Raw genomic sequence first — 57671 nt, 5'->3', positions numbered from 1 at the left:
TCTGCAAACATTACCATGCAATTTGGCGCTGAGCCGTTATTTGAAAATATTTCTGCACAATTTGGTCACGGCAATCGCTATGGACTTATTGGCGCTAATGGGTGTGGTAAATCAACCTTTATGAAAATCCTCAGTGGTGAATTAATGCCAACAGCGGGAAACGTCTCTATTACCCCGGGTAATAAAGTAGGTATCTTGAGTCAAAACCAATTCGCCTTTGAAGAGTATAGTGTGGTTGATACGGTGATTATGGGCGATGCTGAGTTATGGAAAATCAAAGAAGAGCGCGATCGTATTTATGCCATGGCAGAGATGTCGGAAGAAGATGGAATGCGCGTAGCTGAGTTAGAAAGTGTTTTTGCCGAAATGGATGGTTACAGCGCAGAAAGCAGGGCTGGCGATATCTTATTAGAGGCAGGCATCGAAGAGGAATTTCATTTTGGCTTGATGAAGCAAGTCGCCCCAGGTTGGAAAGTTCGAGTGCTATTAGCACAGGCGTTATTTGCTAACCCTGACATTTTATTGTTAGATGAACCGACCAATAACTTGGATATCCATACGATTAACTGGTTGGCTGAAGTGTTAAACCAGCGTAAATCGACCATGATTATTATCTCTCATGATCGCCACTTCTTAAATTCAGTATGTACGCATATGGCTGACATTGATTATGGTGAGCTACGTATTTATCCGGGTAACTATGAATATTTCATGGAAGCGTCGAGCCTTATTCGTGAGCAGTTATTAGCTGAAAATGCTAAGAAAAGTGAAGAAATTGATGAGCTACAGGCTTTTGTAAATCGCTTCGGAGCCAATGCATCAAAAGCTAAACAGGCAAGCTCTCGCGCGAAGAAAATGGATAAGATTAAACTTGATGAGGTTAAAGCATCAAGTCGAATCTCACCATCATTGAGCTTTAAAGAAAGCAAAACTTTACACCGCCAAGCATTAATCCTTGAAGAACTATCCCATGGCTTTGACGGGGAAGTGTTATTCCAAAATGGAGACTTAATTCTTGAAGCGGGCGCTAAGCTTGCGATCATTGGAGAAAACGGTGTCGGTAAAACCACCTTCTTACGATGTTTAGTTCAAGAGTTAGAAGCTAATCACGGTGTCGTTAAGTGGTCCGAAAATGCGCAAATTGGTTACTGTCCTCAAGACAGCAGTCATGAGTTCGATAATGACTTAAACTTGTTTGATTGGATGTCGCAATGGCGTACGCCAAAACATAATGATTTGATGGTTCGTGCCATGCTTGGCCGTTTATTATTTACCGCTGATGACGCGAACAAAAAAGCAAAAAACTGTTCTGGTGGCGAGAAGAATCGTCTATTGTTTGGCAAATTAATGATGCAAGATATCAATGTGCTGATTATGGATGAACCAACAAACCACATGGACATGGAAGCGATTGAGTCTTTAAATGTGGCACTGAAGGCTTACGATGGTACATTAATTTTTGTTAGTCATGATCGCGAGTTTGTTTCTTCGTTGGCCACGGGAATTATTGAAGTGAAAGATCAACAGATCATTAATTTCAAAGGAACCTATGATGAATACTTGGCGGATCGCAACAAAAGTCGACGCGTAGCTTAACCCTTCCTATCATCGAGGTAGCCTAAATCCACAGGTTACCTCTGCTTAACCCCTCCACTTCCTCGCATTTCCACTTAACTATTTCTGCTTCAAACATTGTGCCTTACTGCGAATTATTTGCTAAAGCATAGCGCTGATACAAAATATTGACTCGCTTAACATAGTGCTGCGTTTCTTTAAACGGAGGAATACCGTGGTATTTTCTAACGTTTGAAGCGCCAGCGTTATATGCTGCGATGGCTAAACTGATATCACCATTAAACTGAATTAATAAGCTGGCAAGGTATTGTGTGCCTGCGGTGATGTTTTGGCTTATTTCAAAAGCGTTAGTAACCCCTAGTTCCTTTGCGGTTTCAGGCATTAACTGCATCAAACCTTGAGCTCCGACACGAGAAACAGCTTGCGGCTTAAATGCTGACTCTGCGTGGACCACTGCCTGAATCAATGCAATGTCGAGTTTGTTTTTAGCACTCGCTTGTTGGATGTGTTGTTTAAACTTGTCAGGAAAAAGCGGTGTATTATGCCAGTTAACAGAGGAGTTAACCTGACAGGCATAACAGTCATATTTAAGTAACTTAAATCGATGATGTGCAGGCTTAGTATCTGTAAATACCACGCTACCATCGGCTTTAGTGTATTGATAAACGCGTTGCTCTTTAGCCTCGATATTTATGGTTAATACGCTAATAAGGGTCGCAAAAAAAAGTTTGACCCGAACATACCTAAGCATTCATTGCTCTAATGGCTTTAACAAAGTACCCAACCAACAACGCGATTAATACCCCGTAAAGTGTACTCAGGCCTGCCGCTAGTAAAAAGGTTTGCAGCGGAATTGAAGCCGTCACGCCTTCAGGGGCCATCTCAAGTAAATTATCTTGAAATAAGAAAAGACAAAATACACTTGAAAAGACCGTTATTGTTGTCGCAATGGCTGTTGCCTTAAAAAATTCATTAGGCATTTTGTAATGAATTACAGCAGCGCAAATGACTGAAAGTAGAGCTAAGAAATAGGGGATTAAAATAAGCAAAATCAAACGCCAAGTTAAAAATTATGACTTGAGTATAACGTAATGGAGCCGCGATAAATACTGTTAAACGAGCAACTTAAGTCGAGAAGAGCGCTTTAATTAAAAGCGGTGATAAATGAGTAAAAAGCTAGACGCGCTAAACCTTGTCGTGATTTTGACGCACAACAAGGCTTATCGTTGCTGCTAAGGGGGAGATATTACTTAGGCCCACGTTAAGGTTAATTCGGTATTCTAACCTTAGACGCCTTGCGATACATATACCAAGTAAGCCAGAGTGTTAGGGTTAAGCCAATGGCTGTGTAAATTGCAGGTTGTGGGTTTTCCACGGTGCTAATTGAGCCCGCGTAACTGGCGATGATAATGTAGGGCAGAGAACTAATACTCCAAGCTAGGATAAAGGTTTTGAATGGCATTTTGGTTAACCCTGCTAAGCACGCCGTTGCTTCCGGTAAAATGGGTATTGCACGAGAGAGTAATACCATCGAGAAACCATGACGTTTAAAGGTGTCGATTGCCTCATTACGATCATTTTCCTTTTTCATTAATAGCCTAAATACCCTTTGCCCATACTTATGACTTAAAAAATAGCCGCAGGTTGCAGCGCCGAACATTCCTAGAGAGACAAAAAAAACCGCTAAGCTATGGCCTAAGAAGTAGCCTGCTAAAAGAGTAACGGTCAAGGTAGGAATGGCTATAAATAAATCTGCAAATAAAAATAGGGTGATTAAGATACCGACATAAAGCAGGTTAAGCTCCCCTACGTATGCAAACCAGCTTTCTATCTGCTCTGCGGTGAGCACACCGCTGAATTTAATCACTGCAAATGTTGCAGAGAAAAACAGAAAAATAACTAATAATAACTTGATAAATGATTTCATAGCATCGAGTCCTTATGGATATACAACGGCGATGAATAAGCCTTTTTGATATTGAGCTTTACTCACTTTTGAATTTTTATAGTTTGGTGGGCCTGTGAGCGTGACTTTTTGTTGATTGGTAAAACCGAGCCCATCTTTTGGCCAAATCCCTGTCCAGTTCTTGGTGACTTTTGTATCTTCATTCTCATCATGGAGCACTTTCACTGCTATTTCCTCTAAGGTCTGCTCAAAGCTGAATAACAGTTCTGAGCTCTCTGCTTTGTGCGTTTGAATCGATAACGCTTTACTATGCACTTTAGGAAATCCATCTTGTGAGAAGAGCATGACCATAATATTGCCACCGCGATCTTTGTCTATGTTAGTGACTTTTACCGTAAAAGTAGGAGTGGAGTGAGATTGTGCGTTAACGGTGTTTGTTTGCATCAGACTAGTTCCAATAATTAAAGGGGCGATGAGAGAGAGCAATAACGAATTTTTTTTGTTTTCATCAGAGTGGAGGTTAAGCATTTTTTAAAATCCTTCTGCCGATGAATGGAGCAAACTGCATCAGGTATTTTAGTAAAGTGACTTTACCGATGTAGTTATCTAGCACATTGCGTTTTATACCACTAATGATTCTATCTGCTGCGACTGACGCTGATATTTTCCCATGGCCTCGACCGTAGGTCATTTGTGTATCAACGACTGGGAGAAATGCTTGGTAGACCTCAATGTTAGTGCTGCTCAGCTGATAGCGTAACGACTGGCTGAAAATATTGAGTGCTCCTTTTGTGCCACAATAAATAGCAGAATGAGTTTTCGGGGTTAACGCTAACCCTGAATTTATATTAATAATTGCAGTTGAGCTCTGTTGGGTCATTGTGGGTAGCAACAGATAGCACAAGCTGCAAATACTGGTGAAATTAAGATTGATTTCGCGAGCGATAGTGTCATAACAAAAAGCCACATCGGTTAGTTTGGGCGTATATTGAACCGCCGCATTATTAATGAGAACATCAATCGTGGGATAAGTATTGTTAAGGTATTCACCAATGGCTTTCACCTCGGTGAGATTAGATAAGTCTGCTTGATAGGTCGTGATGTGTTCGAACTCTAGCTTGAGTGATTGCAATTTTTTTATATCTTTTCCAATGACAATAAGAGCATTGTCCTTGGAGAGTTTTTTTACCAGTTGATAGCCAATCCCTGAAGTACCACCGGTGATAACTATCTTTTTGTTCTTTAGAAACATATTTTTACCTTAATCAATGGTTATTGAGTGCTTACGGCTGTAATGATCGTTAAACTCTCCCTTATGCGCATTAACTTAAGATAATAACCAATGACTTTTCATCAATTACTCAAAGAGCAAGGCACCTTTATCACCCTTGAGAAAGGCGCTTATTTATTCAAGCAAGGGGAGCTCAATCGGTCGCTGTATTTTGTTCAGTCGGGGTTATTGAAGGGCTTTTATATTTCTGAAAACGGGGCGGAGTCGGTTAAATCTTTCATTCTTGCCAATGATGTTATTGGTAACCTGACTGCGCTTGTTGATAATCAAGTGTGTACTTTCAATGTCATCGCTTTACAAGAGGTTAGTTTAATCGCTCTGCCTTATGACACATTAATAACACAGACAAAACTTGATCATGGGTTAGCGTCTGGGGTGATTGAGTTATTGATGAAGTTAGCAATAAAAAAAGAACGACGCGAGTATGAGTTTTTGTGTCTTAGCCCTGAGCAAAGGTACCTTAAACTCATTGAGCAGTCCGAATTACTCATGACACAGGTAACGCAAATAGATATAGCTGGCTATCTTGGCATTACTCCTGTTTCTTTAAGTCGGATCAAGAAGCGTATAGAGCAGGGCCAACAGTAATAAAAAAAGCCTAGCTCGCTGAGTGAGCTAGGCTTTGGTTATGATCGTGAATGACTATTTATTTAGCATTAGCTCACGAATGTATTTCACTGGTGAACTGCCGTAGCTTAAGAACTCATCGTGGAATGCTTTAACGCTGTAATCTTTGCCTTGTTTAGCTTTATAGTCAGTACGCAGATCATAAATATCGCGATAGCCTGAGTAGTAGCTCGTTAGCTGTACTTGAGATAAAGTAGCGCGGTTCCATTTACCTTCCGCTTCAGCTTGTTGTTGGAATGCGCCATCCATCATTAAGCTTAAACCTTGCTCTTTACTGATGTTTTTATTATGAATTTCATAATCTAAAATGGTGTTAGTGATAACACGCAGATTCCATTTGTAATACATTAACCACAGCTCAGGTTCAAAATCACCGTAGCCTTCTTCAAGCATCATACGCTCACTGTATACCGCCCAACCTTCAATCATTGCGCCATTACCAAATAAGCTTTTAACTAAGCTTGGTGACATGTTGGCGTACACTAATTGGGTATAATGACCCGGAACCGCTTCATGAATATTTAATACTTGAAGTACCCAGTGGTTGTATTCACGTAAGTAACTCTCAGCTTGCTCTTCCGTCATGTTATCAAGCGGAGTTACGTTGTAATAAGTGTTAGCTTTTTTATCGTATGGACCTGGTGCACTGATTGATGCACCTGCAAAGCCACGCATGTAGCTTGGTGTTTCACGAACTACTAATGGTTTCTCTTTATCTAAAGTGATTAAGTTTTTGTCATTAACAAAGGCTTCAAGCTCAGGGATCTGTTGGCGAATGTCGCTAACAAAGTCTTCCCGTTTAACGTGCTTAACCGATAGTTTTTCAATTAACTGGCTAATGAGTTGCTGTCGGTTTTGTGGTTTCGCTTGGTTTGGAAAGTAAGTTGGCCATAACTTATGAGCTAAGGTCTCCATCTCAGCTAAGACACGTTGTTTATCATCAACTGCTTTGTTATACAGCTGCTTTGCTGTTAAGTTTGATTGAATGTCTAAGGCAAATTTTTGTTGGTATAACTCACTACCAATACGGAAGTCACGCGCACCATTTTCTTCAAGATCGGCTTGTAGCTTTTCAAGCCAGTCGATGTGTTTAGTGATGGTCGTGCGGGCGGCTAATACACGCTCTTTAAACTGTGCTTTTTGCTCATGACTTAGTTGTGATTGTTGTGCTTGCTCGATTAAGTCATCAGAGAACACGCCTAATGCACCTTGGTTTTGCATAACCGCTAGTTTAGTGTGCTCAAGGGTTGGGTTGCTAATGTTTTCACGAGCGGCTTTATAGTAGTCATCAACAGACGTTAAACGAGTGAGAACAGAGCTTAAGCGCTGCTCGAGAGGAGCATAATCCCCATTAATAACTTGAGCGAAACCACCTGCAACATTATATTGCGACGGTTGCCATTGCCACGACTTGAAAGTGCTTACTTCCCACTCTGATGAGTCAAGTAAGTTTTCAATCAATGTTAAATCGATGCGGCTACTGTCTGATAATTTTGACTGGTCGATCTTTGATAATAGTTTGCGTTGTGCAGCAACAAAGGCCAAGGTTTTTTGGCGAGATAAGTCATTAGGGATCACTAACTGGTCATCATACTTATGATAGCCGCTATATAGGGCCCAAGTTGGTGAAAGTTGCCATAAGGCCTCAATAAATTGTGTTGAAAAGAGCTGTGCTTGCTGTTCTGCTGATACTTGTTGTACCGCTTCAACAGCCTTTGGTGTGTGCTGACATGCCGTCAGAGTAATTGAGCCAAGGGCGATTGCTACTGCCGCACTGATAACTTTTTTATTCATAATATTCTCAAAGCTTATTAATTTAGCGAAAAGTCTAGTGCTGGCGCTTACGGATTACAAGCGAATAATTATTTACTCTGTAACAATCGATGTGCAAGAAGCTTTTTGAAATGGGGCCAAGCTTGTTTCGGCCACAGTATTTGATAGCGCCAACTTAAGTTGAGCCAGCCATATTGTTGATATTTACGAGCGCTGGTGGCAAGTGGGCTGCCAAGAGGGTAGCATTTTACGTGCTGTAATTTAGCTTGCCATACCAACAAGTGATCTTCACCAAAAGGCGCCGTTATATCGTAACAACCGAGTTGTTTAAATAGTTTATGCTCGATAGCAAAACCTTGATCGCCAAATGGAATCCCTAGCCAATTGGAGCGAAGTTTTGCTCCCCACTCGTTGAGTGTCAACCACTTTGATGCTTTATCGTAAAAGTATAAATCAAAATAAAACAATCCTTGGTTTGCTGATGGGCGCTTTATCGCGTTCAATAAGGCGTCAATGTTATGTTGGGTCAAGCGTGAGTCTGCGTGTAAAAACCACAAGTATGGGTTATTGGCTGCGAGAGCTCCTGCATTTAATTGCTGTGCCCGCCCTTGAACACTGCGAATCAGTTTTATCGTCAATCGTGGGAAACGCTCAATGATAGGGTGTATATCAATGTCGTGTCCCTTGGCTATCACGAAAATGACCTCAGTGGCCTGGGGCAGTAATGCAAAGTCATGACAGAGCTGTTGCCATTGAGTTTCATCAGGAGCAATTGGGATAATAATGGCAAGCAATTTGGTTGTTAACACGGTCAATATTATTAACGTTGCAGCACTTCAAGTAGCTCTTGGTGCTGTGGCGTTCTTGCTGCTTCAGGCGTTAAGATGGCATTGTCTAAGCTATGGCGGCATGGGCAGTCTATTTCAGACTGATGTGTTAACAAGTATTGCTTTAAGACTTCTTTAGCACGCTCTAAGCTGGAACCGTAACGACTAATGACTTGTTCAACGGTGACATGCAGCGCGGGGTCGTCTTGCCAGCTATCATAATCTGTCGCGATAGCTAGGGTGGTGTAACAAAGTTGGGCCTCAGCGGCTAAAAAGACTTCGGGCACATTGGTCATCCCGACTAAGTCGGCCTGCATTGCATTCTTAAAGAATAAACTCTCAGCCTGAGTTCCTAATCGTGGACCGTCAACACAGACGTAAGTTTTATCACGGTGGATAGTTTGTTGCTGCTGGTGAGCGACTTCGGCAATGCCATCTGCCAGGCGCTGACAGGTCGGCTGCGCTGTTGATATATGAGCTGCTAAGCCATGACCGAAAAACGTTTTGTCACGTGGACTTTTAATAAAGTCGATGTATTGATTTGGTAGTGATAAATCACCTGGCTCAATTTCTTGTTGCAGAGAGCCTGTAGCCGAAATACCGATTACTTGTGTTGCACCTAACTGCTTTAAGCTCCAGATATTGGCCCGGTAGTTTACTTCGTGAGGTAATAACTGATGATGTTCCCCGTGACGGGGAAGAAATAAGATATTACTCCCATTAAACGTACCTTCGATGATATCTGCTGACGGATCACCAAAAGGGGTTGTCATGTGATGTGTGGATGTGATGCTAAGGCCATCGAGTTGATAAATGCCTGTCCCACCGATAATAGCTAACATATGCTTTCCTTGTTATGACGTCTGCCGTCAGTGTTGATTATTACAGTGAAAGTTTGGTCGGGAATCTCGTGATTCACTGTTTTATTTTATCTTGCACCTGATGGTAGCAATCAAGTTGTTGTATTAACGCTCGCTACATGAACTGCCGTATGCAAAGCAGCTATAACACCGATGATGCTTCATGCTGATACGTTGTTGTTGCGCTATCACTAAGTCTTGACCTAGCCCATACTCTTTATCATCGTCGACGAGGGTACAAGCGTATACTTGCATTTCACCTTGATATTTAATCACCATTTTTGAACTATGGCACATAAACTGACTTCGACTTTTTTCATTTTGATAATGGGTCATGCAGTGCTCACTGATATGTGGCACGTGCGGTAATGAACCCGGTGTGAGGAAGTCAGGGAAGGCAACAATATGAAGGTCTTGGGGCAACCCATTTAATTGAAATAATTGCCTAAAACCCTGTTCAATCTTGGCTTGGTTTTCATCTTTTTCCATATGCCTAGCTATGGAAACATGAAAGCCTGCCTGATGGAGCGCTATTAAGCCCGACAGAGCTTTTGCAAAGTTACCTTCTCCACGGTGGGCGTCATGCGCAGTGGGGTCTAAATGGTCAAAACTAACCCTTAATGATATAGGGTGAGGGTTATCACTTAATGCCCTTAACGACTCAAAGCGCTTAATCAGTGGCTTCGTTCCATTGGTTAATACTAATACGGGGCAATGCTGTGAGGCGTAGTCGATCATTTTGATAATATCTTTGACTAGAAAGGGTTCGCCTCCAGTAAAAGAAAACTGCTCAACCCCCATGCTGATTGCTTGGTCGATAAAAGGCTTTGCCTCTTCAAACTTGGGGGCTGCTAAGCGTTTATCGCTAGGACTTGAACCCTCTAAACAAAAATCACAGGCTAAATTACAGCGGGTGCCAGTGTGAAACCACAGCTCTTTTAATTTTCCGGGCTGTATATAGCCTCGCGGTTCATTAGTGGGCGTGGTATACCATTCTTGTGACTTGTCGGTCATCTTGATAATTGCTGTCATAGATCCTCCTAACAACAACCGCCACCACCGCTATTTACTGCGCTGCTTTGGTCAAAGGGTAAGCTTGTACCGCAATCGGCATAGATTCCATAGTGGGTATCGAAGTTACCGATAAAGGTAAAGTGTGGGGCAAAGCGGGTGTCATGGAGCATACGCCAGGTATTTCCACATACTGGGAACACTTTACCTGTTTCAATATGATGATGTTTATCTAGGGTAAATGCATGAGGGTGGTGCTCAATAGTTCCTTGATAAATTACTGCTTGGCCATAATCTTCACAGTGACTTTCTAATTCAGGGAGTTTAAATAGGCGGTAAGTAGCAGAATAAAAGTCAATATGCTTTATTTTTTCTTGTAGCATTGGGTTATCAACTGTGATTGGACGATCCTCAACCAAGCGTGGGTCGGTAAAGCCTGCCGCTTTAGCGAGATTAATGAAATCGTTCCAATATAAAGCGCCGCTTAAGCATTCGCCATAAAGAAGAGGATCATCGACTAGGTCTTTTGGAACGCGTTTATTGGCGTAAACGTCACTAAAATATAATTCACCACCGGGCTTTAATAAGTCAAATGCGTGCTTTAAAACAGCAGCCTTGTCTGAACATAGATTGATGACGCAATTTGAGACAATCACATCAAAACTATTTGGCGCTAAATCTAATAGATCGAGTTGCTCTAAATAGCCTTTTTTAAATTGAGTGTTTGGTTGTTGGTATCCAAATTTTTGTTGATGATACTCAATGTGACGGTTAGCGACGTCAAGTTGTTCGTCCGTCATGTCGACGCCGATCACTTCCCCTTGTTCACCGACGAGTTGGGCAAGAGCGTAACAATCGCGGCCCGAACCACTGCCTAAGTCAAGAATGCGTGTGCCAAGAAGTTGCTCAGGGCTAACGAGGCCACAACCATAATATCGCATCATGACTTCATCATGAATGTTACTTAAGATGGGTTTGAGGTACTGCGGCATAGCATCATCGGTACAACAGGCATTCGTTTGCAAATCATGGGAACCTTGCAATGTTTGACCGTAATATTGTTGTACTTGTTCGTTTTGCGCTGTCGCGGCTGAAGCTTTGCTCATATATAGATGCTCAATGGTTAAAGTGGTTAAGGAATGAGATTAGTTGTTGCGCAAGGACTTGTCTTGCAGGGCGTTTATCATCGACTAGCTTAGCCCTTAATTGTTGCAAATCAATGAGTGTATCTACATCTGATGTTACATCGCCTTGAGCCACAGACAATTGATTGGTTTGGCATAAACGTGCTAGTGCACTGCCTAGTTGTGCTGTACTCCAAGGTAATAGTTGCATATCAGGCCAAGGAACACGATTAGCCATTAAGGTGACACCGCCATCGATTGCTGGGGTGAGTGCTATGTCATGTTTTATTAACAATCTTGCTGCTTGAAGATAGTGTTCTGGCATTAAACTTGGCGCATCACTTCCCATATAAATTAGCTGCTGGTGGCCTTGCTGTCTTAGTTGCTGGTCGAGTTGATTGATTCGCTCACCTAAATTTCCTGCAGGTTGTGCAACAATGGTAACGGAACGGCTTAATAAGCTTTGTGCCCATAGATTATCTTGTTGGCTTGCCGGGGAGATGATGACATGCCCAGACCATTGCTCTAAATCTTCCAGTGCACAGCGTAAAAATAGTTCGGCAAATACCAATGCTTGCTCTGCGCCAATCGATGATGCTAGGCGTTGTTTGCCATGGTGTAAGGCAGGCTTTTTACAAAGTAACACTAAACTGGGTAATGGAGACATGGGAACACTCTTTGCTGCACAATGCTGTTTCTAAAATATTCTTTATATTACATTATAAAAAATAACGAAATTTTAGCTAGAAGTTATAGTTTATATAGACCTTATTTAGTGTAAAAAATTTCACTTTAATTATAAAAAGGCAATAAACCAAGCAAACAACGGAGCAAGTATAGCGGTCATTACACCGCAAATAACTAATGCTAATGAACTAAATGCGCCTTGGGTTTGACCCGCTTCGATTGCCTTAGCTGTTCCAATGGCATGTGCACTGCATCCCATCGCAACCCCTTGCGCTTGTTTATTGGTGATATTAAATAACTTTAGAATCTGAAAACCGAAAACTGCACCCACTAAGCCAACGAATATCACTACCGCAGCGCTTAAAGAGGCAATGCCACCTACTTGATTAGCTATTGCCATAGCGATAGGGCTAGTAACTGATTTAGGGAGTAATGATAATAACAACTGTAAATCGTTCGTCATTAACCATGCGGTGGCTGTGCCACTGATCAATGCCATAAAAACACCAACGCTGCAGCTAAGGAATATGGCAAATTTTTGTGCTTTGATTTGCTGCAACTGCAGAAAGAGAGGAATAGCTAATGCGACGACTGCTGGCTCTAATAATGCAATAAATAGTGTATTGGCTTGAGCGTAATCTTGATAATCTAAGGGGGTAACGCTAAATAGAGTAATGAAAGTAACAATACTCCACAATAGTGGATTGGCCAAAGGGTGATTGAATGATGCCAAAAGCCATTTGCACCCTAAGAAGACGATAACAGTGGCTAATAGATAGCTATAGATCATTATGGTTTCCTTTTATTAGGTATTGGTAGAGTTTTCCAACACAAATAAGGACAATAAAGGTACTCACTAAGCTGCTTATTACGATAACAGGCCAATGATTCGACAAAAGTTGTAGGTGTTCTAGTAACCCTACACCAACAGGAACAAAAAAAAGTGTGATGTAGCTCAATAGGAGATTTGTGCTTGGTTGCACCAGTTTTAGTGGGATTATGCGTAAACTTAAACAAGTAAATAGTAATAATAATCCCCAAATACTGCCCGGTATTGGAAGACCGGTGAGTTGGGTAAGTGCCTTTCCTAGAAAGAGAAATGTTAGAATTACAGCAATGCTTCTGCTGAAATGGATTAACGTTTTAAAGGCATTAGACCACATGCTGATTCACGAATAATTGTTAGAAAAATAGGTGATACTGTATTACTTAATGTTTGCTTTTCATAGCTTTGCTGATGCTTTTTTACTCGCATTAGTGGTTATTGATTAAGCTATTAGCTAAAGGTCTATGAAATTTTACACAAACACCTCCAGTTTACCCCAGTTTGTGATTGTAAAAACGCTGTGTTTCAGCGACAATATGCGCATAAAAATTATTCCCTAAATACCTAGTCGTAGGAGTTTGTATGCCATCACGTAAAGAGTTAGCTAATGCTATTCGCGCATTGAGTATGGATGCTGTTCAGCAAGCCAACTCAGGTCACCCAGGAGCGCCTATGGGCATGGCTGATATCGCCGAAGTTTTATGGCGTGATTTTCTAAAGCACAACCCAGCAAATCCAGAATGGGCTGATCGTGACCGTTTTATTTTATCAAATGGCCATGGTTCAATGTTGCTTTATTCTCTACTCCACTTATCAGGTTATGACTTACCAATTGAAGAGTTGAAAAACTTCCGTCAAATGGGGTCTAAAACTCCAGGCCATCCAGAGTATGGTTATGCGCCAGGTGTTGAAACAACTACTGGTCCATTAGGCCAAGGTATCACCAATGCAGTTGGTATGGCGATGGCGGAGAAAACGTTAGGCGCACAATTTAACCGTGAAGGTCATGACGTTGTTGATCATTACACCTATTCATTCTTAGGTGATGGTTGTTTAATGGAAGGTATCTCTCATGAAGCGTGTTCATTAGCCGGTACGTTAGGCTTAGGCAAACTGATTGCATTTTGGGATGATAACGGGATCTCAATCGATGGTGAAGTGGAAGGTTGGTTCACTGACGATACAGTTAAACGTTTTGAGTCTTACGGTTGGCACGTTATTGCTGATGTCGATGGCCATGATAGCGCACAAATTAAAGCGGCGATTGAAGCGGCTCAACTTGATACTAAGCGTCCGACACTAATCTGTTGTAAAACAACGATTGGTTACGGTTCACCAAATAAAGGTGGCAGCCATGATTGTCACGGTGCTCCATTAGGTGCTGAAGAAATTGCAGCTGCACGTGAGTTTTTAAACTGGTCTCACGCTCCTTTTGAAATTCCTACTGACATCAGTAATGAGTGGAATGGTCGTGAGCAAGGTGCTGCAGATGAATCGTCTTGGAACGATAAGTTTACTGCTTATCAAGCGGCTTACCCTGAATTAGCAGCTGAATTACAGCGTCGTTTATCGGGTGACTTACCAGTGAACTGGGAAGAAACAATGGATAGCTATATTAGCGAACTTCAAGCTAATCAAGGCAACATTGCATCACGTAAAGCATCACAAAATACATTAAACAAGTTTGGCCCACTGTTACCAGAATTACTAGGTGGTAGCGCTGATTTAGCACCATCAAACTTAACCATGTGGTCTGGTTCTCAAGCGGTTACAGCTGAAGATGCAAGTGGTAACTACGTTCATTACGGTGTGCGCGAGTTCGGTATGTCTGCGATTATGAACGGTATGGCACTGCACGGAGGCTTTAAGCCATACGGTGCAACGTTCCTAATGTTTATGGAATATGCTCGTAATGCGCTACGTATGGCAGCATTAATGCAACAGCCTGCAATTTTTGTGTACACGCATGATTCAATCGGTTTAGGTGAAGATGGTCCAACCCATCAACCAGTTGAGCAAATCGCTTCATTACGCTTAACGCCAAACATGTCAACGTGGCGTCCGTGTGATGAAGTTGAATCAGCAATTGCATGGCGTCATGCAGTTGAACGTACTGATGGCCCAACATCATTGATTTTCTCTCGTCAGAACTTACCAGGTCAAGCACGTAACGAGCAACAAGTGAAAGATGCTGCACGTGGTGGTTATGTGTTACTTGATTGCGAAGGGCAACCGCAGGTTATCTTAATCGCTACAGGCTCTGAAGTTGCTCTAGCTATGGATGCTGCTAGCGAGTTAACTAACCAAGGGACTAAGGTGCGTGTTGTATCTATGCCTGCAACTGATGTGTTTGATGCTCAAGACGCGGCTTATAAAGAGTCGGTATTACCAGCAGCGGTCACAGCACGTGTTGCGGTTGAAGCAGGCATTGCCGATTACTGGTATAAGTATGTTGGGCTTGGCGGTAAAGTCGTCGGGATGACCACCTTCGGTGAGTCGGCGCCAGCCGGGGAGCTTTTCAAGCACTTCGGCTTCACTACTGACAACGTTGTCAATGTAGCGAAATCAATAGTATAACTCCTAAGGCCGCTTGCAAGCGGCCTTACTTTTTATGGTGGATTCATGTCGAAGTTAAGAGTCGCAATAAATGGTTATGGCCGTATTGGTCGAAGCGTTTTACGCGCCTTATATGAAGGTCAGTACAATAAAGAAATTGAAGTGGTAGCAATCAATGAATTAGCAGAGCCAACAGCGATGGCACATCTAACTCAGTTCGATAGTACCCACGGTCGCTTTCAGTTTCCGGTGAGTGTTGACAACCAAACCTTGATCGTGGCTGATGACCGCATCAAGTTATTTAATGTAGCTAAACCAAGTGACTTACCTTGGGCTGAGCTAGGTATTGATATTGTTCTGGAATGTAGTGGCGTCTTTTCTAGCCGTGATGATGCAAATGCACATATTAATGCGGGAGCGAAAAAGGTGTTGTTTAGTCAGCCAGCGGCACCAGATGTTGATAAAACAGTGATCTTTGGTGTGAATGAGAAGCTGCTGAGTAAAGACGATTTGATTGTGTCTAATGGATCGTGTACCACCAATTGTGTTGTACCTGTGATTGAAGCATTACATCGCCACTACACAATTAAGGGCGGTACTATTACCACGATTCATTCATCAATGAACGATCAACAAGTGATTGACGCTTATCATAGTGACTTGCGACGTACGCGCGCAGCAAGTCAGTCGATCATCCCCGTTGACACAAAATTAGCTCAAGGTGTTGAGCGGATTCTGCCGAGCCTAAAAGGCAAGATGGAAGCAATTTCTGTTCGTGTGCCAACAGTTAATGTCACCGCAATGGATTTAAGCGTTAGCGTTGAACACCGCGTTGATATCGATACCATCAATCGAATGTTAAAAAATGAAGCCAACAATGGCTTAGGCCAAGTACTTGATTATACCGAGATGCCGTTAGTGTCATGTGATTTTAATCATGATCCGCACTCCAGTATTGTTGATGGCACTCAGACCCGTGTTAGTGATGGTCACCTAGTAAAATTATTACTGTGGTGTGATAACGAATGGGGTTTTGCAAACAGAATGTTAGATACCAGCTTGGCGATGAGCCGAGCGGTTTAATTTTTATTAATTTAGATAATTTAAAAGGATAGTCAATGTCTGTGATCAAAATGACGGATTTATCATTAAGCAACCAACGTGTGCTAATTCGTGAAGATCTAAATGTACCTGTAAAGGATGGCAAGGTAACCTCTGATGCACGCTTACGTGCGGCGTTACCAACAATTAAACTGGCTTTAGAGCAAGGCGCTGCTGTGATGGTTATGTCGCATTTAGGTCGTCCGACTGAAGGTGAGTTTGATAGTGCCTATTCATTACAACCTGTAGTTGACTACCTTAATGACGCTCTAGACGTTAATGTTCGTTTAGTTTCTGATTACCTTAACGGTGTAGAAGTGGCGGCGGGTGAATTAGTTGTTTTTGAAAATGTTCGCTTTAATCAAGGCGAAAAGAAAAACGATGATGCATTAGCACAAAAGCTAGCTGCGTTATGTGATGTTTATGTCATGGACGCCTTTGGTACTGCCCATCGCGCGCAAGCATCAACACACGGTGTTGCTAAGTATGCTCCTGTGGCGTGTGCAGGCCCATTATTATCAGGTGAGCTTTCTGCGCTATCAAAAGCACTGGATAATCCTGCGCGCCCAATGGTTGCTATCGTTGGTGGCTCAAAGGTATCAACAAAACTTACTGTTTTAGAAAGTCTTTCTACGGTTGTTGATCAGCTGGTTGTCGGTGGTGGTATTGCTAACACCTTTATTGCAGCAGCGGATCATCAAGTAGGTAAATCATTGTATGAGGCAGACTTGATTGCTGATGCTAAGCAGCTCACAGCTAATGCCCAAGCTAATAACGGCGATATTCCAGTACCAACCGATGTTGTTGTGGCAACTGAGTTTGCAGAAACTGCAACTGCTACACTTAAGCCAGTAACTGAAGTTAATGATAACGAAATGATTTTCGATATCGGTCCTGACTCAGCGGCAGCGCTAGCAAGTATCTTAGAAAATGCCGGTACTATCGTATGGAATGGCCCAGTTGGTGTATTTGAGTTTGATCAATTTGGTGCAGGCACTGAAGCAATTGCTCGTGCCATTGCAAAATCAAAAGCTTTCTCAATTGCTGGTGGTGGTGACACATTAGCTGCGGTTGATAAATACGGTATTGCTGATGATGTATCTTATATCTCAACAGGTGGTGGTGCATTTTTAGAATTCTTAGAAGGTAAGAAATTACCAGCGGTTGAAATCTTAGAGCAACGAGCGGCTAAAGATTAATCTAAAGTTGACTAGATTCAACTAACTATCATCGATAAGCTGATGTACATCACTCGTAGTAAGTATGACATCAGCGACAATTGTTTTTCGGGGAGCAGGATTTTTTTAATTATCCTACTCTTTAATTTTAGGGCACTTTTTAGCCCACAATAGTGACAGGAACAAAACAATGGCTTTAATTTCATTGCGTCAACTTTTAGATCATGCAGCTGAGCACAGCTACGGGATCCCAGCGTTTAACGTCAATAACCTAGAGCAAATGCGTGCCATTATGGAAGCGGCCGATCGTACGGATAGCCCAGTAATTGTGCAAGCGTCTGCTGGTGCGCGCAAATACGCAGGTGCTCCGTTTTTAAAAGCGTTAATGAATGCTGCAATTGAAGAATTCCCACATATCCCTGTGTGTATTCATCAAGACCATGGTACGTCACCTGACGTATGTCAACGTTCAATTCAATTAGGCTTTTCATCAGTAATGATGGATGGCTCATTAAAAGCAGACGGTAAAACACCTTCTGATTATGATTACAATGTTGATGTAACTAAGCGTACTGTAGACTTCTCTCATGCTTGTGGTGTGTCAGTAGAAGGCGAAATCGGCTGTCTAGGCTCATTAGAAACAGGCATGGCTGGTGAAGAAGATGGTGTTGGTGCTGAAGGTATCTTGAGTCATGATCAAATGCTAACAAGCCCGGATGAAGCGGCAAGCTTTGTTAAAGCGACTAATTGTGATGCATTAGCTATTGCTATTGGTACATCACACGGTGCTTATAAGTTTACCCGTAAACCAACGGGTGATATTTTAGCGATTGATCGTATCAAAGAGATTCACGCACGTATCCCTAACACTCATTTAGTTATGCATGGTTCATCATCTGTGCCACAAGAGTGGTTAGCAGTAATCAATGAGTTTGGTGGAGAGATTCCAGAAACTTACGGTGTCCCTGTAGAAGAGATTGTTAAAGGGATTAAGTTTGGTGTGCGTAAAGTTAACATCGACACAGATTTACGTTTAGCTTCAACGGGGGCTATCCGTCGCTTTATGGCGCAAAATCCTTCAGAATTTGATCCGCGTAAATATTTCTCTGTAGCTCAAAAAGCCATGGAAGATATTTGTGTTGATCGTTACGAAGCTTTTGGTTGTGTTGGTATGGCAAGCAAGATTCAACCATTAACACTGGAACAAATGTTCCAACGCTACCTAACCGGTGAGTTAGACGCTAAAGTACTGTAATTGGTTGAACAACCATTGGGCTAAAGTGGCTTAATTTGAAGTCAATTTAGCTCTTGCATAAAAAGGCATGAAAAGTGCCTTTTTTTTCGCCCTAAATATGAACCTTTGCTTAACCATTCATGGTTCAAAAAAAAATCATTCAAATTAACTATTTTTACTAAATTTAGGTTGGATTTTTAGAAAAACTGGGTATGATGACGCCGATTTCGTCATATTATTGACGCCTAATAAACTAAGGAAACTATTATGGAAATGATTCAGCAGTGGTACAGCGACCACTCTAATACAATTATTAACTACGCGATCGCTTTTGCGGTAGCTGTTGTTATTTACTGGGTTGGTTCAAAGATTGCTAACGTTATCAGTAAAGGCATTGGCAAACTAATGGAAAAGCGCAAGCTAGACCCAATTATTGTTAGCTTTGTACAAAGTTTATCTTACGGTTTAATGATGGCGTTTGTGATCATCGCTGCATTAAGTCAGTTAGGTGTTCAAACTGCTTCATTTATCGCTATTATTGGTGCGGCTGGTTTAGCGGTTGGTCTTGCGCTACAAGGTTCGTTATCAAACTTTGCAGCTGGGGTATTAATCATTGCATTCCGTCCATTCAAATCAGGTGACTTCATTGAAGCGGCTGGTGAGTCAGGTATTGTTGAATCAATTAAATTATTCTCAACTATTATTCGCAGTGTTGATAACAAAGAAATTATCTTACCTAACTCTGCGATTGTTGGTTCGGCGATTATTAACTATTCTGCGCGTGAAACTCGACGTGTGGATATCGTTGTTGGTGTTAGCTACGACGCAGACATTAAACATGCAAAGCAAGTATTAACTGAAATTGTTGCTGCGCATAAATTAGTGTTAAAAGATGAAGAAGCAACTATTGCAGTCTCAGAACTCGCTGATAGCTCAGTGAATTTTGTCGTACGTCCTTGGGCTAAAACAGAAGATTACTGGACTGTATACTTTGACTTAATGGAAACGATTAAGATCCGTTTAGACGAAGAAAATATTGGTATTCCTTACCCACAAATGGATGTTCATATCCAAAACCAAGCGAACGCGGAAAAGTAACATGAAAACATTATTATCTAGCGTAGCGTTAGCTGCTGTAGTCGCGATGCCTGTTATGGCTGAAGAGCGAAGCTGGCAAGCAACCGCTGAGCTTGGCGGTACGATGACAACCGGTAACACTGAAACATCAACGTTAAAAGCTAAGGTTGATGCGACGCACACACTGGCGGAATGGAATAACAACTACTACGCAGACATTCTATACAGCGAAGATGCTGAAAAGAAAACGGCGTCGCGTTGGAAGTTGGGCGCGAAAGGTTCGTACATTATCGATGAAACGAGCAGTATGTTCATTTTAGGTGAACATGAGCAAGATAAGTTTAGCGACTACGATTCAGTGTCTAGTTTAGCTGGCGGTTACAGCAAGCGTTTATTTAAAACAGACACATCATTGCTTGATGGTGATATCGGTCCGGGTATTAAATACTTTGACGTTAATGGTGGCGATTCGGAACAGGTAGGTATTGTTCACTTAGGTTTATCGTATGAAAATACGTTATCAGAAACGTCTAAGTTCACTCAAATTCTTGTTAGTGATGTTGCACTAGAAAGCGATAAGTCGACATTGTCTCGCTCAGAGACTGCAATTACCGCAAACATCTTAGGCGAGCTTGCAATGAAAGTTGGATTGACTATTCGTCATGACAACAATGCGAGTGAAGATAAGAAAAGTGTTGATACTGAGACCACAATTACGCTACTTTACACTTTCTAGTTTCATCAAGTATCGTATATAATATAAACGCTAGCTGTGAGGCTAGCGTTTTTTTTTATTTGAGGAAAGAGTTTACCTAATGAAACGAGTTGTACTGTTTTTCGCGGCACCGATAACAGCGTTTTATTCACCAGTTTCTTTTGCTGAGAGCAAATTGGTTAAAAGCCAATATGTCGAGTCGGCTTTTGAAATTGAATCTAGTGACACAGATAAAGAGTGGGAGCTTGCGGCTGAAGTCGGCGGAAGTTTTACTACAGGTAATACTGAAACAAAGTCATTTAAGGCCAAACTAAAGGGCAGCCTTGGTTATGAATATGGTCGGATTACATATATCGCTCAATCTTATCGTAAGAAAGATAATGATGAAGTGAGTGCAAATCGTTGGAAAATCAGTTTAAAAAATAACTTACACTTCTCCGAGCATGCCAGTTCATTTGCGATTGCTGAATATGAGAAAGACCAATTTGCAGAACATAACTCAATCTCCTTATTTGCGGCAGGTTACACCCAACGGTTATACGATAATGAGTACATCCGATGGGATGCTGATATTGGTCCTGGTTATAATTTAAAAAAATTTGATGATCGTGATGAAAGCCAGCGTATTGCTCATATTGGCACTAATTTAAAAGTTAAATTTAGTGATCAATCTGAGTTTAGCCAAAAGGTTGTCGCTGACTTAGCTCTCGATCAAGATGCATCTGACATTATTCGCTCAGAAAGTGCATTAAGCACTAGCATTTTAGAAAATTTAAAAATGAAGTTAGCATTTGCTTTGAGGCGAGATAGTTTGCCTGGGGAAGGTAAAGAGAAAACGGATACAGAAACATCCGTCAGCTTGGTTTTTATTTTTTAACGATTATAGAAGTATATAGATACAAATTAAAAGGCCATAACACTGTTATGGCCTTTTGCTTGGTTACTTGTCTATATTAGCTTTGCAACGGCTTTGGATTATCACGGTAGATATTAGTGAACCGCCTCATGTGGCGTCTCATATCCGAGCCAATGACATACAGAGACGGCACTAAGAACAGGGTGATCACTGTTGAGAATAAAATACCAAAAGCGATGGAAGCGGCCATTGGGATTAAAATCTGTGCCTGTAAACTCGTTTCACTCATGATCGGGATTAAACCAAAGAAGGTTGTTAATGAAGTCAAGATAATCGCTCTAAAGCGGCTACAACCTGCATCGACCACGGATTCTTTAATCGAATGTCCCGCAGCACGTGCTTGATTAACATAATCAACCATGACGAGTGAATCATTCACCACGACCCCGATGAGAGCCACGATGCCAAAGAGTGATAATAGACTCAGTGATAAGCCCATAATAAAGTGGCCAAAAATCGCCCCGATCACGCCGAACGGAATGACCGACATAATAATGATTGGCTGACTGTATGATTTTAGCGGGATTGCCATCAAGGCATAGATAGCAAATAAGGCAAAGAATGCGCCCTTGGCTAAGCCCCAGACCGCTTCACCTTCTTCTTTCGCCTCTCCACTTAACTCAGAGCTCACATCAGGGTATTTGTTCAATAACTTCGGGATGTATTCTTTCTCTATATCACGGGTAACTTTACCTGGCTCGACTTTGTCTTTATTGACATTAGCGGTTACCGTAACAGAACGTTTACCATCGACGCGGGTAATGTTTGATAACCCTTCTCCTAACTCAATCGTTGCCACAGACGAGAAAGGGACTTCAGTACCGTTGCTAGTACGGATACGCATTTGCTCAAGGTGACCGATAGTGCGACGATCTTCTAATGGGTAACGAACCATTACTTTGATTTCTTCGGTGCCGCGTAAAATACGTTGCGCCTCAAAGCCGTAAAAACTCCAGCGAACCTGTTGGGCTAAATCTGATAGCGAAATCCCCAAGGCCTCAGCACTAGGTTTTATTGCCAGTTTAATTTCCTGACGACCCGACGATGCTGAGTCAGCAATATCAACTAAGCCTTCATATTCAGACAATGTTGCTTTCAGCTCTTTTGTTGCAGCATTTAATGACTCAAGATTTTTTCCTGTTAGCTTAAAGGCTATCGGATCACCACCACCCACACCGGTTGAGGCATTCATTGTTAATTTTTTTACTCCGGGTAATTCTGGAATATTGTCACGCCAAGCGTCTGCTATCTCTACACCATTAATTTCTCGATCTTCCCCTTTTTTAAGCTCAGCGAAAATGAAAATGTTGGTTTGAGAGTTCATGCTGACAAAGCTATGTTGTACGACATCATCACCATAGACTGATAATAGCTGTTGGTTGGTCTTGTATAGTGCATTCTCAATTTTTTGCGCCGTTGCTTTGGTGGTCTCTTCGGCAGTTGACTCTGTCATGTCAATATTTACTTGAATGAAGTCACTTGGAATATCTGGGAAGAAAACCCAACGAACTAAACCACCGCCCAGCAATGAACCGCAGACAAATAACAAACCGATAAAGCCAGCTAATACACTGTATCTAAAGTGGATAGCTCGTTGCAGTGTCGGGCGATAAAGGTTCTTGATAAAGTATTTTAATCCTTTATCAAACTTACCGCGGAATCGTTCAAGTACATTGGCCTTGTGTCCCGGTTTAGGGACTTTCATGTTCGCTAAATGCGAAGGCAAAATTAGCTTTGATTCCACTAAGGAGAACAGTAGACAAAGAATAACCACGTAGCCAATCGACTCGGTGAAAGCGCTCATTGGTCCTTCAACAAGCACCATTGGTATAAAGGCTGCGATAGTGGTTAAAACACCAAAGGTTGCAGGCATAGCGACGCGCTGCGCTCCTGTCACGACATTATCAAGGCTTTGGCCATTCTTTTCTATTTCACTATAAGCGCTCTCCCCAATGACGATGGCATCGTCGACGACGATTCCCAATACCATAATAAAAGCAAATAAGGTGATCATATTAATTGATAGGCCGAACATTCCTGTTGGCATAAATAATAATGTGCCAAGGAAACATACCGGTAGTCCCATCATTACCCAAAAGGCTAGGCGAATACGCATAAAGAGAGCAAGAATCAGAAAGACCAATAGCGCCCCTGAAAACATATTACTTAGCATTAAGTCGAGGCGACCTTGCAAGTAATAAGCAATATTACCCCAGATATCGAGTTTAATTTGAGTTGGTAATTCAAGTTTCTTTTCATCAATGTAACGATTTACTTGCTCTGAAATGTTGAGTGAGCTTTGATCGCCTACACTGAACACTTCAACCATGACTACTTCTTGGCCGTTAAAGCGGGTGTAATTTAGTCCTTCGGTAAAGCCATCATTGATGGATGCAATATCATCTAAGTAGACACGAGAACCATCAGCATTGGTTTTTACTACGATGTTGGAAAACTCGGTACCTGTATAGGCTTGCCCCTTAGTTCTTAATAATATATTTCCGTCGTGGGCCTTAATAGAACCGCCGGGTAAGTCAATCGAAGAGCGCTGAACCGCTTGTGCCACTTGTGCGAAAGTTAGACCGTATTCTTGAAGTTTGAATTCAGTGACTTCAATAGCGATTTCGTATTGTGGTACACCAATAACATCAGCTCGGGTGACGCCTGGTAAATTGGTGATTTCCTCACGAATATCTTTGGCGAGCTCTTTCATTTCATGTAAGGCGAGGTCACCATATACCGATACATATAAGATGTTTTCTTGGGGTTTTACACGGTAGATATTTGGCTTTTCGATGCTTTGTGGGAAAGTCGAGATGGCGTCTATCAGTAGTTTAACTTCATCAAGAACCTTATCGGCATCGTAACTAGTCTCGACTTCAATTTGAACTCGCCCAGCGCCTTCAGCAGCAATTGTTGTGACTTCTTTAATGCCCTCAACTTCTTTTATAGCTTCTTCGATTTTGATATTTATCCCTTCCTCAATCTCTTGAGGAGCAGCGCCTGGATAGGCCACGTTAATCGAAATAATATTGAGTTCAAAGCTTGGAAAAATCTTTTTATTGATGGTCATTGCGGTGAGTAAACCGCCGACTAAAATACAGATCATTAATAAATTGGCTGCGACGCTATTACGAGCAAACCAAGAAATTATCCCTTTTTTAGGATCCATTACTGCGCTCCTGTCTGGGCTAATTGCTCTTCGTTATCTACTTCTTCAATCGCAGCATCTGTACTTAAGCGTACAGGCATACCGTCATAGAGGTGTTCGATTTTAGTGACGGCAATTAAGTCACCTTGGTTTAAGCCAGCAGAAATATAAACATTATTTTTATCGCGTTTATACAGTGTCACAGGGCGTTCACGTAAAATATTATCGCTGTCGATGATTGATACTTTGCCATCGCGGTATAGGTAACTTGGAATAACTGCAATATTCTTTAACACTTGGCTTTGCATTTGGGCCTTCAAGAATGTACCAAATTTAAGCTTAGGTTGTTGTTGATAAGGGTTTTCTACTTCAGCGACTAGGTGAACCATGCGAGAGTCTTCATCGATAACACCTTCATCGCGGATAAGCTTTGCTGACCATTCAATAATTTTCCCACGCTCTTCACGGTGTAAAGTAATGGTCTGTGTTTCGCTGTTTTGTACTAGGAAGGCGTAATCTTCATTACTCACAGGCAAACGTATTTCACCGTGATTGATTGACGAAATACTACCAAGTCCAGCGCCTGTAGTGATGAATTGACCAAGGTCGATTTGACGTTGGTTTATTAAAGCATCATAAGGGGCAACGACTTTTGTTCGCTCAAGATTGCGTTCAGCGCGAGCTAATAACGCTTCAGCAGAACGAACGTTAGCTTGCTCACGCGCAAGTTGTGGTTTTCTTAAGCCAAGCTCTGGTGGCAAAATAGATTTTTCTTGTTTCCACTCTACTTCGGCTACTTTACCGCGCGCAATTTCTTCTTGCAATGCCGCTTGTGCTCTCACTAAGTTTGCTTGTGCTTCGATCAATGCCGCTTGGTAATCACTTGGGTCGATTTGGGCTAATACTGTGCCTTTTTTGGCAATACCACCACTGGCAAAACGCTCAGAAACGGAAATAATGCGACCACTTACTTCGGCAATAATTTGTGTTTGATGCTTAGGACGAAGTACGCCGTATGAGTTTAAAGATAATGGTTGGTCTTTTAACTCGACTGTGTAGGTATCAATTAACGGTGCTTTAACCTCTTGCTCTTTCTTTTCTGGTTGTTGTTTCATGCTGCTAATTGCGCCAGCGACAATAACAAAAAATAGTAAAATGAGTACGGGGATTAACACACGTAAAATACGTTTTGTGCGAGAAGGCATACCTGTTCCTTGGGGAAATAAATTAACAGGCGATAAAATAACAGATGAGATGTAAATACACTATGGGAAAAGATAAAACTTTGTATCAAAAGTGTAAAAAGGTATGTACGTTTGGGCCATGTCTAGGTGTTTGAAAGTGTGACGCCAAGAAGCTGTAATGCGTTTAGTGTTGGGGGCTTGTTGACAAAAAATCCAGTGACCGAATCGGTGCACTGGATTTTTCTCAAATAAACACGATTAGAAACTTAAGACTTCTTTTGTTTCTTTTTAACTTTCTTTAGTTGTTTCTTTGCTTTCGCTTTTTTCTGTGCCGTTGTTAGTTTCACTTTTTTCTTCTTTGATACTACGCGTGCTTCTTTATTTTTAGCGCGAAGGCCATCAATAGAACGGCGACGAATACGTTGGTCAGTATACCGTTCTATCTTACCTAACACTTTAACGTCATGTGCCTCAACAAGTGAAATAGCAATACCTTTTTTACCTGCACGACCGGTACGACCGATACGGTGAAGATAAACGTCACTAGTGTAAGGTAAGTCATAGTTAATGACGTGTGTAATATCATCGATATCCAAACCACGAGCAGCAACATCGGTAGCAACTAAGATATTTAGTTCACCTGTCTTAAAACGTTCTAACGACAAGTTACGTTTATCTTGTGCCATCTTGCCTTGGAGGTAACACACTTGAATATCTAAACTTTGCAATTTAGCAACAAGCTCTGCTAAACGTTCACGCGTTTTAACGAATACAATGGTACGCTCAAGCTCTTTAGAATTAAGTAAATGAGCTAATAATTGTTGTTTGTGCTCGATGTTGTCAGCTAAGTGAACCCATTGCACTATTTTTGCACTTTCTTTACGTGATGGGTTTGCATCAACGCGAATTGGGTCTTTTAAAACCGTAGCAACGAAGCGCTCTAAGCCTTTGCCTTCTAGCGTGGCTGAGTAAAGCATCGTTTGTAAACGCCAGCGAGCCTCATCGGCAACGCGCTCCATTTCATTGATGAATCCCATATCAAGCATACGGTCAGCTTCATCCATGATTAAGAATTCGATGCTGCGCATATCAAGCTGTTCAGAATCGATAAACTCCATTAAGCGCCCAGGTGTTGCGACTAAAACGTCAGAGTTTTTCTCGAGCATTTCTTCGTGTAGATCGTAATCAATACCGCCAGTGATACAGATTGGGTGCAGTGCTGTAAATTCTGTTAGGGCAAGGGCATATTCATGAACTTGGTTAGCTAACTCTCGCGTTGGTGTGATGATTAACACTCGTGGAGGTCCAGGTTTAACACGCGGAAAATCAATTAGATGCTGTAATGCGGGTAATAGGAACGCGGCAGTTTTACCCGTCCCTGTTGGTGCGCAGCCAAGAATATCACGTTGATCCATTGCCGCTGGAATAGCTTCTCGTTGGATCGTGGTAGGGGCTTGATAGCCCATTTTTGCTAACGCTTGATCAAGAGATGGATCTAAGTCTAATTCTTCAAAGCTCATGGTGTTTTGCATTCCTAAAAATAATTGGCTGTATTATACCTAGATTACAGCGACTTTTTGGATAAAAATTGTTTTATGTGTGGTTTATCGAATTAAGCGTTGCGATTTGCTTAATCGAGTTGAGCAACTTCTTCAAGTACTTGGGCTAACCACTCGTTGATTCGTTCTTCACTGAGATCAAATTGGCACTCATCGTCAAGCGCTAATCCAACAAAGTGGCTACGATCTTGTGTCAGCGCTTTCGACTCGTTAAATTCATAGCCAGTGTTTGGCCAATAACCAACGATTTGCGGTCCTAATGGCAAGATCTTATCATGTAAAAGACCCATCGCATCAACAAACCAGTCTGTATAACCTTCTTGGTCACCTTGGCCGTAAAGTGCGACCACTTTATCGTTAAGGTTAAACTGGTCAATATCATCCCATAATGCTTCCCAGTCTTCTTGCAACTCGCCATAGTCCCAAGTGGAAATGCCAAGAATTACGATATCGTATTGAGTAATCGGTGCTAGGCCAGAGTCTTTAATGTTATAAATATCGACAAGCTCTTCACCTAAAAATGCTTGCATTTTTTCTGCGGTCATTTCGCTATAGCAAGTGGTGGAACCATAAAATAAACCGATTTTCATTATTAACTATCCAAGTGGGGCTAAAAGGTCAGTTTAGCAAAGTTTAGGTATTGCTAGGAAAGACAATTTTAGTGATTGCTTAAAAATGTAGAGTTGGAACAAATAAAGCAAGCTACACCAGGGAAGCTTGCTTGATAAGGTAGGGGGATTAACCTAGTTTAAGGTAAGCTTCAATTTGCTCTATCACCCCTGTAGCGTCAAGCTTTAACATGGCTTGTTGCTGTGCTTGAGTACCTTGGCAGACAAAGTGATCAGGCAAACCGAGATTTAGTACTGGTGTAGCTAAACGTTGATTCATGATGTATTGACTAATTGTACTTCCTGCACCGCCAATTATTGCATTTTCTTCGAGTGTCACAATAACGTCATGGCTTTTGGCTATATCTAGAACGAGTTCTTGATCAAATGGCTTAATGAAGCGCATGTCAACAACGGTCGCATCAAAAACTTCAGCCGCCTCTAGTGCGTGGGGGAGTAAAGTACCATAGTTCAAAATAGCGACTTTGTTATTACCTAGCGCAACACTTGATTGACGTTTTACTACGGCCTTACCTAGTGCTAATTGCTCCATCTTTTTATCGGTTTCAACCCCGGTTGCACCGCCGCGTGGATAGCGAACAGCAGCAGGACCTTGATAATGATAACCAGTGTAAAGCATTTGACGACATTCGTTTTCATCACTAGGTGCCATAATAACCATATTTGGAATACAGTTAAGATAACTTAGGTCAAAAGCACCTTGGTGGGTTTCACCGTCAGCGCCGACTAAACCGCCTCGGTCGATAGCAAAGAGTACATCAAGGTTTGGAATGGCAACATCGTGAATAAGCTGATCATAGCCACGTTGTAAAAATGTTGAATAGATGGCTACGACCGGTTTTAATTTATCACATGCCATGCCAGCGCCTAACGTCACTGCGTGCTGCTCAGCTATCGCAGCATCGAAATACTGATCAGGAAATTTCTGAGAAAACTCAACCATGCCAGAGCCTTCACGCATTGCAGGAGTAATTCCCATTAGGCGCTTGTCCGTTAGCGCCATATCGCATAGCCATTGGCCGAAGACTTTTGAAAAGGTTACTGCACCGCCACCACTTGGGAGAGATGTAGTTTCAGGGTCAAATTTAGGCACGCCGTGATAACCAATCGGATCTTGTTCGGCTGGTTTATAGCCTTTCCCTTTTTTTGTCATGACATGAAGGATTTGTGGTCCCTTCAGGCCACGCATGTTTTTGAGCGTTTCTACTAATCCATTAACGTCATGGCCATCTAGTGGGCCGATGTAGTTAAAACCGAACTCTTCAAATAACGTACCGGGAACAACCATCCCTTTGAGGTGTTCTTCAGAACGTCTTGCTAGCTCTTTAATACTTGGTACACCTGAAAGCAGTTTTTTTCCGCCTTCACGAATCGATGTATATAGTTCACCAGTTAGAATTTTTGCTAAGTGGTTATTTAATGCACCAACGTTTTCTGAAATTGACATCTCATTATCGTTTAGCACTATTAGCATGTCTTTATCAAGAGAGCCTGCGTGGTTTAATGCCTCAAACGCCATACCACCAGTAATTGCACCATCACCAATAATGGCCACCGTCTTTCGGCCTTGCCCTTCTTTTTCAGCAGCAATCGCCATGCCCAACGCAGCACTGATCGAGGTGCCAGAATGACCTACTGTAAAGGTATCATATTCACTTTCATTACGGTTTGGAAAAGGGTGCAGACCGTCTTTTTGACGGATAGTATGCATTTGTTCCCGACGACCAGTTAAAATTTTATGTGGGTAAGCTTGATGGCCTACATCCCAGATAACTCGGTCAACTGGGGTGTTATAAACATAATGTAAGGCAACAGTGAGTTCAACGGTTCCTAAGCCTGAAGCTAGGTGGCCACTTGAGCGACTAACTGATTTTAATAAATAGCTACGGAGCTGGTTGCTTAGTTCAGTCAAGTTACTTTGTGGAACGAGTCGAAGTTCCTCAGGCGTATTGGCTAAGGCTAAAAGGGGAAATTGTGAAATATCTACGCTCATATCGCTCTTATTATTTATAGTTGACGTGCAATTATGTATTGCGAAAATTCTTTTAGAAGCTGGTAATCATATGGCAATTGCTCTAATGCTTCTATTGCTTGAGCGATTAATCGCTGTGCTTTACTTTTGGCCTCTTCAAGCCCTAACAATGCTGGATAAGTACTTTTATTCGCTGCTAAATCCGAACCTTGAGGTTTACCCAAGGTAGCAGTATCGCCAATAATATCCAAAATGTCATCGTGAACTTGAAAAGCTAAGCCAATATTTTGTGAGAATGTGGCTAACAACTCGCGTGTTTCTTTTGGTGCGTTAGCTGCAATTGCGCCCAATTCTACCGCGGCACAAATTAATGCTCCAGTTTTATGACGATGTATTTGTTCAAGTTGTAATAGCGAAATGCCATTATCGTTGTCTGTTGCGGCAATATCTAATGCTTGCCCACCACACATTCCTTGATAACCACTAGCTTTAGCTAGAACCTTTACCATATCAACTTGCTGTTGAGGTTGGTAATTAGACGTTGTAAGTAATTCAAATGCCAAGGTTTGTAAGGCATCTCCGGCAAGTATAGCCGTTGCTTCATCAAATTGAATATGGCAAGTTGGTCGTCCTCGGCGCAATGAGTCATCATCCATCGCGGGTAAATCATCATGAATTAGAGAGTAGGCATGAATTGCTTCGATACTACCAGCTATAGGATCTAGCTCGTCTATATTGGCACCGAGCATTTGCCCAACGCTATAGACTAAGAAAGGGCGAACGCGTTTACCGCCTAATAAGAGGCCATGCTCCATAGCTGCAAGTAATCGTTCATCGACTAATGGCTGCTCGGTTAATTGTTTGGCTAAATAATGATTAACTCGCTCTTTGTGAGCGTGTAACTGCGATGTATCCACTAATCTTCCATTGATTGATTAAATGAGCTTAACGTACCATCTGGTGTGTTGTTGAGTAAAATATCTACTTTCTGTTGTGCGCTTTGAAGTTTACTTTGACCGCTTCTTGCTAAGCCAATCCCACGCTCAAACTGGGTCAATGCTTTATCTAATTCAAGGTCACCTTGCTCTAGTTGCACCACGATATTTTCAAGTTCATCAAGGGTTGCTTCAAAACTTAAATTTTCAATTTTTTTAGGAGGCATTGATGTTCTCACTTACGTTATTTCGCGCAACCTTAGCCCAGTTCATCGGTTGGGTCAATAAAATCAGTGGTTAGGCTCTGCGCTTGAGAAAAAAATATCCCTAAAATAGCTAAATAATTGTTAGACTTATCCGATAAGATTAGAATAGACATTTTTAGATTTAACATTGTTGCTTTGTAATAAAGGGCAATGTGTAAACTTTTTACTAAGCCAGCGTTAAAATTATAGATTTAACCGTCGGTAATATATCCTCAATATTTAAAGTGAGCGGCTACAGGAGATAAGCAGTGGATTTAGCAACCTTAATAGGCATGATAGGTGCTTTTGGTATGATTGTTATGGCCATGGTGCAAGGTGGTGACATCTCGATGTTTGTTGATGTTCCCTCTATACTCATCGTATTTTGTGGCTCACCTTTTGTTGTAATGATGATGTATAGCATGAGCCAATTTATTGGTGCAGGGAAAATCTTTGGTAAAGCATTTATGCTTAAGCTTGATGACCCTCAGGATTTAATCGCTAAATCGGTGGAATTAGCGGATGCTGCTCGTAAAGGTGGTTTTTTGGCGTTAGAAGAGGCTGAAATCCCAAGCCCATTTATGCAAAAAGGCATCGACATGCTGGTTGATGGCCATGAAGCGGATGTAGTTAAAGCCACTTTGGGTAAAGATATTGATTTGACTCTAGACCGCCATAAAGCAGGGGCTGGCTTTTTTAAAGCGCTTGGTGATGTTGGCCCTGCGATGGGCATGATCGGTACCTTAATCGGTTTAGTTGCAATGCTACAAAACATGGATGACCCGAAAGCTATCGGTCCTGCGATGGCCGTTGCTCTTTTAACGACGATGTATGGTGCGATGCTTGCCAACTTAATCGCACTACCAATCTGTGCCAAGCTTGAACTTCGTGGTGTCGAAGAAGCGATGAACCAAACGTTAATTTTAGATTCTATCTTAGCGATTCAGGACGGCCAAAATCCACGAGTGATTGAAGGTATGCTACAAAATTACCTCGCTGAGGGTAAACGACCGGCACCAGAGGAATAGCGATGAGCGATGATTGCCCAAAATGCCCCGACTGTCCTCCTGAGGGACTCCCCGCATGGATGGGGACCTTTGCCGACTTAATGTCGTTGTTAATGTGCTTCTTTGTATTGTTATTAGCAATGTCAGAAATGGACGTGTTGAAATTTAAACAAATCGCGGGCTCGATGAAGTACGCTTTTGGTGTACAAAACAAAATTGAAGTTAAAGATATCCCTAAGGGTACGAGTGTGATTGCCCAAGAGTTTCGTCCAGGTCGCCCCGACCCTACGCCGATTGAAATTATTAATCAGCAGACTGCCGAAATAACCCAGCGTGAATTGGACTTTCAAGAGGGTGAGGATCAGAACTCGGGAGGAAAAGAGTTACAACGTGGCGATCAGCGCGGTGCAGCTGCCGCTGCTGATAGTCAGTCAGAAGCTCAAAAACAAGCGGCGCAAGAACAAACAAATGAAGAGCTGAAAAAGATTGCAACTAAAATGCAAAAACAAATTCAAGATGGCGCAATTGAAATTGAGTCTCTTGGTCAGCAAATTATCATTAGGATCCGCGAGCAAGGGTCGTTCCCTTCTGGCTCGGCTAACCTTCAGCCTCGTTTTGTACCCGTTATCACTTCTGTGGGGCAATTACTGGCAGATATTCCCGGTGAAATAACAGTCTCTGGGCATACTGATAGCGACCAGATCCATTCAGAGCTTTATAGCTCGAATTGGGAACTATCTAGTTTGCGTGCAGTGGCTGTAGCTCATGAGTTGGTTAAAGTGAGAAATTTTAATCCAACCCGTCTACGTGTCGTTGGCTTAGCTGATACGGCACCGCTGAGTGAGAAAAAAGATATTACTGCTCAGCGTCGTAATCGACGAGTTGAGATAGCGATCATGCAAGGTAAAGCCAAGGAATCAGATAAGATAGGCTTAACTCAATAGTCGTGTAGTGCTCCACCGAACCTTCCGTTCGGTGTGAGCTTTATTTTAATCCTTGAATTAAAATACTTGTTACTCATCTCAATTGTTATGGCTAGTACTTCTGCTTATTGGTCGTTTTATGTATAATGCGCGCCAATTAAGATTCGAGTAGCTATATCATGAAATTCATTGTTAAGTTTTATCCAGAAATTACCATTAAAAGTAAGTCGGTTCGCCGTCGTTACTGTAAGTTATTGCAATCAAATGTACGTAATGTGTTACGTCGTTTTGATGAAACCTCAACGGTACATTTAGACTGGGATAAAATTAACGTTGCTACTCAAAATGAGTCGGCAGAAAACCGCTCTCGCATTATCGATGCGCTTCAGTGTATTCCCGGTATTGCCCATATCCTTGAAGTCAGTAAGCATGAATTCACTGACGTCGATTCTATTTATCAAACTGTTGCCCCAATCGTTGCTCCTTCAATTGAGGGAAAGACCTTCTGTGTTCGGGTCAAACGAGCTGGTAATCATGATTTTAGCTCTAATGAGGTAGAGCGTTATGTGGGTGGTGGTTTAAATCAAAACTATCCATCAGGTGGAGTAAAGCTTAAAAAACCAGATCATACCGTTCATCTAGAAATTCGTAATAATGACTTATTTGTTATTGCACACCGTTTTGAAGGTATTGGTGGTTTCCCATTACCGGCACAAGAAGACGTGCTATCACTCATGTCTGGTGGATTTGACTCTGGTGTGTCTAGTTACATGATGATCAAAAAGGGCGCGCGTACACATTACTGTTTCTTTAACTTGGGTGGCGCTGCTCACGAGATTGGTGTTAAACAAGTATCATATTATTTATGGGATCGCTTCAGTGCTTCGCATAAAGTGAAGTTTATCACTGTTCCTTTTGAAGGGGTCGTTGGTGAGATTCTCGAAAAAGTTGAAAACGGACAAATGGGCGTTATTCTTAAGCGTATGATGATGCGTGCAGCAGAGCATGTCGCTAAGAAAATGAAGATTGAAGCTTTAGTGACCGGTGAGTCATTAGGTCAAGTTTCAAGCCAGACCCTAACTAATTTATCAATTATCGATAAGACCGTTGATACGTTAATCTTGCGCCCGTTAGCAGCTTACGATAAGCAAGATATAATCAATATCTCGGCTAAAATTGGCACCAAACAGTTTGCTGAAGTAATGCCAGAATACTGTGGTGTGATCTCTAACAAGCCAACTGTAAAAGCAGTGATGTCTAAAATAGAAGCTGAAGAAGATAAATTTGATTATGCTGTGTTAGACAAAGCGCTTGAAGACTCAGTGGTGATGGATATTCGTGACATTGCTAATGAGACGCAAGAAACGGTTGCTGAAGTCGAAACCGTATCTGACTTTGCAGACTCTGATATTGTTTTGGATATTCGTTCGCCTGATGAAGAGGATGAAAACCCATTGGAAATTGATGGCGTAGAAGTTAAACATCTCCCGTTTTACAAATTAGCCACCCAGTTTGGTGATTTAGACCAGAGTAAACAATACTTATTTTATTGTGACCGAGGTGTGATGAGTAAACTGCAAGCCTTGTTCTTAATTGAACAAGGCTATAGTAACATTAAGGTTTACCGTAAGTAATTACCAACCTACCCTAATAAGCTTAGCCTTGATAGCAGACTCGCTATCAAGGCTAAGCTTTTTTATTTCTATTTTTTAGTTATTTAAAGTGAGCTTTTTATGAGTTTCTCAACCCTTGGTTTGACCCCATCAATAATTGCCACCGTGACCAAGCTTGGCTACCAGAGTCCAACACCGATCCAAGAGCAGGCGATTCCAATGATCTTGGCAAAGCGTGACGTTATGGCTGGTGCACAAACGGGTACGGGTAAGACTGGTGCCTTTGCAATGCCAATTATTGAATTGTTGCAGCAACAGCCGAGGGTAGAAGGAAGTGTAAGTGCGTTAGTGCTTACTCCTACAAGAGAGCTAGCACAGCAAGTTCAGCAAAGCTTTATTGACTATTCTCATGGGACAGATTTGAGTTGCGAAATAGCTTATGGTGGAGTTAGCTTAAATCCACAAATTAGCGCTTTAAAGCAAGGCGCTGATGTGTTGGTCGCGACGCCAGGACGTCTACTTGATTTATTATTTAAAGGCGCGGTAAACCTTGATAAGTTAGCCTTTCTAGTTTTTGACGAAGCGGATCGAATGCTTGATATGGGCTTTATGGTTGATATTAAACGCATCTTAAAACGCGTGCCTGATGAACGTCAAACCTTACTCTTTTCGGCTACCTTCGATGAAAATTTGTTTGAACTAAGTAAGCGCCTACTTAATAACCCTGAGTTGATAGAAGTCGCGCAGCGTAATACGACAGCCGCAGAGATTGAACAGATTATCTATAATGTTGATGAGCACCGTAAACGTGAGTTAACCTCGTTTATGATTGGTTCTAAGAATTGGCAACAGGTGTTAATTTTTGTACGTACCCGTCAGGGGGCTGATGCACTAGCAAAAGAAATGTGTAAAGACGGCATTAAAGCCCAGTCGATTCATGGCGATAAATCACAAGGGGCACGTGATAAAGCGTTAGCAGAGTTTAAATCGGGCAAAACTCGTGCTTTAGTGGCCACTGATGTTGCTGCGCGTGGTTTGGATATTGAGCAGTTGAATTATGTGATTAACTACGAGCTGCCATACATTGCCGAAGATTACATCCATCGTATTGGACGTACGGGTCGTGCTGGTAATGCGGGCTTAGCAGTATCCTTAATGAGCATTGATGAAAACTGGTTGCTAGAAGAGATCGAAACCATCCTCGATACGCGCTTACCACAAGCATGGTTCCCTGGTTATGAGCCTGATTTAACCCGAGTCTCTTCTGATAAAAAAAATAGCCGTGCGTCGCAAAAACGACGTGATCAACAACGCGCCAGCGGCAAAGGGAACAGTAATCGTAATCGACACCGTAGTCGACGTAAGTAAATATCAGTTGCTGCTATGAAATTTTTGCCTAAATTGACGTGGTGTACAGCTTTTTAGTAGTAAAAAACGCCGATTAAAGTTAGAGGTGTTATTAAAACCACAGGTATCACTGATCACTGCAATCGGTGTGGCAGAATTAATCAGTAATTTACAGGCTTTACCAATACGTAGTTGATTAATAAATTCGGTGAGTGTGCGTTCGGTACGCTTTTTGAAGAAACGATGAAAATGGTTAGTGCTCATGTGCGCTAACTGAGCCATTTCATCAGCAGTAATCTTATCGGTGTAGTGATGGTGGATATAGTCTATAACCCTGTCAATTTTAATCATTGATGCATCGATTTTGCTAGTGAAGTTATAGGTCGATTTAGATAACGGTTGAGAGTGCTTATCGTTAACCATCAATTGCAATAACTGTAGTAGATTAATATGACGCGAGACAGGGTCACACTTTTCGATATTAAGAAATAACTGATGCGCCTCTTTAGCACAATCTAAACTGTATTTAATGCCAAGTGCAGCTTGGTATAGCAGGGGGGATAACCCGCGTAATTCTGGGTTCTCAGTTAGCATACTCTCTAACCAGTCGGCAGGAATTTGCGCCACATGAATGACTTGTATTGATGCATCAGGATTTTTTTCAGAGTGCCACGTATGAGGTAAGTCAGGCCCGACTAAGACCAAGTCATAATCAAAGTACTTTTCGATATGATCTCCAACATAACGTACTCCTTGACTGTTCAAGGTTAAACAAATCTCAAATTCTGGGTGATAATGCCAGTTATGTTCTAAGTGGTCGACTTCATATTTGCAGTAGCGCCACGATGAGTTATTCGAAGGGATAACCTTTTCATACATTGCTTTCATTTGTTAATTACTTTTCGCCAATTGTTGTTTAATGTCATCTTGTACTACTTAACCTATGAGCATTACGGTTGGTGAGTAGGAAAGTTAAGGGCGCACCGTTTGAAGAAGTCTTGAATCGTTGCTAATTCGATATTAGGCCTAGCGTCACGTAGTGACTGTTGGTTAGGGAAGATACCCATCCCAGCGAGTAAGCAGTACCATGACATATTCGGGTAATATTGTTCGATATTCTGACGTTTGAGCTCTTTGCTTAAATCGCCGCCTTGCTGCCAACACTGCAGAATGTGTTGGAGTGAGGGTGATATTTTATCTAGACCAAGTTGGTTATCTCGCCAGTATTGCGTATCGTTACGGGTATTAGTTTTATAGTGAGCGACAATGTAATCTTTAACCCCATCAAAGAGATCATTGATACGTTGATTGAACGCTTGTTGTTGACTGTCTTGCCATTCTGACTTTTCCCAATATTGAGCAAAGATAGCCGCTGTTTGTTGGATCAGTAATAATGCAGTCGCTTCTAACGGTTCGATAAAACCTTGTGATAAGCCCACTGCTAAACAGTTTTTATGCCAGTGTTTAGTAAGACGACCAACCTTCATCGATAGATGTCGTGCCTCAATATCGCAATCTAGAATACCTAAGTGTGCGCGTAATTCGGTTTCTGCCTGATCGCTGTCACAATAGCTTGAGCTATAAACGTAGCCATTGCCTTGACGATTGGTCAACGGAATTTTCCATGCCCAACCATTGTTCAGAGCCGTGGAAACCGTTTGCGAGCTTATCGGTTGTTCTAGTGACGTAGGAATTGCTATGGCCTTGTCGTTGAACAGTAACTCTTGGTATGAGTGAAAATCAACGCCAAGCGCTTTTGTCATCAACAGGCTAATAAAGCCACTACAATCAACAAAAAGATCGCCGTCAATGGCTTGGCCATCGCTGGTATGTAGTGTTTTAATGTTGCCATTAGTTGGGTTGAGGCTAACATGCTCGATGGTCGCTTTAGTATGAATAATACCACGTTGTTGTGCTTTTTTAGCCAAAAACTGACCCAATAGGGTGGCATCAAAATGGTAACCGTAGGTTTGCTCAAAGGGAAAGCTGTGTTGAGCAATTGGGCTTAGACTTTGTTGACTTAGCTGTGTTGCTAAAAAGAATTCGTCTGGATGGGCAAAGACATTTTCACCCTGCAAACGGCGTTGGCAATGTTGTGTAAACGTTGATAGGTAACGGTTGTCTAACTCGTTAGGAAATGGATGATGATAGCTGTTAAAATCAGGAATAGTTGACCAATTTTTGAAAGTAATTCCACATTTGTATGTAGCACTACATTGGCTCATCCACTCATGTTCATCGATGCCGAGCTTGTCAAAAAATACCTTAAGCGCTGGTGTTGAGCCTTCGCCGACCCCCACAGTGCTTATCTCACTAGATTCGATTAGTTCAATCTTAAACCCTTTGTCTTGCCAAAGGTGATTAAAAATTAATGCGCTCATCCAGCCAGCGGTACCACCGCCTACAATAGTAATTTTTTTTGACATAATAGTATTTTCTTTTGTTTTTATTGTTAAGGTCACTGTTGAGTTAACGCAATAGTCTTAACGATAAAAACAGACCAAGCAACCTTGGTCTGTTTATCTTTATTTACTGGTTTTTAATGTCATTTATAACCGACCACGAATACCAATCGTCATACGACGCTCATAGACATTTTGTGAGATTTGGTTATCACTCCATTGTGCGTAGTTTACTTCATACTCTTCAGTTAAATTACTGCCTGAAAGATAAACACTAACATTTTCGTTAATGTCATAGCTAGCTGAAATATCTACATAAGTTGTAGGTTCCGTCCAAATGGCTAATCCATTTGGCTCTAAGCCACCAACACCAGATAAAGAGGCTAGGCGTTTACTACGGTAGTTGGTTGCTAAGCGTAGTTGTAGGCCGTCTTTTTCATACCATAGAACCGCATTCGCTGAGTGCTTAGAGTTATCTTGTAGCGGTAATTGCTCACCATTAAAATCAACTCGACCACTTTCACTATCTGAGTAAGTGTAGTTAAAGCCTGCGCCTAAACCACTCCACATGTCTGGCAAGAAATCGAATGCTTGTTGATAAGCAAACTCTGCGCCGCTGATGGTGCCGCCAGGCGCGTTATCAAGACCGGTGACTGCCACTTCTCGGCGAACTACACCATCTGCATCCGGTAATTCCGCTGTCCAGCTGCTGCTTTCAATGAATGACTCAAGTTGTACGTTAAATAAACCAATGCTCACTAATGCACTTGGTGAGTAGTACCATTCAAGGGATAAGTCAGTGTTAGTTGCACGCCAAGGTTGCAAATCTGGATTACCTTGCATTTGTGCATTGGTTGCAATTAATAGATCTGGTGAAATGCCTTCTCGCGCCGCTAGCTCATCACCAGCACGTGAGCGGCTGATACTTAAACCGCCAGCTACATCGGCAAGGTCTAAGCGGGTCATGGTTTTACCCCATGCCGCACGGAAAATTAAATCTTCAGTTAAATTAGTGCTTAGGTTAAATGATGGTAAGAAATCGGAATATTCTTTCTTCGTAACAACATCCCCTAAGTCTTCTGCAACTTTACCTGGGCAGGCTTGACATACCGGGTCACCAACGAGGTTTTGCACGATATCTAATTCAGTTTTGATGTATTGGAAACCAACATTTGCAGAGTAGTTATCATTACCTAAATCGGCTTGAACGAATAGATTTTGGGTTGTCTCACTTACTTTAAATGACGTTCCTGGTGTTGCTGCGCGTTTGTTACCAGGGTAGAAGGTATTTTGGAATGCGAATGGGTCATCTAGTTTGCGCGGATCGATAAAATAGAAAGTTCCAGGACTCACAGGACCAAAATCACTTGTCTGCTGTACCCAACCCTTAGGAAGCTCGCTGTATCTAATCAAGTTACCAGCCCCCACAGTTAAATCGCCAGCCGTTGAGCTTGGGGCACCACCACTACCGTCAGTATCATATAGCGCTAGACCTTGGTCTTTCCACATGATGTCAATTGACTCTGAACCATCTGGTGAAGCGATAGGAGCCAGCAATACATACTCTTGGCGAGTTACTTCGCGGTCACCAAAACGCACACCGAAGTTAACAGCTTTTAAATGTTCAGTATCAAATTCATATTTACCATCTAAACGGACGATATCTAATGCTGCTTCTTCATCAAAGTTATTTTCTGAATAGGTAGAAGATAACGCGTAACGGTTAATGTTTGAACCAAAGACTTCACCATCAATAGATGGTACAGATAACGTTGGGTGAGAGCCGGTGTAATCTAAACCTACTGGAATTGTGCCTGGGCCGTATCCGTCAGGGTTTACTGGGCGCGCCCCGTCACCATCGTTTCGTTGTAGGCCGTGTGCTAAGCCATTGGTCATATAACCTTGAGCTACATTTTCAGTATGTGAACGATCGGCACTACCGTTAATATAACGGAATGAACCAGATAATGGACCATCTCCTTGATAGTTTAACTCAAGATTAATGTTCGTAGATTCACGCTTGTTGGTATGACTTTCTGAGTGAGCAACAACTCGAGGCGCGTTCAATGTGATGTCTTGTGCGGTGTAGAAGTTCTTGCCACCCGGCGTTAAACCTCGATTGATTGGGTCATGTTGATCTTGCCACGCCCAGTGACCACCCCAAGCATTGTCTGCCATTAAACCTTGTTGGCGATCGGCGTCATCCATGTCAGTATAGAAAACATCACCAACAAATTCTAATGAGTCAGTTAATTGTGCTTGGAGTGTTAAGTTAGCACCTAAACGTTCACGTTCAGTGAAGCGGTTGACGTTACCGTAACTTACATAAGTGAATTCTGCGTCATCGTCATCCCCATCATTATTTAATGGTTGTGACGGACAATACCAACATGTTCCACCTTCAAAAGGGGCCATTCCCCAATCGTGATTAGTTGAGCCTAAACGGTAATTAGCCAAGTTAGACTTATCTTTTGAAACGGTGACAATGACACCGATATCACCACCATTATAGCCAGCAAATGCCATGGTTTTATTATCAGTTTCATCTGAATAAGAGCCTTGTGTAAACTCAGTTGAACCTAATAAAGTGGTGCCTTCATCAAGGTCAAGAGGGCGACGGGTCTTTAGGTTTATTGTGCCTGAGATACCACCGGCAAGCGTTGAAGCATTTGATGATTTGATGACATCCATTCCACCTACAAGCGCGGATGGTATATCAGTAAAATCAGGTTGGACGGTTGTTAATGAACCTGCACTTAAGAATTGCTCGCCGTTTAACAACGTGGTTACTTGTGGCATACCACGAACATTAATTGTTGAGCCTTCGCCCGCTGAGCGACGAATTTGAATACCAGGAACACGTTGTAATGAATCAGCAATAGTGACATCAGGAAGCTTACCAATATCTTCTGCAGAGATCGAATCAACAACCGAATCGGCAAAACGTTTAGTGTTTAAGTTTTTAGTCGTTGAAGCTCGAATGCCTCTAACATCAATGACTTCAACATCTTTTAAATTCTTTTCTTTATCATTAGTTGCCGCAAAAGACGCGGGAGCGATAATGGCGGTACTAATGCTTAGTGCAATGATCGATTTTTTTAAGTGGCCGTTGGTTTGGCTACTGACTGACGCTTGCTTATTCATATAATCCTTCCTGAAAGGTTAAAAAATAAAATGTTATTATTGTGTTAATTACTTTGACAGCCTGCTCATTTTGAAGAGAATTTCAATAAAAAGATGTACTGAAATATTCATTTTATATACTTTTCTCTCGCCATAGGGGTTGGGGTTGTTATTTGGTATTTTAGTACCTGTACTTTTATTACGTGTATCTATATCAATCTATTTATTTTCTGTTTTTTAGATCGCTCTTCTGTTTTTTTTGTTGTTTTATTTTAGTGGCTTAGCGTCTTTGAACTGCACTGTAAGATAAGGCCTGTGTTTTTTACCTAATCGTTAAATTTGTAGTTAAAAATAAACAAAGTATTAAAAGTATTACTAAATGGTAGTTTAGTATTTCTTTGTTGCGTTAATTGTCTGCACACTAAATAAGCGTTTAGGGGAGATGAATATCGTCGATTAATTTCATTCGTTTGTTATCGGTGAGATATTGACATTGGCATTCCTTTCACACGGCTGTACTTGACATGGTACTGACGCTTATTTATCTCCCCACTCCTTTGTATAGCTAACGAACTAATCAATTATAAAATCAATAGGTTGAAATTAATGAATCACCGAATTATTGTCGCAATAGTCTTGCTGACTTTCTTTGTTATCTCCTTTATTACTAATACTCTGGGACCAATTTTCCCGGCATTAATCGAAAGCTTTGATATTGGTTTGTTAGTTGCTGGCTTTTTTCCGTTTGCATTCTTTGTGGCTTATGGGGTGATGTCGATCCCTGCTGGTATTCTCGTACACCAGCAAGGGGAAAAAGTGACCATGCTACTTGCTTTCTCATTGGCTGCTGTTGGTGCGCTTTTGTTTGCTGTTGTACCAAGCTTTATGACTGCAATGGTGTCATTGTTTTTAATTGGCTGTTCCATGTCACTATTACAGGTCGCGATTAATCCATTATTACGACGTAGCGGTGGCGGCCAACACTTTGCAGTTTACTCAGTTGCTGCCCAATTGCTGTTCGGGCTTGGCGGCGCATTATCACCGTGGGTTTATAGTACGTTTGAACAACAGATTGCCAATCAATCCGGTATTGGCAGAGCGTTTATTCAAATGGTACCTGATAATATGAGTTGGCTATCTATGTATTGGCTATTTGCGATGATCAGTGTCGTTATGCTTGCGCTCATAATGCTAGTTCGCATCGAACGAGGACAACAGCAATCCACGGAAGCTTTCTCGACTCATCTTGTATTAATGAAGTCACCAGTAGTAATTAAATTCTTCTTAGCAATTGCCGCTTATGTTTTTGTTGAGCAGGGGGTCGCAAACTCAATGATCGTATTCCTTGAAAAGTACCACGGCGTTGAGCCTGTACAGCAGGGCAGTGCAATCGTTAGTCAGTTTTGGCTTAACCTAACACTGGGTTGTATTCTGGGGTTAATCTTACTTAAATTTGTTGATGCTAAGTTAGTACTGTTAGGTTTTAGTAGTGGTGCAATTATCTGCTTATTGCTGGCGCTGTTCTCTAGCAGCCAAGTGGCTTTGGTCGCGTTTCCAGCCGTCGGGTTTTTCTTATCCGTGATGTGGTCAGTGTTATTCTCTTTAGCGCTAAACTCTGTAAGAGAGCATCATGGCTCATTCTCTGGCATCTTATGTACTGGCATTGTTGGTGGTGCATTAGCGTCGCCAGCGGTTGGTTTATTTAGCGAGCTCTTCTCTAGTATGCAATTAGGCATGTTCATTCTGTTTATTCCACTTGTCTATATTTTTAGTGTCGGTCTTTGGGCAAAACCTCTGATTAAAAATGATTTAATCCGTTTTAACCGTAAACAATCAACGCAAAACGTATAAGGCATCTGATTATGAATACTGCACCAAAAAACATTTTGTGTATTGATTTAGGTGGTACTAAATTACAGCTGGGTAAGGTTAATCGCAAGCAAGTCAGTGATGTTGTTGAATACCCTGTTCCCGCACATCTAGATAAAGAGGATTTTTCTCGTTTTTTAATCGCGGCCATTGCTGCTCAGATGGATAGTTCTATTGGTGGTATATCCATTGGTATTCCCGGCTTAGTTAATGTTAGAACGGGTTATGTGATTGAGGTTATCAATATTTCTAAGTGGTGCAATGTCCCACTGCAAACAATATTAGAGCAAGAATTCTCGTTACCCGTTGTTGTTCATAATGACGCTAACTGTTTTAGCATGGGGGAATACGTTTTTGCTAATGAACAGCAGGTTGATAACTTTGTAGGTGTTTGCCTTGGGACAGGGCTTGGCGCTGGCTTGATTATGAATGGTTCGTTATATACAGGTAAAAATTCAGCTTCAGGGGAGTTTGGATCGTTTCTATATAAAGATGGCATAACAGAGCAGTATTGCTCGGGACAATTTTTTAAGCAGTTTCATCAAACAACGGGAAAAGAAGCTTACCAAGCTGCAATGAATGGTTGTAAGGATGCATTAGCGTTGTTTGAGGAAATGGGCGAGCATCTGGCGATGGCATTACATCAAATCATTCTTGCGGTAGACCCTGAACATGTCGTGATAGGAGGTTCGGTAGGTAAGAGTTTCGATTTATTCTCAAGCACGATGATGAGAAAGCTTCAACAAGAGGTCAACCCTCGTTTGTTTAGTAGTATCACTATTAGTCAGAGTCAATTAGAATACCCAGCCTTAAAGGGGGCTTTTGCTCTTTTTAATCAAAATAATAACTAAGAGGTCAATAATGGCAGCCATCAAAAAGCTACTATGTAGCTTTGCATTAATTAATTTAGCGGCGTGTTCCGCTCCTCAGGGAAATGATACCCAACAGTCTTTGGATAAGTTCGCTCAATCTTTACAGGTTAAGTACAATTTAGATCATGCATTTAGTAAAGAATGTGGAGACTCAGATAAAAAATCATGCTTACGTTCGACGATAAATCTTTCGCTCCCGTATGACTACAGTGAGCAGCGTTGGGAAATATTTTTCAGTAGCTTAAGCCCTGTTATTGCTGTAGATAGTGATCAGTTTATGGTTAAACATATCAATGGCGATCTTCATCAAATTGTCCCGACATTAAACTTTCAGGGGTTTAAAGCGGGCAGTGATTATTCTGTTACTATCTTTAATTCAGGCTCTCAAATCACTCGCAGTGAATTTATGCCTAACTATATTGTAAAGATTGCTGACTCACAGCCGCGAGTAATCGAGAGTACTAAAACGATTATCGACGATGAGACCGGTTTAGAGCTACAACCATATCTTGCGCCGTTCACTAGTATTGAGAAACAATTCAAACTCAATGACAAGGATCTAACCTCGTGGGCGAGTTCACAAAGCCTTTATCAAACGCAGCCGGCGGCAACAGAGGTTGATGTTTCAGCTTCTTTATTACCCCAACCAGCGCAAGTGCAAACGTTAAGCCATGAGAGTCTATCACTCGCAAAGGGGCTGAAGTTCGAACTTAACAATATTGCTCGTGAAGAGTTAGCTACAGCGATCGAGCGTCTTGAGTTACTTGGTGTGCAAGAAAGTGTCACTGGTCATACTGTTGCTGTAAATGTTGATTCTAACTTTAAAGCCGAGGAACAAGGCTATCAGTTGGTGATTAATCAACATGGAATCACAGTGAAGGCTGCTGATAATGCTGGAGCTTATTATGGTTTAATGTCTTTAGCGGGTTTAATCACTCTTGGTGATGATAACTTAGCCAGTGTTAAAATTGATGATCAACCGCGTTATGCCTTCCGTGGGGTTCATGTGGATGTTGCACGTAATTTCCATTCGAAACAGTTCTTAATTGACCTAATAAAGCAAATGGGAGCGTATAAGCTAAACAAGTTACACCTTCACTTAGCGGACGATGAGGGTTGGCGTTTAGCAATCCCAGGACTTGAGCAACTAACAGATTTAGGCGCTTACCGCTGCTTGGATTTGTCTGAGACGAAATGTCTTTTACCACAGCTCGGTAGTGGGCTTGAAAGTGACAGCGCTGTCAACGGTTATCTAAGCCGTGAAGATTATATTGACCTATTACATGTAGCCAAAGCACATCATATTCAGGTAATCCCTTCATTAGATATGCCTGGTCATAGCCGTGCGGCAATTAAGTCGATGGATTTGCGTTACCGTCAATTGATGGCACAGGGTAAACCAAAACAAGCAAAAGAATTCTGGTTAACTGAGCCTGAGGATACTACGGTTTATTCGTCGATTCAGTATTATAACGATAATACCTTGAATGTATGTATGGACTCGACGTATCGCTTTGTGGATAAGGTTGTAACCGAGATTCAAAAGATGCATCGCGATGCTGGTCAAGAGTTAGTTCTTTATCATATTGGTGCTGATGAAACGGCTGGTGCATGGACTGACTCTCCGTCGTGTCAAGCGCTGGAAGCAACGGGAGCGATTGATATGTCACGTAAACATGCCTACAACGGCTACTTCATCGAACGTGTATCAGCGATGTTAGCAGAAAAAGACATTGTTGTTGCTGGTTGGAGTGATGGCATGGGGCATACAGACGCAACAAAAATGCCTCAAGAAGTACAATCAAATTCGTGGTCTACGTTGTATTTTGATGGGCACGTGGAAACACATCGCCAAGCTAATCAAGATTGGGATATCGTGATGTCATCACCGGATGTCACCTATTTCGATTTCCCATACGAAGCACACCCTCAAGAGCGTGGTAATCATTGGGCATCTCGTGAAATAAGCACACGTAAAGTATTTGAGTTTATGCCTGATAACCTACCTGCGCATGCAGAAATTTGGCACAACTTAGATAATCGCCCTTATAAGGCAGATGATACTCAGAGCCAATTAAAACAAGGTATTAATTTTGCGGGTATCCAAGGACACTTATGGAGTGAGATGATCCGCAGTGATAATCAAGCGGAGTATATGCTATTTCCTCGTTTATTAGCCCTTGCTGAGCGTGCATGGCATCGTGCGGCATGGGAGGTTGATTATCAGCGTCAAGGGGCTGTTTATTCAAAGGACAGTAATTTCTTCACCGAGCAAGCAAAAATACAACGTGAAAAAGACTGGCAACGCTTTGCTAATGTGCTGGCGAAGAAAGAACTAGCTAAACTTGAAGCCGCTGATATTTTTTATCGTATTCCGACGGTTGCTGCGAGTATTGTCGATGGAAAGCTAACTGCTCGTACGTTATTGCCTGGGCTGGCCATTGAGTATAAAACACAGCAAGGGAAATGGACTTTGTATGAGTCACCGGTCACTATCACTGGTGAAGTTGCGGTACGTTCAATGGCTACGGACGGTCAACGTAAAGGTCGAACCTTGACTGTTATGCCGTAATAATTAGTCTTCATCCTGACTTGATAAAGCCGCTCCTTATCGTAATAATGGGTGGCTTTTTTATTGGTCTGACAGGGGCTTGTGACATGATAGTTTTTGTTGATGCTTCGCCAGATTCTGCGTTGATGGCCGATAGTCTCTTTGTGCTGTTTGCTGTATTGATCAGTTCATTTTTCTTCATTCATCGCATAGTTAACCAAGCCAAAGTGTTTAAGACAGCCATTCAAAGTGTATTAATATTGGGGTTCTTATTAGTCACACAATACTTAGGGGATGATAAGTTTTATAAGCTCTCGGCTGAGCATAATCAGTTGGAGTTTCATTTTGTTAACTCTTATTTTAGTTACCACTTTAATAAAACTGAGATAGAGAAAGTGACCTTTGGTACGAGAAATAAAGGGCGTTTTTGTTATATAAAGTTATACGCATTCAATGGTGATACATACCAGCGTGTTGTGATTGATAAGGATGTCAAGGCTTGTAAGGAAACTCGTATAGCATTAAACAACTATCTAGGGAGTTAGATCAGATGTGTTTGACTTGGGGGCTGTAAAGTTAAGTAATGCTACAGTGACAAGTCGTTTCACGACGTTTTATTTTTTGATAAAGCTCTAAGTTATAGGGTACTTTAATACCAAGTTGCTCTGCCTTGCTAACAACATACCCATTAATACAATCAATTTCTGTGGGGCGCTGCTTTATAATATCTTGGTGCATTGAAGAGAAGTTGTTGGCAGTTTTATCAATAACAGCGTAAACCGTTGCTTTTATTTCTTCAAAACCAAGGTCTAGTCCTAAACATGTGGTGAGCAGTGCTATCTCTTGACATACATTTTCTATGATTTCTTCATGGCGAGTTGCAGCAAGATCGCCATTTCTACAATTTTCTAATGCGGTTAATGGATTGATTGCACAATTAATTGCCAGCTTTAACCATAGGGCGCGTTCGATAGACTCGGTAAATTGAACTTCGGGGAGGGCGTTATTTAATAGCGTTGCGATATGCTGTGTATACTGGCTATCTAGGCCATTAAAGTGGCCAATCATTGTCAAACCAATACCGGTGTGGCGAATGCTGTTCTCAGACTCTAATAGGGCTCCATGACTAGTAGTTGCTAGCATAATATGATGCTCTTGGCTCAGCTTAAGTTGTTCAACCGGCCCCATGCCATTGTGCAATAAAAGTAATGGTGTCTCTTTGATACAGGGTATCAATGGTTCAAGTGCTGAAAGTACTTGGTATGCTTTGGTTGTTATGATAACTAAATCAAGAGATTCTGGTAATTGGGCGTTTAATGTATCAAAGGTTCTAGTCGATTCTTTCCCTCGATTGCAAACCAATTGACTATGATTTGGTTGCGTAGAGCCAGCTCTTCGTACAAAAGTGATTCGATGGCCCTGAGAGGCTAAATGGTGCGCCCATAATAAACCTATAGCCCCTTGGCCAATAATTGCGATGTTTAATACTGACGGATATTGTTTTAGCATCTTAATCGAGCTTTTTTTGGACCCAAGGGATCAATGCAATTAAGTGAAACAAGAGAACACCTGCAGCATCGGCGGCAACATCTGCAAGGCTTGCAGAACGATAAGGAATAAAATGTTGGATGATCTCAACGAGTGCCCCGTAGCCTATTAACAACGTAATTTGACTGAAGCGGCTAAACTTTCTTGATTTATATAGCAAGGCGCTTAAGACAAAAAAAGCTATCGCGTGACCATATTTATCGGTATGAGCAATGGTCTGAGGGATATTTTGTTGACTAAAAAATAAATAAGAAAATACGACCAATGCGCTAAATAAGGCCATACGGAACAGTGCTGAGTTTTGCCATAAAGATTGAATAAGTCGTTTCACTTGTTTCTTTGCCTAAAATAAATTGTTGTTAATAAACTGGTTAAACCTACAGCAGGGACTATGCTTTAGGAGTTATGCTTTATAAACCTGATGAGTTGTCGTCTCATCGTATATTTAAAGCCTTCGGATTAATTGTTAAGTCAGTCAAAACGATTAATAGTTCATAATAACCGCTCACTTTAACATATTTTTATGATACCTATCGATAATCAATACTTCTTTATTAGTGCTAAAGAGAATGTCCTGACTGTCAGAATGATGCAAGGTTGGGACTTAACAATAACCAAACAATTTTGCCAAGCACTTGATACATTGGTTGGGGAATATTGTGCCAATAGCTGGGCCTTAATGGCTGATTTATCTCACTGGTGTCTGACGAGTGAAGATGCTTATATGCATTTCGCACAGTCCCATAAAGGCTGTATCAGGCAGGGGTTACGTTACCAAGTGGTTATTTTACCTAGAAGCTCACTTAAGCGGTGGCGAATAAAATCCTTTATTAAAGATGACTATTTAGTTAAAAGCTATTTAGCAGATAATGAACAAGAAGCGTTTAACTGGCTAGCAGGGCAAGGTTTTAATGTAAGGGCTGTGCAGCCACCTTTACTATTGAAATCTTAATTGTGCAAAGTGCATAGAAAAGCCATTAAAAAAGCGCTACTATTCAGCAAAAATTTTTATTGGATTATAATATGCCTTCATTTGATGTAGTTTCAGAAATTGAAATCACTGAAGTTCGTAATGCTGTTGAAAATTCAACACGTGAACTTGCAACCCGCTTTGACTTTCGTGGCAAAGACGCTAGTTTTTCATTAAGTGGTGAAGTGGTGACACTAAAAGCCGAAGACGACTTTCAAATTAACCAAATGCTTGATATTTTGCGTTCAAACTTAGTGCGTCGTAATGTAGACACTAAGGCAATGGAACCAGATGAGAAGCCGCTGCATACCGGAAAAACTTTCTCACTTAACGTTAAGTTTAAACAAGGTATTGATGCGCTCGTTGCCAAGTCATTAGTGAAAAAAATAAAATCAAGTAAACTCAAAGTTCAAACCGCAATTCAAGGTGAAAAGTTGCGTATTACTGGTAAGAAACGTGATGAGTTACAAGCGACCATGGCACTGATTAGAGAAGCTGAGTTGGATCAGCCTTTTCAGTTCGAAAACTTTAGAGATTAACTCGCTAGCTCTTTATGTTATAACGATTTGTTGAGTTTTTGTTAGTTTACCAGCAGCTACTACTAGTTTTTAGGGATTAAATGTCTAGTTTATCAATCAAAGAAGCGATTCTAAATCGTCGCATGCTTATCTGTATCTTTACCGGCTTTAGTTCTGGTTTGCCATTGTTCATTTTGTATCAAATGGTGCCGGGATGGCTACGTTCTGAGGGGGTGAGTCTCAAAGAAATTGGTTTGTTTTCTTTGATTGGTATTCCTTATGTGTGGAAATTTATTTGGTCACCGGCCATTGACCGTTACCGGTTTCCATTTTTAGGGCGGCGTCGAGGCTGGATGCTGGTGACGCAAATTACCTTGTTAGCCTCAGTTGCTGCTTTTAGTATTGTTGATCCTGAGCGATCCATTTGGACCGTTGCTTATTTGGCCGCTGCTGTAGCTTTCTTTAGTGCAAGTCAAGATATTGTACTTGATGCTTATCGTCGAGAGTTGTTGCCCGAACAAGAATTGGGGTTAGGAAATTCCATTCATGTTCAAGCTTATCGTTTCGCAGGATTAGTTCCAGGTTCATTAGCGTTTATTCTTGCTGATCACATGCCTTGGAGTTCGGTATTTATCATTGTCGCTGCCTTCATGCTGGTGGGTATTGGGTTAACCTTATCTATAGATGAAATTAAGTGTCAGGCACCTACACCTAAAACGCTGCGTGAAGCGGTTGTACTTCCTTTCCGTGACTTTATTGATCGTCGAGGAATACGCTCTGCGTTAGCGACGCTTGTTTTCCTGTTTTTATATAAACTAGGTGACAACATGGCAACTGCATTACAGACGCCATTCTTCATTGACTTAGGTTTTACTAATACCGAAATTGGTGTCGTTGCGAAAACAGCGTCGTTAATTGCGATGATGGTTGGTTTAGCGGTCGGTGGGATTGTAATGCTCAAAGTGAGTATAAATCGCGCTTTATGGTTGTTTGGCGTTGTCCAAATAGTGAGTATCTTAGGTTTTGCTGCTTTGTCAGAAATAGGTAACAATGTCTATGCGTTAGCTTTTGCAATGGGGTTTGAGTATTTAGGCGTAGGGCTTGGTACGGCAGCATTTACTGCGTTTATAGCCAAAGAAACTAACCCTGCTTTTGCCGCGACACAGTTTGCATTATTTACTGCATTGATTGCTTTGCCTCGTACGTTTGCCAATGCAACAACGGGCTTTATTGTCGAGCAAATTGGTTGGACAAACTTCTATTTTCTTTGTGTAGCACTGGCAGTCCCTGGGATGCTAATGTTATTTAAAGTGGCGCCATGGAACGATAGGGAAGAAGCTAAGGCCTAATCCCAACACAAAACATTGGGCCGTCACCGAGTTGTTCGTTGAGGAAACGACAGCACTCTTTAACTTGCATGATAAAGACTTTATCATGCAAAAAACGTTGCTCTGTTTCTGATTGGACGAGATAAAACAGGTGCCAAAACACTTGCTCGGTTTTGCTTTGCTCACTGCAAGTTATTTGGATGCGATTCCATTCTTCTAAAATATCCCAAGTAAATAACTTCACTTCAGAAAATGGAATGGCGCTCTCAAGTAAGCTTTCTACAAAGAACACCAACTGCGTCGATTTTTGTTCAATAAAGGCTTGGGGTGTCACAACTCTATACCTATAACAAACCTAACGAAAGAAAGTCCAACTGAACCTTCTTTCAGGTAAGTTGACTACTCAGGTATTATGACAGCCTTGATAAGTAAAATTTTAGTTAGGGGAACATCTTGCCAGCCATTGGACGAATCCGCCCCTGTTGGCGTTGTCATAATTTTGGTTACAACATCCATCCCAGCTATAACCTCACCAAATACAGTATAGCCCCATCTGCTAGAGTTAGGGTTTAAATTATCATTGCCTTCCGGTTTTACATTAATATAAAACTGTCTCGAAGCCGAATGTGGGTCACTCTCTCTAGCCATCGCTATCGTACCATAATCATTTGTTAATCCGTTCCCAGACTCGTTGACTATGGTGTTTTTATCGCTTTTTGACTTGCCGTCAGGTGTTACACCACCACCTTGAATGACAAAGTTATTAATCACTCGGTGGAAGATTGTATTGTCATATTCTTTGTTCTTAGCAAGCCATAAAAAGTTATTAGCCGTGATTGGTGCACGACGGCGGTCTAATTCGATAGTTATCTCGCCGTAACTGGTAATTAACTTAACTTGAGGGTAAGAGTTTCCATATTGGATATCCGCCCCATTATACTGCTGTTCTTTCGCTTCTAAGAGCCCTGTGATTAGCAATAGTGCTATAAGTAAATATTTTTTCATTAATGACTCACTACAAGGTTAAATATTGTTGGATTTGTTCATCGTTAGCAATATCGTCCAACAACTTACCAAGTAGTTGATTGAATTCAGATTCTAAAACAGCAATATCGGCTTGTAAGGGACCGTGGGTAGCAGCCTTCGTGTTGAAGGTTTTCGTTAAAGTTTTGTTAGCAGCATTAACCTCTATTTTGAGTTTTATTTTGGTTTGGGTTTCAAACTTAAAATTAGTTTGGTCCAATTTAACTAACATTTGTTCGATTGATACTTTAACGCTGTGGTTATCTGTTGCAGATTGACTGAAACCTTGATGGAATAGAGCTTTCTCTAAAGAGGATGCTATCAGCGAATCACTGGGTTTATTCGCGCTTAACAATTGTTGCTTTTCATCGCCATTGTTTATTTGTAATACATGTCGATAAGAGCGACTATCGACAACGGATAAGTTGTATCCACCTTGATAAGCTTGACGCTCTGTGGTGACTAGTTGATCCGGTGACACGATAAAACTATTGGGTGTTTGAGAGCACGCAGAGAGTAATAGCGTGGTTAATATTAAAATGAACCGCATAAACATTCCTTTTATTTTGTTGCTTCTAAAATAACGAACTTGTTGTTGGCTGCAACTGTTATGCAATTGCCAAATAGTCGTTGTAATTTAATATGGTAGCCTAAGTGACGATTGCCAACAATGCGTAATTTCCCGCCGCGTTTTAACGTACGATAAGCATCATTAAACATTTGCCATGCGATATGGTCTGTTACCGTCTTTAATTGGTGGAAAGGTGGGTTACATACGATTAAGTCGGCTTGGTCATAGTCATAACCACTTAAGCAATCATTCCAATCAAACTCTACTTCACTTTGTGGGATATTCTGTTCACAGTTTAGCTTGGCACTGGCGATTGCCATGGCTGACTCATCGGTGAAACGTACTGTAGCTAATGGGTTTTTGGCTGCCACTGCTAAACCAAGGACACCATTACCGCAGCCTAAGTCGATGACAAAAACATCTCCAAGTTGCTCGGGGATATTTTCAAGCATCAAGCGAGCACCGATATCAAGTTGATTGTTGGCAAACACTCCTGCGTAATTATGAATAGTAAAGTCATACTCCGCTAATGGCCATTGCACGACTTTTGGCTCAGCTGCTTGTAAGGTTTTTTCTTTCTGGCTAAAGATTAAACGTGATTTCTTTTTGGCTAATGAAGTCGTTGTAGTACCGATGTGATGTTCAAATAAGCTTAATGTTGAACTGTGAATATCTTTAGCTTTGGCGGTACTAATGATTAGAGTATCTTGATCGGCGATACTAGCGATTTGCTGTAATTGATGTTTTAGCATCGCATTACTTTTCGGTAGCTTCAATAAAATCACATCAGGAGCGTCACTAAGTGCATCTAGACTATCTAGAAAAGTAATCTGTGACGTTAGCTGATTGTCTTCAAGATTGGTTTTACATGCTTGATGACTAATGAAAGAATCAGATTGCCAAAATAACTTATGGTGACTTAACCCACAGGCTAGGGTACCAAAGGTATCGTTGATAATTAGGATCGTTTTAGGATCCTGGCTCGTGCTTGATTGTTCAATGTGCTGTTTGAAATACTCCAACAAATATTGATCACTACTGTCCCAAGCTTGAAGGTTTTTATCATTCGACTTAGGGTAGCGATTAAGCAGTAGCTCTAAATCGTTAATTTTAAATAAGATATTCATAATTGTGCACATTTTTAAAAAATAGTCGGCTATTGTCTCAAATTAACGCAGTGGCTTCAGTATTTTTTTTTATTATCTCTACCCCAATTTCATCGCGATTGATTAGTTTTCTCATTAGCTGTAATGGATTAACTAATTGCACTAAAAACAGTAAATAGTTTGAACATTAGCTATTTATTGATTAATCTTAAGCTTAAATCTTGAATATTTTAGCGTTTGATTGGGACCGTCGATATGATAAAGGGAATTTCTCCGAAGCTTCATGCTGTAAAACTACCTCTATGTGTCGCAATTTCTGTTGCATTAGCATCACCATCGGCCTACTCAGTAGAGAAGGCACAGTCTTTAGTGAAATCAATTTCGTTAATCAAACGTGTCGTCGAAGTTGAAGATGAAAAAGATCAAGCTGAAAATCACCCCGTAGAAATATCAACTAAAACCCAACAGTTCCATTTAGATATCGCCCGCCAACTTAATCGTTATCCTGGAATTTTTGCTGTAAATATTATTCCTAATGGTCAAACACCACTGATAACAAATAATAGTAGTGGTTTACAACATGCGGTATCGACTTTAACCGATGATCTTAATTTAGCGCCTGTATCCTATATTGATCGTAGCTTGTACAGCCTTTCGCCCTTAATTAGCCATAAAATGGGCCGAGACGGCTCGCCTAAAATAACCAATACCCCAACTGGGTTGGTTGGTAGTCTCACTACAGAGACAGGTATGGTCCCAAGCGAAGGGCCACGAATGTCAATCGATGTTGAGGCTGGCGATGATGCACACGCTGGTTTCACTTTTGATTATGGTCACCGAAAAGATCGCTGGGGACATTTATTCCAATATTCTGCTCAACAAGGCGATAGCTATCGCAGTAATCGCTTAGGGCAACAAGGTGGTTTTAAGTCAAATGATTTATTGCTTAAAATTATTGAGCAAGGGTCAAATATTGGTGCTAAAAATCAACAGTTAACGCAGTTTTCTTTATTGTATCGAGATTATGATAATGATGAGAGCCGTTATGGAATTTCATACCAAGATAGTCTTGAACGCCCAGAACTTCGTTACAGTGCCACCGCAGGTGACAATGAGAAGACTGACCAACTCAGTTTACGTATCAACCACCAAATAGTCCTTGCAACCAGCGAAATTGTCATGACAGATTTGTATTATGACAGTGGTAATTCAAGCTATTATCAGACGTCCGCTGTTTCTGGAGTGTTGGGCGACAGTGCCATTGATTTATTAAGTGGCTTTGAACGTAATCCGTTGGGTACATTGAATGTGACAAAGCAGTCCTTTGACCGCAGTTATTCAAGTGGTGGCATACAAGTTCGAGTGTCGCAACAAATTGGTTTACATAATCTACAGCTCGGTGTCAGATACCACAACGAAAGCGTTGATGATAAAAGTTATAATGATGCTTTTTTGTTTAATCAAGATTTATCGCTGAGTTTATTGCAAAGTAATCAGGAGGCGGATTGGGCAGAGCAAAGTGTCAATGCTCGGACTGTATTTATAAGCGATGAGTGGACGCAAGGCCCATTAACACTGGCTGGTGGATACAAATACGAAAAAATTGAAATAGAAAAGGAATTTCCTCGTTCATTCTTTGAAAGTGAAAGTACGCACACTTTAGGTAATGTCGGTTTAAACTATAAATTTTCATCGTCATTAGACTTCTTTATCACAGCTCATCAAGGGCTGTTGCCTAGTAATAACTTATTAGCGCCAGAAGCGGCTCAAACAAGTGATATTTACCGAGCGGGTATAGATCATCGCTATGATAACTCTCAATTTACCTTCACCGTATTTAAAAATGAATTTTATAATGTATTTGCTCGATGCTTTACGATTGAAAATTGCAAAGAAATGACTGACGATCGTTTTGACATTGAAATCAGTGGAGCTGAAATGGTCGCAGCGCATACCTTTGAGTTAGACAACATGTCAATCCCACTGACTGCCGTCTATACGTACCGCGATCATAACTATGGCGATGAACTTGATGTTACTAATATCGAACATGTTGCTTTACCTGGTGATGAGCTTGCTTATATTCCACAACATCAGCTCTATCTTGAGTTAGGAGCTAAGTTTAATCGATGGGATCTGATGTTAAAGGCGACACACCGTTCTGAACAACGATTGGAACCTGGATTAACATCACTGACAAATGTTAATAAAATCGATGCCGTTACTTTAGTCGACCTAACCGCGAATGTAGCTTTTGATAGGCAACAAAAAGTATTTTTAACCGTGAACAACCTGACCGATCAGGAATATGTTGAATCTGCATATCATGCCGGGCGCTTGATGGGGCGGGGTAGCTCTATCTTGTTAGGTTATCGTTATACGTTTTAATCTAATTTAACTGTTTTAGATAATTTAGAAGGCCGTCGATAGTATAAATACTCTATATTTATACCATCGCCAGTACTTTCTTACTCAACCGAGCTATTTAGCATAGCAAGTTTGCTACTTTGCTGTTTGCTACTAAGGTATTAAACACTAAAACATAGTTGAAGAATGATGTGAGTTAATATCATTAATAGCTAGCTACTAGACTGATTTTAGTTAAGTTTAGCTATATCCCTTCTGTTACACGTTTCATTCTCTTTGCCATTTTTTAACCGCTCAGTGCGAAATTAACTAAAGTCTAGGGCAAAAAGCGCAATTTAGATTTCAGAATGAGCTTGATTAATGCTAGAATTGCGCCCCAGTTAGAGTAGTGTCTTTTTTGTTGATTGATGTTTAATCAACAACGAAGGTTTATTCTAAAAATTTGAGCGCTATTGTAATAATACCGACATCATTAAGTGGCAAGAACAAGGCGATTGAAGTAAATAAAACTGGGTTAAGCGGCTAAATCAGCAGCAAAAGTCAGGATTATTTGTTTTAGTGTGTTGAACTTTCACTGCATGGTTGACGTGTTGGCTTTATTTATAAAGCTTTATTACATGAAAAATAGCAAGCAACTGTCGAGCCTAACGGCTAATTCTTTCCGTTAACCAGTGCAAGTGAATATGATTACAATAAAAAAAGGTCTGGACCTTCCGATTGCCGGAGCTCCCCAGCAAGTAATCCATGATGGTCCGTCCATCAAACAAGTCGCTACCCTGGGTGAAGAGTTCTTTGGCATGCGTCCTACAATGAAAGTTCGTGTAGGAGACACTGTCAAAAAAGGTCAGGTAATTTTCGAAGATAAGAAAAATCCTGGCGTTTTATTTACTGCTTCAGCTAGTGGTGTCGTTTCCCAAGTAAATCGTGGTGCTAAAAGAGCGTTTTTGTCTTTAGTTATCGATGTACAAGGTAATGAACAGGAAACTTTCGCAAGTTTCCCTGCAACAGAACTTGCTCAATTAGAGCGTAGTGTTGTTGTTGATAACCTTGTAAAATCAGGACTATGGACTGGTCTTCGTACCCGCCCTTTCTCTAAAGTTCCTGCGATTGACTCAGAGCCATCAGCAATTTTCGTTTCTGCAATGGATACTAATCCGTTAGCGGGCGATCCTGCTGTCATTATCAACGAGCAATCTCAAGATTTTATCAATGGTTTGACGGTGTTATCTCGTCTAACTAGCGGTAAAGTTTTCGTTGGTAAAAAGCCTGGCGCTGACATCCCTAACACTAATGTAAGTAGTGTTGAGCAACACGAATTTGCTGGTATTCATCCAGCAGGTCTAGTGGGTACTCACATTCACTTCTTACACCCAGTCGATGCTAACCGCACCGTTTGGACATTAGGTTACCAAGACGTAATCGCTTACGGTAAGTTATTCACTACAGGTGAATTATATACTGATCGCGTTGTTGCGTTAGGTGGTCCAAGTGTTAAAAATCCACGTTTAGTGCGTACAGTTGTAGGTGCAAACACTGACAGCTTGACCGCTGGTGAGTTAACTGAAGGTGAGAAC

The 57671-nt window shown here is 41.4% G+C and carries 51 protein-coding genes (2 of these 51 running past the window's edge); 22 read left to right on the top strand and 29 right to left on the bottom strand.

Annotation, left to right across the window (positions count from 1 at the left end; translation table 11 throughout):
• Positions 1-1596, top strand: partial view of an ABC-F family ATPase gene (locus tag Q8W26_RS02825; RefSeq protein ID WP_101214483.1) — the 3' portion only. The gene continues 9 nt to the left of window position 1, outside the view; the window shows 1596 of its 1605 coding nt (coding positions 10-1605); its start codon lies beyond the left edge, outside the window; its stop codon occupies positions 1594-1596.
• Positions 1597-1699: 103 nt separating this feature from the next.
• Here Q8W26_RS02825 and Q8W26_RS02820 read toward each other — a convergent pair whose 3' ends face one another.
• From Q8W26_RS02820 to Q8W26_RS02800, 5 genes are all read right to left on the bottom strand, one after another.
• Entirely contained in the window at positions 1700-2326 is a 627-nt protein-coding gene (locus Q8W26_RS02820) for a lytic transglycosylase domain-containing protein (protein ID WP_101214484.1), read from the bottom strand.
• Positions 2319-2624 (bottom strand): hypothetical protein, encoded by a 306-nt coding sequence (locus Q8W26_RS02815; protein ID WP_101214485.1) that lies wholly within the window; start codon positions 2622-2624, stop codon positions 2319-2321. The genes Q8W26_RS02820 and Q8W26_RS02815 overlap by 8 nt, the downstream gene beginning before the upstream one ends.
• A 218-nt stretch (positions 2625-2842) precedes the next feature.
• Positions 2843-3502 carry a TVP38/TMEM64 family protein gene (locus Q8W26_RS02810; RefSeq protein WP_101214486.1) on the bottom strand — a complete coding sequence of 220 codons (660 nt, stop codon included), beginning with the start codon at positions 3500-3502 and terminating at the stop codon, positions 2843-2845.
• A 12-nt stretch (positions 3503-3514) separates the two neighbouring features.
• Complete coding sequence (locus Q8W26_RS02805) at positions 3515-4009, bottom strand: DUF2141 domain-containing protein (protein WP_305472201.1); 495 nt, start codon at positions 4007-4009, stop codon at positions 3515-3517.
• Positions 4002-4733: an SDR family oxidoreductase gene (locus Q8W26_RS02800; RefSeq protein ID WP_101214487.1), complete on the bottom strand. Its 732-nt coding sequence runs from the start codon at positions 4731-4733 to the stop codon at positions 4002-4004. The genes Q8W26_RS02805 and Q8W26_RS02800 overlap by 8 nt, the downstream gene beginning before the upstream one ends.
• 90 nt (positions 4734-4823) lie before the next feature.
• Here Q8W26_RS02800 and Q8W26_RS02795 point away from each other — a divergent pair, with 90 nt between their 5' ends.
• Positions 4824-5360, top strand: a complete 537-nt coding sequence (locus Q8W26_RS02795; RefSeq protein ID WP_101214488.1) for a Crp/Fnr family transcriptional regulator — start codon at positions 4824-4826, stop codon at positions 5358-5360.
• Positions 5361-5414: 54 nt separating this feature from the next.
• On the opposite strand, the gene Q8W26_RS02790 is transcribed toward Q8W26_RS02795, so the two are convergent.
• From Q8W26_RS02790 to Q8W26_RS17885, 8 genes are all read right to left on the bottom strand, one after another.
• Positions 5415-7193: a DUF885 domain-containing protein gene (locus tag Q8W26_RS02790; protein WP_101214489.1), complete on the bottom strand. Its 1779-nt coding sequence runs from the start codon at positions 7191-7193 to the stop codon at positions 5415-5417.
• Between the two features lie 68 nt (positions 7194-7261).
• Entirely contained in the window at positions 7262-7981 is a 720-nt protein-coding gene (locus Q8W26_RS02785; protein ID WP_305472198.1) for a glycosyltransferase, read from the bottom strand.
• 11 nt (positions 7982-7992) lie between these two features.
• Positions 7993-8841 (bottom strand): S-methyl-5'-thioadenosine phosphorylase, encoded by an 849-nt coding sequence (gene mtnP, locus Q8W26_RS02780; protein ID WP_101214491.1) that lies wholly within the window; start codon positions 8839-8841, stop codon positions 7993-7995.
• 123 nt (positions 8842-8964) lie between these two features.
• The gene (locus Q8W26_RS02775) at positions 8965-9891 is read right to left on the bottom strand and encodes a radical SAM protein (RefSeq protein WP_305472196.1); all 927 of its coding nucleotides are present in this window, start codon (positions 9889-9891) and stop codon (positions 8965-8967) included.
• 8 nt (positions 9892-9899) lie between these two features.
• The gene (locus Q8W26_RS02770) at positions 9900-10976 is read right to left on the bottom strand and encodes a methyltransferase domain-containing protein (protein WP_305472195.1); all 1077 of its coding nucleotides are present in this window, start codon (positions 10974-10976) and stop codon (positions 9900-9902) included.
• Between the two features lie 10 nt (positions 10977-10986).
• On the bottom strand, positions 10987-11661 hold the full coding sequence (locus Q8W26_RS02765; protein WP_305472193.1) for a DUF2064 domain-containing protein: 675 nt from the start codon (positions 11659-11661) through the stop codon (positions 10987-10989).
• 129 nt (positions 11662-11790) lie between these two features.
• Positions 11791-12471, bottom strand: coding sequence for an LrgB family protein (locus tag Q8W26_RS02760; RefSeq protein WP_101214494.1), 681 nt, complete (start codon positions 12469-12471; stop codon positions 11791-11793).
• Complete coding sequence (locus tag Q8W26_RS17885; protein ID WP_370694254.1) at positions 12461-12844, bottom strand: CidA/LrgA family protein; 384 nt, start codon at positions 12842-12844, stop codon at positions 12461-12463. The genes Q8W26_RS02760 and Q8W26_RS17885 overlap by 11 nt, the downstream gene beginning before the upstream one ends.
• Before the next feature lie 245 nt (positions 12845-13089).
• Here Q8W26_RS17885 and tkt point away from each other — a divergent pair, with 245 nt between their 5' ends.
• From tkt to Q8W26_RS02725, 7 genes are all read left to right on the top strand, one after another.
• The gene (tkt, locus tag Q8W26_RS02755; protein ID WP_305472191.1) at positions 13090-15084 is read left to right on the top strand and encodes a transketolase; all 1995 of its coding nucleotides are present in this window, start codon (positions 13090-13092) and stop codon (positions 15082-15084) included.
• Positions 15085-15129: 45 nt separating this feature from the next.
• The gene (gene epd, locus Q8W26_RS02750) at positions 15130-16146 is read left to right on the top strand and encodes an erythrose-4-phosphate dehydrogenase (protein ID WP_305472189.1); all 1017 of its coding nucleotides are present in this window, start codon (positions 15130-15132) and stop codon (positions 16144-16146) included.
• Positions 16147-16181: 35 nt separating this feature from the next.
• Positions 16182-17363: a phosphoglycerate kinase gene (locus Q8W26_RS02745; RefSeq protein WP_101214498.1), complete on the top strand. Its 1182-nt coding sequence runs from the start codon at positions 16182-16184 to the stop codon at positions 17361-17363.
• Between the two features lie 169 nt (positions 17364-17532).
• A complete protein-coding gene (gene fba, locus Q8W26_RS02740) occupies positions 17533-18597 on the top strand; it encodes a class II fructose-bisphosphate aldolase (protein WP_101214499.1) in 1065 nt (354 codons plus the stop codon).
• Positions 18598-18843: 246 nt separating this feature from the next.
• Positions 18844-19674: a mechanosensitive ion channel family protein gene (locus Q8W26_RS02735; protein WP_101214500.1), complete on the top strand. Its 831-nt coding sequence runs from the start codon at positions 18844-18846 to the stop codon at positions 19672-19674.
• A 1-nt stretch (position 19675) separates the two neighbouring features.
• Positions 19676-20389: a YdiY family protein gene (locus Q8W26_RS02730; RefSeq protein WP_305472187.1), complete on the top strand. Its 714-nt coding sequence runs from the start codon at positions 19676-19678 to the stop codon at positions 20387-20389.
• Positions 20390-20468: 79 nt separating this feature from the next.
• Positions 20469-21245, top strand: a complete 777-nt coding sequence (locus tag Q8W26_RS02725; protein WP_305472186.1) for a YdiY family protein — start codon at positions 20469-20471, stop codon at positions 21243-21245.
• A 76-nt stretch (positions 21246-21321) separates the two neighbouring features.
• On the opposite strand, the gene Q8W26_RS02720 is transcribed toward Q8W26_RS02725, so the two are convergent.
• The 7 genes from Q8W26_RS02720 to xseB all read right to left on the bottom strand — a co-directional run bounded on the left by Q8W26_RS02720 (position 21322) and on the right by xseB (position 30941).
• Positions 21322-24456, bottom strand: a complete 3135-nt coding sequence (locus Q8W26_RS02720; RefSeq protein WP_101214503.1) for an efflux RND transporter permease subunit — start codon at positions 24454-24456, stop codon at positions 21322-21324.
• The gene (locus Q8W26_RS02715) at positions 24456-25640 is read right to left on the bottom strand and encodes an efflux RND transporter periplasmic adaptor subunit (protein WP_305472185.1); all 1185 of its coding nucleotides are present in this window, start codon (positions 25638-25640) and stop codon (positions 24456-24458) included. The genes Q8W26_RS02720 and Q8W26_RS02715 overlap by 1 nt, the downstream gene beginning before the upstream one ends.
• 245 nt (positions 25641-25885) lie before the next feature.
• A complete protein-coding gene (srmB, locus tag Q8W26_RS02710) occupies positions 25886-27139 on the bottom strand; it encodes an ATP-dependent RNA helicase SrmB (RefSeq protein ID WP_101214505.1) in 1254 nt (417 codons plus the stop codon).
• A 110-nt stretch (positions 27140-27249) separates the two neighbouring features.
• Positions 27250-27768: a flavodoxin FldB gene (gene fldB, locus Q8W26_RS02705; RefSeq protein WP_101214506.1), complete on the bottom strand. Its 519-nt coding sequence runs from the start codon at positions 27766-27768 to the stop codon at positions 27250-27252.
• Between the two features lie 148 nt (positions 27769-27916).
• Positions 27917-29800: a 1-deoxy-D-xylulose-5-phosphate synthase gene (gene dxs / locus Q8W26_RS02700; protein ID WP_101214507.1), complete on the bottom strand. Its 1884-nt coding sequence runs from the start codon at positions 29798-29800 to the stop codon at positions 27917-27919.
• Positions 29801-29814: 14 nt separating this feature from the next.
• Complete coding sequence (ispA, locus tag Q8W26_RS02695) at positions 29815-30696, bottom strand: (2E,6E)-farnesyl diphosphate synthase (RefSeq protein ID WP_101214508.1); 882 nt, start codon at positions 30694-30696, stop codon at positions 29815-29817.
• A complete protein-coding gene (gene xseB / locus Q8W26_RS02690) occupies positions 30696-30941 on the bottom strand; it encodes an exodeoxyribonuclease VII small subunit (RefSeq protein WP_101214509.1) in 246 nt (81 codons plus the stop codon). The genes ispA and xseB overlap by 1 nt, the downstream gene beginning before the upstream one ends.
• A gap of 287 nt (positions 30942-31228) precedes the next feature.
• Here xseB and pomA point away from each other — a divergent pair, with 287 nt between their 5' ends.
• From pomA to Q8W26_RS02670, 4 genes are all read left to right on the top strand, one after another.
• Positions 31229-31987 (top strand): flagellar motor protein PomA, encoded by a 759-nt coding sequence (gene pomA, locus Q8W26_RS02685; RefSeq protein ID WP_101214510.1) that lies wholly within the window; start codon positions 31229-31231, stop codon positions 31985-31987.
• Positions 31988-31989: 2 nt separating this feature from the next.
• Positions 31990-32910 carry a flagellar motor protein MotB gene (locus tag Q8W26_RS02680; RefSeq protein ID WP_101214511.1) on the top strand — a complete coding sequence of 307 codons (921 nt, stop codon included), beginning with the start codon at positions 31990-31992 and terminating at the stop codon, positions 32908-32910.
• Positions 32911-33068: 158 nt separating this feature from the next.
• Positions 33069-34523 (top strand): tRNA uracil 4-sulfurtransferase ThiI, encoded by a 1455-nt coding sequence (gene thiI, locus Q8W26_RS02675; RefSeq protein ID WP_101214512.1) that lies wholly within the window; start codon positions 33069-33071, stop codon positions 34521-34523.
• A 99-nt stretch (positions 34524-34622) separates the two neighbouring features.
• Entirely contained in the window at positions 34623-35870 is a 1248-nt protein-coding gene (locus Q8W26_RS02670; protein WP_101214513.1) for a DEAD/DEAH box helicase, read from the top strand.
• A 3-nt stretch (positions 35871-35873) separates the two neighbouring features.
• Here Q8W26_RS02670 and Q8W26_RS02665 read toward each other — a convergent pair whose 3' ends face one another.
• The 3 genes from Q8W26_RS02665 to Q8W26_RS02655 all read right to left on the bottom strand — a co-directional run bounded on the left by Q8W26_RS02665 (position 35874) and on the right by Q8W26_RS02655 (position 41395).
• Positions 35874-36737, bottom strand: a complete 864-nt coding sequence (locus Q8W26_RS02665; protein ID WP_101214514.1) for an AraC family transcriptional regulator — start codon at positions 36735-36737, stop codon at positions 35874-35876.
• Positions 36738-36799: 62 nt separating this feature from the next.
• A complete protein-coding gene (locus Q8W26_RS02660; RefSeq protein WP_305472179.1) occupies positions 36800-38275 on the bottom strand; it encodes a tryptophan halogenase family protein in 1476 nt (491 codons plus the stop codon).
• A 123-nt stretch (positions 38276-38398) separates the two neighbouring features.
• Positions 38399-41395, bottom strand: a complete 2997-nt coding sequence (locus tag Q8W26_RS02655) for a TonB-dependent receptor (RefSeq protein WP_101214515.1) — start codon at positions 41393-41395, stop codon at positions 38399-38401.
• A gap of 585 nt (positions 41396-41980) precedes the next feature.
• Here Q8W26_RS02655 and Q8W26_RS02650 point away from each other — a divergent pair.
• From Q8W26_RS02650 to Q8W26_RS02635, 4 genes are all read left to right on the top strand, one after another.
• Positions 41981-43225 carry an MFS transporter gene (locus Q8W26_RS02650; protein WP_101214516.1) on the top strand — a complete coding sequence of 415 codons (1245 nt, stop codon included), beginning with the start codon at positions 41981-41983 and terminating at the stop codon, positions 43223-43225.
• Between the two features lie 11 nt (positions 43226-43236).
• Positions 43237-44094: an ROK family protein gene (locus Q8W26_RS02645; protein WP_101214517.1), complete on the top strand. Its 858-nt coding sequence runs from the start codon at positions 43237-43239 to the stop codon at positions 44092-44094.
• Between the two features lie 10 nt (positions 44095-44104).
• Positions 44105-46687, top strand: coding sequence for a family 20 glycosylhydrolase (locus Q8W26_RS02640; RefSeq protein WP_101214518.1), 2583 nt, complete (start codon positions 44105-44107; stop codon positions 46685-46687).
• Between the two features lie 86 nt (positions 46688-46773).
• On the top strand, positions 46774-47211 hold the full coding sequence (locus Q8W26_RS02635; RefSeq protein WP_153071499.1) for a hypothetical protein: 438 nt from the start codon (positions 46774-46776) through the stop codon (positions 47209-47211).
• 31 nt (positions 47212-47242) lie between these two features.
• Here Q8W26_RS02635 and Q8W26_RS02630 read toward each other — a convergent pair whose 3' ends face one another.
• The gene (locus Q8W26_RS02630) at positions 47243-48175 is read right to left on the bottom strand and encodes a 2-dehydropantoate 2-reductase (RefSeq protein ID WP_101214520.1); all 933 of its coding nucleotides are present in this window, start codon (positions 48173-48175) and stop codon (positions 47243-47245) included.
• A 1-nt stretch (position 48176) separates the two neighbouring features.
• Positions 48177-48545 carry a VanZ family protein gene (locus Q8W26_RS02625; RefSeq protein WP_101214521.1) on the bottom strand — a complete coding sequence of 123 codons (369 nt, stop codon included), beginning with the start codon at positions 48543-48545 and terminating at the stop codon, positions 48177-48179.
• 192 nt (positions 48546-48737) lie between these two features.
• Between Q8W26_RS02625 and Q8W26_RS02620 the strand changes: the two genes are divergently transcribed.
• The 3 genes from Q8W26_RS02620 to Q8W26_RS02610 all read left to right on the top strand — a co-directional run bounded on the left by Q8W26_RS02620 (position 48738) and on the right by Q8W26_RS02610 (position 51051).
• A complete protein-coding gene (locus Q8W26_RS02620) occupies positions 48738-49166 on the top strand; it encodes a hypothetical protein (protein ID WP_153071500.1) in 429 nt (142 codons plus the stop codon).
• 71 nt (positions 49167-49237) lie between these two features.
• Positions 49238-49723 (top strand): YajQ family cyclic di-GMP-binding protein, encoded by a 486-nt coding sequence (locus tag Q8W26_RS02615; protein WP_101214523.1) that lies wholly within the window; start codon positions 49238-49240, stop codon positions 49721-49723.
• Positions 49724-49803: 80 nt separating this feature from the next.
• Positions 49804-51051, top strand: coding sequence for an AmpG family muropeptide MFS transporter (locus tag Q8W26_RS02610; protein WP_101214524.1), 1248 nt, complete (start codon positions 49804-49806; stop codon positions 51049-51051).
• On the opposite strand, the gene Q8W26_RS02605 is transcribed toward Q8W26_RS02610, so the two are convergent.
• The 4 genes from Q8W26_RS02605 to Q8W26_RS02590 form a co-directional block, all read right to left on the bottom strand.
• Positions 51041-51364, bottom strand: a complete 324-nt coding sequence (locus Q8W26_RS02605) for a hypothetical protein (RefSeq protein ID WP_101214525.1) — start codon at positions 51362-51364, stop codon at positions 51041-51043. The two genes, Q8W26_RS02610 and Q8W26_RS02605, sit on opposite strands and share 11 nt — an antisense overlap.
• Before the next feature lie 65 nt (positions 51365-51429).
• The gene (locus Q8W26_RS02600; RefSeq protein WP_101214526.1) at positions 51430-52035 is read right to left on the bottom strand and encodes a peptidylprolyl isomerase; all 606 of its coding nucleotides are present in this window, start codon (positions 52033-52035) and stop codon (positions 51430-51432) included.
• 10 nt (positions 52036-52045) lie between these two features.
• Positions 52046-52603: a YajG family lipoprotein gene (locus Q8W26_RS02595; protein WP_305472172.1), complete on the bottom strand. Its 558-nt coding sequence runs from the start codon at positions 52601-52603 to the stop codon at positions 52046-52048.
• Between the two features lie 11 nt (positions 52604-52614).
• Positions 52615-53751 carry a methyltransferase gene (locus Q8W26_RS02590; protein ID WP_101214528.1) on the bottom strand — a complete coding sequence of 379 codons (1137 nt, stop codon included), beginning with the start codon at positions 53749-53751 and terminating at the stop codon, positions 52615-52617.
• 234 nt (positions 53752-53985) lie between these two features.
• Here Q8W26_RS02590 and Q8W26_RS02585 point away from each other — a divergent pair, with 234 nt between their 5' ends.
• Positions 53986-56118 (top strand): TonB-dependent receptor domain-containing protein, encoded by a 2133-nt coding sequence (locus Q8W26_RS02585; protein WP_101214529.1) that lies wholly within the window; start codon positions 53986-53988, stop codon positions 56116-56118.
• 662 nt (positions 56119-56780) lie between these two features.
• On the top strand, positions 56781-57671 hold the 5' portion of the coding sequence (locus tag Q8W26_RS02580) for a Na(+)-translocating NADH-quinone reductase subunit A (protein ID WP_101214530.1). The gene runs 453 nt beyond the window's last position; 891 of the gene's 1344 nt are visible here — the first part of the coding sequence; it begins with the start codon at positions 56781-56783; the stop codon falls past the right edge of the window.

The sequence above is a fragment of the Psychrobium sp. 1_MG-2023 genome (assembly GCF_030689115.1).
Classification (GTDB): domain Bacteria; phylum Pseudomonadota; class Gammaproteobacteria; order Enterobacterales; family Psychrobiaceae; genus Psychrobium.
The sequence above is the reverse complement of the archived record's forward strand: the minus strand, read 5'-3'. Positions and strand labels throughout refer to the sequence as shown.

Bases quoted from the DNA above. Each gene is read 5' to 3' on its own strand.
- Q8W26_RS02650 (WP_101214516.1), top strand. From the start codon at position 41,981: ATGAATCACCGAATTATTGTCGCAATAGTCTTGCTGACTTTCTTTGTT.
- Q8W26_RS02725 (WP_305472186.1), top strand. From the start codon at position 20,469: ATGAAACGAGTTGTACTGTTTTTCGCGGCACCGATAACAGCGTTTTAT.
- Q8W26_RS02730 (WP_305472187.1), top strand. From the start codon at position 19,676: ATGAAAACATTATTATCTAGCGTAGCGTTAGCTGCTGTAGTCGCGATG.
- Q8W26_RS02615 (WP_101214523.1), top strand. From the start codon at position 49,238: ATGCCTTCATTTGATGTAGTTTCAGAAATTGAAATCACTGAAGTTCGT.
- Q8W26_RS02795 (WP_101214488.1), top strand. From the start codon at position 4,824: ATGACTTTTCATCAATTACTCAAAGAGCAAGGCACCTTTATCACCCTT.
- Q8W26_RS02640 (WP_101214518.1), top strand. From the start codon at position 44,105: ATGGCAGCCATCAAAAAGCTACTATGTAGCTTTGCATTAATTAATTTA.
- Q8W26_RS02655 (WP_101214515.1), bottom strand. From the start codon at position 41,395: ATGAATAAGCAAGCGTCAGTCAGTAGCCAAACCAACGGCCACTTAAAA.
- epd (WP_305472189.1), top strand. From the start codon at position 15,130: ATGTCGAAGTTAAGAGTCGCAATAAATGGTTATGGCCGTATTGGTCGA.
- Q8W26_RS02670 (WP_101214513.1), top strand. From the start codon at position 34,623: ATGAGTTTCTCAACCCTTGGTTTGACCCCATCAATAATTGCCACCGTG.
- Q8W26_RS02790 (WP_101214489.1), bottom strand. From the start codon at position 7,193: ATGAATAAAAAAGTTATCAGTGCGGCAGTAGCAATCGCCCTTGGCTCA.
- Q8W26_RS02585 (WP_101214529.1), top strand. From the start codon at position 53,986: ATGATAAAGGGAATTTCTCCGAAGCTTCATGCTGTAAAACTACCTCTA.
- Q8W26_RS02590 (WP_101214528.1), bottom strand. From the start codon at position 53,751: ATGAATATCTTATTTAAAATTAACGATTTAGAGCTACTGCTTAATCGC.
- Q8W26_RS02600 (WP_101214526.1), bottom strand. From the start codon at position 52,035: ATGAAAAAATATTTACTTATAGCACTATTGCTAATCACAGGGCTCTTA.
- Q8W26_RS02745 (WP_101214498.1), top strand. From the start codon at position 16,182: ATGTCTGTGATCAAAATGACGGATTTATCATTAAGCAACCAACGTGTG.
- Q8W26_RS17885 (WP_370694254.1), bottom strand. From the start codon at position 12,844: ATGTGGTCTAATGCCTTTAAAACGTTAATCCATTTCAGCAGAAGCATT.
- Q8W26_RS02775 (WP_305472196.1), bottom strand. From the start codon at position 9,891: ATGACAGCAATTATCAAGATGACCGACAAGTCACAAGAATGGTATACC.
- thiI (WP_101214512.1), top strand. From the start codon at position 33,069: ATGAAATTCATTGTTAAGTTTTATCCAGAAATTACCATTAAAAGTAAG.
- fldB (WP_101214506.1), bottom strand. From the start codon at position 27,768: ATGAAAATCGGTTTATTTTATGGTTCCACCACTTGCTATAGCGAAATG.
- Q8W26_RS02660 (WP_305472179.1), bottom strand. From the start codon at position 38,275: ATGTCAAAAAAAATTACTATTGTAGGCGGTGGTACCGCTGGCTGGATG.
- Q8W26_RS02805 (WP_305472201.1), bottom strand. From the start codon at position 4,009: ATGCTTAACCTCCACTCTGATGAAAACAAAAAAAATTCGTTATTGCTC.
- Q8W26_RS02715 (WP_305472185.1), bottom strand. From the start codon at position 25,640: ATGCCTTCTCGCACAAAACGTATTTTACGTGTGTTAATCCCCGTACTC.
- Q8W26_RS02680 (WP_101214511.1), top strand. From the start codon at position 31,990: ATGAGCGATGATTGCCCAAAATGCCCCGACTGTCCTCCTGAGGGACTC.
- Q8W26_RS02760 (WP_101214494.1), bottom strand. From the start codon at position 12,471: ATGATCTATAGCTATCTATTAGCCACTGTTATCGTCTTCTTAGGGTGC.
- Q8W26_RS02665 (WP_101214514.1), bottom strand. From the start codon at position 36,737: ATGAAAGCAATGTATGAAAAGGTTATCCCTTCGAATAACTCATCGTGG.
- dxs (WP_101214507.1), bottom strand. From the start codon at position 29,800: ATGAGCGTAGATATTTCACAATTTCCCCTTTTAGCCTTAGCCAATACG.
- Q8W26_RS02765 (WP_305472193.1), bottom strand. From the start codon at position 11,661: ATGTCTCCATTACCCAGTTTAGTGTTACTTTGTAAAAAGCCTGCCTTA.
- Q8W26_RS02820 (WP_101214484.1), bottom strand. From the start codon at position 2,326: ATGCTTAGGTATGTTCGGGTCAAACTTTTTTTTGCGACCCTTATTAGC.
- Q8W26_RS02635 (WP_153071499.1), top strand. From the start codon at position 46,774: ATGATAGTTTTTGTTGATGCTTCGCCAGATTCTGCGTTGATGGCCGAT.
- Q8W26_RS02810 (WP_101214486.1), bottom strand. From the start codon at position 3,502: ATGAAATCATTTATCAAGTTATTATTAGTTATTTTTCTGTTTTTCTCT.
- Q8W26_RS02610 (WP_101214524.1), top strand. From the start codon at position 49,804: ATGTCTAGTTTATCAATCAAAGAAGCGATTCTAAATCGTCGCATGCTT.
- srmB (WP_101214505.1), bottom strand. From the start codon at position 27,139: ATGAGCTTTGAAGAATTAGACTTAGATCCATCTCTTGATCAAGCGTTA.
- fba (WP_101214499.1), top strand. From the start codon at position 17,533: ATGGCTTTAATTTCATTGCGTCAACTTTTAGATCATGCAGCTGAGCAC.
- xseB (WP_101214509.1), bottom strand. From the start codon at position 30,941: ATGCCTCCTAAAAAAATTGAAAATTTAAGTTTTGAAGCAACCCTTGAT.
- tkt (WP_305472191.1), top strand. From the start codon at position 13,090: ATGCCATCACGTAAAGAGTTAGCTAATGCTATTCGCGCATTGAGTATG.
- Q8W26_RS02800 (WP_101214487.1), bottom strand. From the start codon at position 4,733: ATGTTTCTAAAGAACAAAAAGATAGTTATCACCGGTGGTACTTCAGGG.
- mtnP (WP_101214491.1), bottom strand. From the start codon at position 8,841: ATGTTAGCTATTATCGGTGGGACAGGCATTTATCAACTCGATGGCCTT.
- Q8W26_RS02630 (WP_101214520.1), bottom strand. From the start codon at position 48,175: ATGCTAAAACAATATCCGTCAGTATTAAACATCGCAATTATTGGCCAA.
- Q8W26_RS02770 (WP_305472195.1), bottom strand. From the start codon at position 10,976: ATGAGCAAAGCTTCAGCCGCGACAGCGCAAAACGAACAAGTACAACAA.
- Q8W26_RS02595 (WP_305472172.1), bottom strand. From the start codon at position 52,603: ATGCGGTTCATTTTAATATTAACCACGCTATTACTCTCTGCGTGCTCT.
- Q8W26_RS02735 (WP_101214500.1), top strand. From the start codon at position 18,844: ATGGAAATGATTCAGCAGTGGTACAGCGACCACTCTAATACAATTATT.
- Q8W26_RS02620 (WP_153071500.1), top strand. From the start codon at position 48,738: ATGATACCTATCGATAATCAATACTTCTTTATTAGTGCTAAAGAGAAT.
- Q8W26_RS02720 (WP_101214503.1), bottom strand. From the start codon at position 24,456: ATGGATCCTAAAAAAGGGATAATTTCTTGGTTTGCTCGTAATAGCGTC.
- Q8W26_RS02645 (WP_101214517.1), top strand. From the start codon at position 43,237: ATGAATACTGCACCAAAAAACATTTTGTGTATTGATTTAGGTGGTACT.